The sequence below is a fragment of the Kaistia defluvii genome, from assembly GCF_026343955.1.
Lineage (GTDB): Bacteria > Pseudomonadota > Alphaproteobacteria > Rhizobiales > Kaistiaceae > Kaistia > Kaistia defluvii.
Window position 1 is genome coordinate 1 of the sequence record NZ_JAPKNI010000011.1, and the last position, 56460, is coordinate 56460.

Below are 56460 nucleotides of genomic sequence, written 5' to 3' on the forward strand. Positions count from 1 at the left end.
GCGGCGGCGCCGTGGAGGACCGGACGACGAGTTCGACCTCGAGCCGTTCGCGATGCGGCTTGTCGATGCCCTGCAGGATCATTTCCGCCGCCTGGCGGCCCATGGTGGCGATCGGCTGGGCCACCGTGGTCAGCGGCGGCTCGGAGTCCTCGCCCTCCGGCACGCCATCGAAGCCGATGACCGAGACATCGCCTGGAACCGAGAGGCCGCGCAGCCGCAGCCAGTCGAGCGCGATCAGCGCGACCCGGTCCGACATGCACAGCAGGGCCGTCGGCGTCTGCGGGGCGCCGAACAGGACCTGCAGCGCATCATGGATGCTGGCCGTGGTGTGGTCGGTCTCGTAGATCGGGACGGAGGCCGGATCGATGCCGAATTCGGCCAGGGCGGCTCGGTAACCGCCGATGCGCCGGATCGAGGCGGAATAGACGCCGGCCTCGACCCGCGCCTCGGTGACCAGGCCGACATGGCCCTCGTCGAGCTCCAGAGCCAGAATGGCCAAGCTCCGATGCCCGAGCGCCAGCACATGCCGGCCTGCCGTGCGCGCGCCCTCGAATTCGTCGATGCCGATCGCCGAGATCGTCTCGTCGACCCCCTCCAGCTGCAGGGCAATGAAAGGCAGGCCGCGCTCGCGGGTCAGTTCCACCAGCCGCTCGCCGCCATCGACGCAGAACAGGATGAAGCCGTCGACGATCGCGCTCTGGATGTTCCAGGCAAGCTTTTCGTCGCTGGCGGCGGAGACCAGCGAGATGCCTGCGCCGTGCACGTCGCAGGCATCCGAGATGCTCGTCATAACGGTGCGGGCATAGGGATCCTCGAAGAAATAGCCGAGCGGCGAGGTGGTGGCGACGCCGATGGCGTTGACCTTGCCGGCGCGCAGCAGCCGCCCCTTGGGATCCGGCCCGGCATAGCCGAGCTCGCGCGCCGCCGCCTCGACCTTTTCGCGAACTTCCGCCCGCACGATCTCCGGCCGATTGAAGGCATTCGACGCCGTGCCCTGCGACACACCGGCGGCCTTGGCAACGTCCGAAAGCTTGATTGCCCGTTTCATGCCCGAGTCTTACGTGCCGTCCGCCGGTTCGTCCACTCTCCTCGCCGGGGCCTTGGCGACGGGCGTCCAGGGAGGGTGCGGGCCGCGGCGTTTGTACCGGTTCAATTTCTGCTTGACCCCGATGTGGACCCTCCCTATTATTGAACCGGTTCAAGAACAAGCCAGCCTTGAATTGAATCGATTCATATTACAACACTGGAGGTCGGGCCATGATCCCTGCCAGCTATCTGTTCAAGACCGTGTATCAGGACCGCTTCGAGCGCATGCGCGGCCCGGCCGATCGACACGACGGCGAAGCCTCCCTGCCGCAGGATGGCCTGCGCGGCGCGCATCACCCCGCCATTCCCTTCCTGGCGCTGCTCGGTCTGTTCGGGCTCGCCCGCTAGCGCCTCATGCCTTGCGCCTGTAGCGGATCGTCTCGAAGCGCATCGACAGCGCGTCGACCAGCAGCAGGCGGCCGATCAGCGGCTCGCCAATGCCAAGGATGAGCTTCAACACTTCCGTCGCCTGCAGGCTGCCCAATATGCCGGTCAGCGCGCCGAGGATGCCGGCCTCGGCGCAGCTCGGCACCAGGCCGGGTGGCGGCGGCGCCGGAAACAGGTCGCGATATCGAGGATTGGCCACGCCCTGTGTCGTCTCCCAGGGCAGCAGCGTTGTCAGCGAGCCGTCAAAACGGCCGACGGCGGCCGTCACCAGCGGCCGGCGCAGGGCGGCGCAGCGATCGGCGGCGAGAAAGCGGGTCTCGAAATTGTCGGTTCCGTCCGCCACGACGTCATAGGCGGAAAGCAACGCGTCGGCATTGGCGGCGTCGAGCCGGAGCGCATGCGTCTCGATCCCGACATGCGGATTGAGCCGCGCCACGGCCTCCCGGGCGCTCTCGACCTTGAGCCGGCCGACCGTTGGCGTCGCGTGGATCACCTGCCGCTGCAGATTGGAGAGGGCGACGACATCGTCGTCGACGATCCCGATCGTGCCGACCCCCGCCGCCGCCAGATACTGGATCAAGGGCGCGCCGAGGCCACCCGCGCCCAGCACCAGCACCCGCGCCGCTCGCAATTTCTGTTGTCCGGGCCCGCCCACCTCCGCCAGAAGCAGGTGGCGGGAGTAGCGCTCGATCTCATCGGAGGAAAACGTCATGCCCCGATCCTATCCGATGCGCTTTTACAAGGCGAGATCGCCCGCGAAACTGCCTAAAATTCGGCCAAAACGCTACGGAACACTTTCCCGCACTGCGGCATTGTGTGGTCAAATCCTTTTTTCGTGGAGTTAGCTGGCCATGCATATCCGCATCGGATTCGACATTGCTTTCGAATGCGCCCAATCCACTCCGATGCTGATGATGCTTCGGGCCCATCCGAGCCTCGGCAGCCGGCTTGTCCAGCAGGACTATCTGGTGTCGGACCCGGTGGTGGCGATCGACACCTATATTGACGGCTTCGGCAATCTGGCCAGCCGCACGGTGCTGCCGGCCGGACGCACCCGCATCTGGACCGAGGGCGTCGTCTATGACGACGGCGAACCCGACCCGGTCGTACCGGACGCCCGCATCCTGCCCGTGCAGGATCTGCCGGAAGAGTGCCTCGTCTACCTGCTGGGCAGCCGGTATTGCGAAACCGACCATCTCGGCTTCGTGGCCTGGCCGCTGTTCGGCCATCTGCCGGAAAACTGGTCGCGGGTGCAGGCGATCGTCGACTATGTCCACAACCACCTGACCTTCAGCTATCCGCTGGCCCGGCCGACACGCACCGCGCTCGAGGCGCATAACGAGCGCTTCGCCGTCTGCCGCGACTTCGCCCATCTGGCCATCGCGCTGTGCCGCGCGATGAACATTCCCGCGCGCTATTGCACCGGCTATCTCGGCGATATCGGCGTACCCTACGATCCCGCGCCGATGGATTTTTCGGCCTGGTTCGAGGCCTATATCGGCGATCGCTGGTACACGTTCGACGCGCGCCACAACAAGCCGCGCATCGGCCGCATCGTCATGGCGCGCGGCCGCGACGCCACCGACGTGGCGCTGACCAACTCGTTCGGCAACGCCGCGCTGGTGAATTTCACCGTCAACACCGAGGAAATCGTCTGGCCGCCGGCCGGCGAGCAGGCCGGCACCCAGGCCAACCCGCCCCCCGAGCAGCAGAGCCCGGCGTCACTTGGTGCCGTACATCCGGTCGCCGGCGTCGCCTAGGCCCGGCACGATGTAGCCGTGATCGTCGATCTTCTTGTCGATCGAGGCGGTGTAGATCGGAATCGTCGGGTGAACGGCGTGGAAATTGGCGATGCCTTCCGGCGTCGCCAGCAGGCAGAGGAAGCGGATGTCCCGGGCGCCGCGTTCCATCAGCCGGTCCACGGCGGCGACCGCCGAATTGCCGGTCGCCAGCATCGGATCGACGACGATGGTCAGCCGCTCGTCCAGGCTGTCGGGCGCCTTGAAGTAGTATTCCACAGCCTGCAGCGTCTTGGGGTCGCGATAGAGACCGACATGGGCGACGCGCGCCGCCGGCACCAGATCGAGCATGCCCTCGAGCAGCCCGTTGCCGGCGCGCAGGACCGAGGCGAAGACCAGCTTCTTGCCGGCGAGCGTCGGCGCTTCCATCTCGGTGATCGGCGTCTCGATGGTCGTCGTGGTCATTTCCAGATCGCGCGTCACTTCATAGCAAAGCAGCGTCGAGATCTCGCGCAGCAGCCGGCGGAAGCCGGCCGTCGATGTGTGCTTGTCGCGCATGATGGTGAGCTTGTGCTGCACCAGGGGGTGGTTGATCACCGTCACGCCGTTCATTCTTGGCCTCGCTTGTCTTCGGTTGCGCCTACCGTAGCCTGCCAGCCTCGCGCTGGAAACTGCGCCACGACGTCATGGCGCGACGCCGCCGCGGATTGTCCCCACGCAACGCCACCCTTGTGACGACAGGCCCGCCCGGCCTATCCTGCACCCCCTCGCACAGGTTGTTGCCCCATGCCGCGCGCCGTTCTGATTGTTCTTGATTCCGTCGGCATCGGCGGCGCTCCCGATGCCGCAGCCTATGGCGACGCAGGCGCCAGCACGCTCGGGCATATCGCGCGAGCCTGCGCGACCGGCGCGGGCGATCGAGCGGGTTTGCGCGCCGGGCCTTTGCGTCTGCCGCATCTGGGACGGCTCGGCCTTGGCGCGGCCGCGCAGGGCGCCAGCGGCGAATGGCCGGGCACCCTGCCCGCGCCGGGCGCGACCGCGATCCATGGCCATGCGGCGGAGGTTTCGAATGGCAAGGACACGCCGTCCGGCCATTGGGAAATCGCCGGCGTGCCGGTGCCGTTCGACTGGGGCTATTTTCCCGAAACCGAGCCCTGCTTCCCCGAAGAACTCACCAACGCGATCCTCCGCGAGGCCGGGCTGCCGGGGATTCTCGGCAACAAGCATGCCTCCGGCACCGCCATCCTGGCCGAGCTGGGCGAGGAACACATCCGCACCGGCAAGCCGATCCTCTACACCTCGGCCGATTCCGTGCTGCAGATCGCCGCGCATGAAGTCCATTTTGGCCTCGACCGGCTCTACGCGCTGTGCGAGACCGCGCGCCGCCTGCTCACGCCCTACACGATCGGCCGCGTCATCGCCCGGCCCTTCCTGGGCGAGACATCGGCGACCTTCGAGCGCACCGCCAACCGCCGCGACTATGCCCTGCCGCCACCGGAGCCGACGATCCTCGACCGGGTGATCGCCGCCGGGGGCCGCACGCACGCCATCGGCAAGATCGGCGACATCTTCGCGCATCAGGGCATCAGCGACGTCACCAAGGGCTCCGGCAACGCGGCGCTGACCGACGCCACGCTGGCGGCGATCGAGACCGCCGGAGACGGCGACCTGGTCTTCGCCAATCTGGTCGATTTCGACACGCTCTACGGCCATCGCCGCGACGTGCCCGGCTATGCCGCCGCGCTGGAGGCGTTCGACGCCCGCGTGCCGGAGATCGAGGCGGCGCTTCGCCCGGGCGACCTCGTCATCCTCACCGCCGACCATGGCTGCGACCCGACCTGGCGGGGCACCGACCATACCCGCGAGCAGGTGCCGATTCTCGCCTTCGGCCCCGGCCTGCCGGGAAAAGACATTGGCGCGCGAAAGAGTTTTGCCGATATCGGCGAAACGATCGCCGCCCATCTCGGGCTGGCGCCCGGACGACACGGACGGAGTTTCCTCTGATGGTTTCCCATATCCCCAAGGCCGAGCTGCATTGCCATGTCGAGGGCGCGGCCTCGCCCGACCTCGTGCGCAAGGTCGGCGCGCGGCACAAGGTCGACCTTGCCGGCCTGTTCGACGCCAAGGGCGATTTCGCCTGGCACGACTTCACCTCGTTCCTCAACGCCTATGATCGCGCCGCCGCCGTCTTCCGCACGCCGGAGGACTATCGCGATCTGACCTTCAGCTATTTCTCCAGCCTGGCGGCCGAGGGCGCGATCTATGGCGAGGTGTTCATCTCGTCCGACCACGCGCTCGCCTCCGGCCTCAGCTATCGCGACTATGTCGAGGGGCTGGCGCAGGGAATCCGCGATGCCGAAGCCGCGACCGGCATCGTCGGGCGGATGATCGCCACCGGCGTGCGCCATTACGGGCCGGACCGCATCCTCGCCGCCGCCGAGACGGTCGCCAACGAGCCGCATCCGCTGGTGACCGGCTTCGGCGTGGCCGGCGACGAACGCATGCACCACCCCCGCGATTTCGCCGACGCATTCCGCATCGCCGGCGAGGCCGGGCTGGGGCTGACGGTACATGCCGGCGAATTTGGCGGGCCGCAAAGCGTGCGCGACGCGCTCGACCATCTTGGCGTCAGCCGCATCGGCCATGGCGTGCGCGCCATCGAGGATGCCGGCCTCGTCCAGCGCATCGTCGAGGAAGGCATCGTGCTGGAGCTTTGCCCCGGCTCGAACGTCGCGCTCGGGCTCTATCCGGACGTGGCGAGCCATCCGTTCCGAAAGCTCGGCGATGCCGGGGTCCGCGTCACGGTCAGTTCCGACGACCCGCCCTATTTCGGCTCCTCGATCGGCGCGGAATATGACTGGCTGTCCAGGGATCTCGGCCTGTCCGACGGGGCGCTGGTCGCGACCACCCGCACCTCGCTCGAGGCGGCTTTCGTCGATGAACCGACCCGTGCCCGCCTGCTCGCCAGGCTGCCCGCATAGGAGAAGACGATGCGCCGGATCGCGGCCTGCCTGGCCATCCTGATCGCCCTCGCCTCGCCCGCCTGGGCCAGTTGGCGCGACGATATCGGCACGCTGCGCGTCGGCTTCATCGCCGGCGACAATCCGGCCTATGAGGTGGCACGGCTCGAGAAATTCCGCTGGCGGCTGCAATACGCGCTCGCGGTGCCTGTCGAACTGTTCCCGGCCCGCACCTATGACGCGCTGATCGAGGCACAGGCGACCGGCCGCGTCCAGTACACCGTGCTGTCATCGCTCGCCTATCTGGCGCTCGACCAGCGCTGCGATTGCGCGGAGCCGCTGGTGCAGCCGACCACCGCCGACCACGCGCGCGGGTTCCGCGCGCTGCTGGTGGCGAAGAATGACGGCCCGGTCGCGACGCTCGCCGATGCCCGCAACATGCGGCTTGCCGTCGGCGCGAAAGATTCGCTCTCCGGCCGTCGCGCCGCCTTTGCCGGGCTGGCGCAGGAGGGCATCGACCCGCCGGGCTATTTCCTGCGCATCGTCGAAACGCCGGACAGCGAGGCGGCGTTGGGCGAGCTGGCAGCCGGCGAGGTCGATCTCGCCACGGCCTGGTCCTCGGCGCCCGATCCGCTCTCCACCGCGATCGGTACCGGTCCCTTCGCCCGGCTTGCCGGCGACGGCGTGCTGTCGCCCTCGACGCTCCGGGTGGTGTGGCAATCCGAACTGATCCCATTCGGACCGCATGTCGTGCGCAAGGACCTGCCGGAAATGGCGAAGTCGAATCTACTGCAGGCGCTGATCGAGATGCAGAACGCCGCCCCGGAGGCCTATGACGCGATCGAGCGGGGCTATCCGGGCGGCTTCGTCGCCGCCGATCCCGCCCTCTACCAGCGGCTGGCCGAGTTCCTGAACGTGGCGAAGCGGAAGGATTAGGGCCGTCGGCGTGGGTCGGAGGACCGCCGTTTCGCGCCCAACCGCGACCTCGGCTCTCGGCAGATCGCAAGCAAGCCCCTCACCCCACCCTTTCCGCAAGCGGGCGAGGGCTTTTCGGCCGCGGCCTTGATCGAGCGAGAGCCCACTGCGGAGACGGATGGGGAGGCTTTTCGCATTCCTGGAGCCGCTTTGAAGAAGGGCTCCCACCCATCGCCACCAGCGCCGACGGGCCCCCTCGCCCGCCTGCGGGAGAGGGCTGGGGTGAGGGTCTTTCCGCCACCTGGTGAGCGAGCCTCCATCTCGCGTGCCAGCCTGTCCGATACCGGCCTGCGAGCCCCGGTCGATCCCGAAGGTCCGCCGATCCCGCAGCCGCCCAACAGAAAAGCCCATGCCGGCGACGGCATGGGCTTTTGAAGCGGCATGGGCTTTTGAAGCTCGGAACCCGAAAGGCGGCTCAGGCGACCACGTCTTCGCTGGCCAGGATGTTGTCCTGCATCTTCAGCAGCGTCAGGCGCATCGTCTCGGTCAGGGCCGGGTCGATGCCGCGCTCGGCCTCCTCGCGGACCGATTTGCCGATCGCGCGGATGCGCCGCACGATGCTGGCGGCATTCGGCGTCAGCCGGATCAGCTTGGCGCGACGGTCGGCTGGATCCTGCATGCGCTCGACCAAAGTGGCCGCTTCCAGCCGGTCGAGAAATCCGACCAGGGTCATGGGCTCGACACAGAGTTCCTCCGCCAGCGTCGATTGCCGGAGACCGGGATGACGGCTGACAAAGGCGAGCGTTCGCGCCTCCGCAACCGTCAAGCCAAGGCCCGCGTTTTCCAGCGCCTTCTCAAAGCGCCGTCGCAACAGCCTCGCCACGTCGACGAGTACAAAGCCCAGCGGATCTTCGGTCGTGGCTGCCAAAAGTTGACTCTCCCATGAATAATAAGAATTCCATATTATAAACCAATCTCATCTGGAAAGTCAATGATCCCCTAGGTTATCGCCGCATTGCGCGCAGATGTGCCGTTACGGCATATATCCTACATTCCGTTACGTCATTTCGGGTGCCGGATCGGAGGTTGCGTTTTGCGGTCTTTTCGATCATTTTGCGCCGCAAAACATGCTGGCCGTCTCGAGGCACCTGTCCGACGCCGCCGGCCATTCCGGATTCGCAAATGACACTTCGCAATATCGCCATCATCGCGCACGTCGATCATGGCAAGACAACTCTCGTGGACAAGCTGCTTCAGCAGTCCGGTTCGTTCCGTGACAACCAGCGCGTGGCCGAACGTGTCATGGATTCGAACGACATCGAGAAAGAGCGCGGCATCACCATTCTGGCCAAGGCGACCTCGATCACCTGGCACGACGCCCGCATCAACATCGTCGATACGCCGGGCCACGCCGATTTCGGCGGCGAGGTCGAGCGCATCCTGAACATGGTCGATGGCGTGATCGTGCTGGTCGACGCCGCCGAAGGCCCGATGCCGCAGACCAAGTTCGTCGTCGGCAAGGCGCTGAAGCTCGGCCTCAAGCCGATCGTCGCGATCAACAAGGTCGACAAGGCCGACGCCCGCATCCAGGAAGTCGTGAACGAGGTGTTCGACCTCTTCGCCGCCCTCGACGCCACCGACGAGCAGCTCGATTTTCCGATCCTGTACGGATCCGGCAAGAATGGCTGGATGGGCAATTCGCCCGACGCCTCGCATGAAGAAGGCATGGCGCCGCTGTTCGACCTGGTGCTGAAGCATGTGCCGGCGCCGCATGTCGAGGACGGCCCGTTCCGCATGATCGGCACCCTGCTCGAGTCCAATCCCTATCTCGGCCGCCTGATCACCGGTCGCATCACCTCCGGCTCGGTCAAGCCGAACCAGACGCTGAAGGTGCTGGCCCAGGACGGCTCGACCGTCGAATCGTTCCGCGTCTCCAAGATCATGGCGTTCCGCGGCATCGAGCGTCAGCCGATCGAGGAAGGCGTGGCGGGCGACATCGTCGCGATCGCCGGCATGACCAAGGGCACCGTTGCCGACACCTTCTGCGACCCGGCCGTCGTCGAGCCGATCAAGGCGCAGCCGATCGATCCGCCGACCGTGTCGATGACCTTCATGGTCAATGACAGCCCGCTCGCCGGCACCGAGGGCGACAAGGTCACCAGCCGCATGATCCGCGATCGCCTGATGAAGGAAGCGGAAGGCAATGTCGCGCTGAAGATCGAGGAATCGGCTGGCAAGGACGCGTTCATCGTTTCGGGACGCGGCGAGCTTCTGCTGGCCATCCTGATCGAGAACATGCGCCGCGAAGGCTACGAGCTCGGCGTTTCGCGTCCCCGCGTCGTCTTCCAGAAGGACGTCTCCGGCCAGACGCTGGAGCCGATCGAGGAAGTCATCATCGACGTCGATGAGGAGCATTCCGGCATCGTCGTGCAGAAGATGTCCGAGCGCAAGGCCGACATGATCGAGCTGCGCCCCTCCGGCGGCGACCGCCTGCGCCTGGTCTTCCACGCGCCGACCCGCGGCCTGATCGGCTACCAGGGCGAGCTTCTGACCGATACGCGCGGCACGGCGATCATGAACCGCCTGTTCCACTCCTACGCCCCGCACAAGGGCGAGATCGTCGGCCGCCGCAACGGCGTGCTGATCGCCAATGAGTCCGGCGAGGCCGTCGCCTTCGCGCTCTGGAACCTGGAAGATCGCGGCCCGATGATGATCGAGCCCGGCTGGAAGGTCTATGAGGGCATGATCGTCGGCGAACACACGCGCGACAACGACCTCGAAGTGAACGTCCTGAAGGGCAAGAAGCTCTCGAACGTCCGTTCGGCCGGCAAGGACGAAGCCGTCCGCCTGACGCCGCCGATCCGCATGACCCTGGAGCGTTCGCTCTCCTGGATCTCGGACGACGAGCTGGTCGAAGTCACGCCGAAGTCGATCCGCCTGCGCAAGGCGATCCTCGACCCCACGGCCCGCAAGCGCGCCGACCGTTCCAGCAAGACCGCCTGACCGGCGTTTCGCCCGACTTCACGGACAGAATTGAACGGCGGCGCCCCGGGGCGCCGCCGTTTGCTTTTGCGGGGCCGACGCCGCCTCGCGCCGGTCGCCGCATCGACTTTGCCGGCAAGCCAGCCCCGGCCGGCCGTGACCGCTTCGTCACGCCGTGCCGAACTCGCGCGTCGATGCGAAAAACCCCCTTCCCCGATGCGAGTGGCGGACATATCTTGGTCGACATGAGCACTCTGTCGATCGGTGTCCGTCGCGCAGAAGCCAGTGACGCGGAAGCAATCACCGCGGTTCACGACAGCGCTTGGCGTCAGGCGTATGATGGGTTGATCCCGGCCCGGGAACTGGGCCGGATGATCACGCGGCGCGGTGCCGCGTGGTGGAGCCGCGCGATCCGCCGCGGCACCGGCATCGTCGTGATCGATGTCGGCGGCACCGTGGTCGGCTATGCCACCTTCGGACCCAACCGGGCCCGCAACCTGGTGCAGCGCGGCGAAATCTACGAAATCTACATGCGGCCGGAATATCAGGGCGTCGGCCTCGGCACCCGGCTTTTCCTCGCCGCCCGGCGCGAGCTCCTGCGGCACGGCTTCGATTCCGCCGTGGTCTGGGCGCTGGCCGAAAACGAAGGCGCCTGCCGCTTCTACAAGAACGCCGGCGGCCGCAAGGTGGCGCGCGGCAGCGAGCGCTTCGGCGACACGGTGCTGGCCAAGGTCGCTTTCGCCTTCGCCCGCGGCTGAGCCGCGCTTCCCACGCGATCCCGGGGGGTCCTCCCGGCGCGGCTTGCTGCGCTGCGGTGGATTCGGACTTGCGGGCCGGGATGGCGCCCCGTAAAGGGAAGCGCCCCTTTCACTCGAGGTACCCGCATGAACATCGATGCTGTTCCGATCGGCAAGAATCCCCCGCACGACGTCAATGTCATCATCGAAGTTCCGGTCGGCGGCGAGCCGATCAAGTACGAGATGGACAAGGAAGCCGGCGCGCTCTACGTCGACCGCTTCCTCTATACGCCGATGCGCTATCCCGGCAATTACGGCTTCGTCCCGCACACGCTGTGCGGCGATGGCGACCCGATCGACGTGCTGGTCGCCAACCAGCGCGCCATCGTCCCCGGCGCGATCATGAACTGCCGCCCGGTCGGCGTTCTCAAGATGCGCGACGAGGGCGGCGAGGACGAGAAGATCCTGGCCGTGCCGTCGACCAAGCTGACGCGCCGATACGAGAACGTGAAGTCCTACAAGGACCTGCCCGAGATCACGCTGCAGCAGATCGAGCACTTCTTCCGCCACTACAAGGACCTCGAAAACGGCAAGTGGGTCGAGATCACCGGCTGGGGCGACCTCGACGAGGCGCAGCAGCTGATCGTCGACGCCGTCGAACGCGCCAAGAAGGGCTGAGCCTTATGTCGCCCACGCGGCGCGGGGTCGCGCATCTTCTGCTGGCGGCCATGCTCGGCGTGGGCCTTGTCCCGACAAGCGGGGGATCGTCGGTTGCCGCCGACGATCCCCGGGCCTTCGTGGCCGCGATCTATGCGCGCTACGAGAATGGCGGCGACGGCGTGCCGCTCGGCAATGCCGAAACCGTACGCGCGCTATTCGAACCGCGCCTGGCCGAGCGGATGGTGGCCGATAGCGACGAGGCCGCCGCCGCGGGCGATGTCGGCAAGCTGGACGGCGACCCGTTCGTCGACGCGCAGGACTGGGACCTTTCCGACGTCCGCGTGGATGTCGAGGCCGGCACGCCGGACACGGCCGATGGCCATGTCTCCTTCCGGAACTTCGGCGAGCCGAAACGGATCGAGCTGCGGCTGGTCCGGCTCGAGCAGGGCTGGCGCATCCGCGACGTGTTCTGGAACGAAGGATCCTTGCGCGGGCTCTATACCCACTGAGCGGGAGCGGCGGGGCCGCGCCATCGCGCGCCCGCCTCGTTCAACCCGTGAGCCGGCCCAGACGCGCGACGAGATCGGCGACCTCGCCATCGATGCGCACGCTTTTCAGCCGCGCGGTATGACCCGAGATCAGCGACACGGCCGAGCGGGGGACGCCGACGGCCTTGGCCAGCAGCGCCTCCAGCGCCGCATTGGCGGCCCCCTTGTCCGGCGCCGCCCGCACCCGCGCCAGCATCACCTTGCGGCCATCGGCCAGCTCGCCGAGGCCATCGATGCGATCGCTGCCGCCCTTGGGCGTCAGGCGCAGCTGCACCACGACATGGCCATCGCCGGCGCGGATGAAGCCGCCATCGCTCAAAACACGTTCGGGTAGACGTAGCGGATGATGACCTGCTGGATCAGGATGATGCCGAGCAGCAGGATGATCGGCGAGATGTCGATGGCGCCCAGGTTCGGCATGAAGGCGCGGATGCGGCGCAGCGCCGGCTCGGTCGCCTGGTACAGGAACTTGCCGATCGCGGAAACCACCTGGTTGCGCGGATTGACCACGCCGAAAGCGTAGAGCCAGCTGAACAGGGCGCTGGCGATCACGATCCACCAATAGAGGTTGAGGGCGATCATAACGACGTCGAGGATAGCGCGCATGGGTTTCCCGGGATGGTCGCGGAAGAAATCAGGACGTCCTGATGTAGCGATCGCCCGCCGCGACCGCAACCCGCGCCCGTGGCGCCCGGCATCCGGCCCGTCGCGATCGGCGCGGCCGGCCTGCCTGTGGAGGAAGCGGGCGGGCGGGACGGCGTTCGTATCGGGCTTGTCGGCGCGACGTTCCGCAGACGCTTGACAGCCTTCGGCGCCCCCCTCTAAATGGCCGCGTCGCGAAGCGACGGGGCCGTAGCTCAGATGGGAGAGCGCTGCAATCGCACTGCAGAGGTCAGGGGTTCGATTCCCCTCGGCTCCACCAGCTTTCGGGTTGAGTAGACTTGGATGGACGGCCGTTTGCAGCGCGCGTCCGCTTAAGCGCGTACCCCAGCGGCTACCTCATCCACATTTCCGGTTCACGGTGACAAGGCAGGTCGCTCCGGCTTCCATCGGTCCGATCGACGGGATCCGCCAGGGCTGAGGCGAGTCGCCCGGCGCTGGAGCAGCTCGTTCGAGAAGCCCAGGTTCGACTGGGGAGGCTCGTCTTGCTTGACGCGTCGGAGCGGGTTGCCTACCACTGCCTCCGTCATGGTTCTCCGGTCCGTCGAAGCGGCGCCGGAGCTAAGAGGGAATTCGGTGCGCCTGCCCCCGGCAGGCAAGTCCGGAGCTGCCCCCGCAACTGTAAGCGGCGAGTCCAGGTCCAACGAGCGCCACTGAAGCCGAAGCTTCGGGAAGGCCGAACCTGGGTGGCGACCCGCGAGCCAGGAGACCTGCCCTGACCGGTTTCAATTCCTTGGGCGGGGTGTCCCATAGGGAACGGCTGGCAGGTCTCGACGGGCGCGCACCGCCCCTCTCTCCCTTCCATTCGCCCTGGTCTCCCCGCCCGTTCCGCCGGGGAGTCGGATATGCAGGATCTCAATACCGTCCATTCGGGCCCGACATCGCCGGGTCGCGCCGTCGTGCTGTTGGCAAAGTCCGCCTTCGCGGCAGCACCCATGCGGGAAATGCAGCGGCTCACCGAGCGCATCCAGCGACAGCGCGGTCCAGGCGAGCATGTCGTCTTTGCTTTCTCCGAACAGGGTACGCCGGCCCTGCGCGACGTGATGCTGGAACTTCGCGATGCCGGCTTTGGCGAGATCGTCATTGTGCCGCTGCTGATCCCCTTGGAGCCTAGCTTCCATCTCTGGCTCGGCCGGACGCTGCAGCGCTGGCTGCAGGAGGCTCCCGGCGCCTGGCCGTCGATCCACGTTTCACCTCCCCCCGAAGAGGCGCCGGGGCTGGACGGCCTGATCGGCAGGCTGATCGAGCACGGCGCCGCGCGACCCGCCGTGGCCATGCCCGCCACGTCTCTGCCCGATGCATCGCTGGTGCCGGCGCAGAAGCGCCGCGTCCTGGTCTGCCAGGGCGGTCCCTGCAATGCGGCGGGCGCCGACGGGATCTGGGGCCATCTCCGCAACGAGCAGGAACGCCGCAGGCTGCGCATCGTCGGCGATGGCGTGATGACCGCCAGGTCGACCTGCCTCGGTCCCTGCAATCTCGCGCCGGTTCTGCAGGTGTTTCCCGAAGGCACCTATTACGGCGGCGTCACCGAGGCCGGCGTCGACCGCATCATCGACGACCACCTGCTGGGCGGGCGCATCGTCGCCGCGCTGGCCTATGCGCCGACCGGCCGCAAGCAGTCGCTGCGGTCCTAGTTCCACCTCTCCCAATCTCAGAAGGACCTTCTCATGGGAACCATGATTCGCGCCTTGCGGGCGTCTGCGGTCGTGCTCGCGTCGGTGGCCGGCTTCGCAACCGGCGCGCATGCGGCCGATCCGCTGCGGGTCGGCGCCGCGTTCATCACCAGCGGGCTCGATCCCGCCAAGGGGTCGAACGGCTGGGCGCTCGCCAGCCACGGCATCGGCGAGAACCTGTTCTCGGTCGACAGGGACGGCGTGCTCGTTCCCGAGCTTGCCGCCAGCGCCGAGCGCGTCGATGAACTGACCTGGCGGGTCAGGCTCAAGCCGGGCCGCCAGTTCTCCGATGGAACGCCGGTCTCGGCCGAAGCCGTCAGCGCCGGGCTGGCGCACACGATGGCGAACAATAAGGCGGCGCTCGCCACCGGCGGCACGCTTCGCTTCAAAGCCTGGGATCCGCTGACGATCGAGGTGACGACAGAGCGGCCCGTGCCGCTGATCCAGGCGCTGTTCGCCGAGTGGCCGATGATCGTCTACGGCCTCAAGGCGGATGGCGGCGCCGTGTTCAGCGGTCCCTATGCCGTGCAGTCGTTCAAGCCGGACGCGGAGATCGAGCTGATCGCCAACCCCCATTTCGAGGGCGCGCAGAAGCGCAGCCCCGTGACCTATCGCAAGTTCGCCGATGCGCAGGCTCTGACGCTGGCGCTCGAGGCCGGCGAACTCGACCTCGCCTTCGGCCTGCCGGCCGAGAGCATCGCGCGACTGAAGAACGATCCGGAGCTGACGATCCAGTCGTTCCCGGTCGGCTACCAGTATCTCGCCTATCTGAACACCCGGACGCCGGCGCTCGCCGATGCCCGGGTCCGCCGCGCCATCGACCTTGCCTTCGACCGCCCGCAGCTCGCCACCGCCATCCATGGCGGTCTGCCGGCGACCGGGGCCTATGCGCCGTATTTCCCTTTCGCGGGCAAGGAAGCGCGGCCGACGGACGCCGCGAAGGCTGCGGCGCTTCTGGACGAGGCGGGGTGGACGGCCGGCGCCGATGGCAAGCGCTCGAGGGAAGGCGAGGCGTTGACGCTGACTGTGCTCGCCTATCCGCAGCGCCCCGACCTCGTCGCCATGCTGCCCGTGATCAAGGCCCAGCTCGCGTCGCTTGGCATCGCGGTGGAAACGAAGATCGTCGAAAATGCCAACGACGTCGCCGCTTCCGGCGACTATGACGTCTTTCTCTGGGCCCAGCATACGGCACCGAGCGGGGATCCCGCCTTCTTCCTGAACAGCACGTTCCGCACCGGCGCCGGCCTCAACTTCACCGGCTATGCCAGCCCGGATTTCGACGCCATCCTCGATGGCTTCGCGACCGAGAGCGACCCGGCGAAGCGGGCCGAGATCGCCGCCCGCGCCCAGCAGAAACTGTTCGAGGACGCGCCGGTCGCCTTCCTGCTGTCGCCGGTCTGGCATGTCGGACTGTCGAAGGCGCTTTCCGGCTACGAGCCCTGGGGATCCGACTACCACGTGCTGCGCGCCGATATCGGCGAGTCCACCGCGGCGCCACTCGATTGACGCTTCCCGCCCGGATCACGCTGAGGACGGTCACCAGCCTGCTGGTCATCTCCCTGCTGGCGTTCGCGGTCATATCGGCGATGCCGTCCGACCCCGTCGCCATCGCGATCCGGGCCTGGAACCTGCCGCCGGACGGCGCCACCGTCGCGGGCCTGCGAGCCCAGTGGGGGCTCGACCGGCCGTTCCTCGAGCGCTATGGCGCCTGGCTGGCGCGCTTCGTTCGCGGCGATTGGGGCCTTTCGTTCCGGACCGGCGAGCCTGTGCTCGCCGAATTCCTGCAGCGCCTGCCGCTTACCATGACGATGGCGCTCTCCGGGCTGGCGCTGGCGCCGCTTCTTGCCGTGCCGCTCGGCTTCCTGGCCGCGCTGCGTCCCAGCGGGTGGATCGACCGCGCGACGCGCGGGCTCGCGGTTTTCGTTCAGGCCGTGCCGTCGATCTGGCTCGGCCTGATCCTGCTCTACGTTCTGGGCGTGCAGCTGCGCTGGATCCGTCCGTTCACGCGCGACTGGAGCGGACTGATCCTGCCCGTGGCATTGATCGCCCTGCATTCCCTCGCCGTGCTGACGCGCGTCTATCGCCGCGACCTGCTGGAGGTGACCCGGCAGCCCTTCTTCCGGACGGCGCTCGCCAAGGGCCTGACGCGCGCGGGGGCGCTCTGGCGCCACGGCCACGCCCACGCGCTCTATGCCATGATCTCTGCCTTTCGGGCCGAGGCGAGCTGGGCCGTTGGCAGCACGGCCGCGCTGGAGGTGCTGTTTGGTCTTCCCGGTATCGGCCAGTTCCTGGTCGAGAGCATCGCGGCGCGGGATTACCCGGTGCTGCAGGCCTATGTGATGGTCGTGGCGGCCTGGCTTCTCGTCCTCAATGCCGGAGTCGCGCTCTGCCTCGCCTGGCTCGGACCGTCTCGGCCGTGAGACGCACGCTCTCGACGCTCGCCTTGCTGCTGCTCGGCCTGATGCTGATCGGCGCCATATGGCAGCCGCATGATCCCGACGCGGTGAACCTTTCGATGCGCTTCGCGCTCCCCTCGCCGGATCACTGGCTCGGCACGGATCAGCTCGGCCGAGATGTTCTTTCCCGGCTGATGATCGGGGGATGGCGAACAGCGGTCGTGCTCGGCTGCGTCGCGGCCATCGGCATGATCGGCGGCACGGTGTTCGGCGTGACGGCGGCCATGCTGGAAGGCTGGCGGGGCGCACTGATCCTCCGAGCGGGCGAGATGTTCATCGTGGTGCCCACGCTGGTCGTCGCGCTGACGGCGGCGGCCTTGTTCGGCCTCAATCCCGTCACGGCCGGCATGGCGATGGGGCTGGCCGGGATCGGACCCTACACGCTTCTCGCCCATGCCCTGGCGCGCCGGCTGCTGGCGGAGCCCTTCGTGCAGGCCGCGCGAGCCCTGGGAGTCGGGGGATCCGGACTTCTGCTACGCCATGTCGTGCCGAACATGACGCCCGTGCTGTTCGCCCATATCGGCGCCAATGCGGGCCTGGCGGTCACCGCCTATGCGGCGCTCGCCTTCCTGGGCCTCGGCGCCGATCCGTCCAAGCCGGATTGGGGAGCGATGCTGTTCGAATACCGCATGTTCATCTTCGACCACCCGCTGCTGATGGTCTGGCCCGGCCTCGCCATCGCCATGGTCGCGGCGACGCTGAACGCGGTTTTCGATGCGACCTGAGCCGGATGAAGGCGGCGGACAGGAGCGCCCGCCGCTCTCCGTGGTTATGCCAGGGCTCGCCTCACACCCGGCATCAGCCGCAGCAGCGTGGCATCGATCACGAGTACCGCGAGAATGGCCGCGCCGCCGAGCGGGAACACGATGCCGAGAACGACGACCAGCACGGCCGCTCCCTTCCAGAACGGCACATCACCCGGTCGAGGTGGCGCGGCCAGCCGTCCTGCCCCGCTGGGCCTGCGCTTCCACCACATGACCAAGCCCGAGATGGATAGGCCCAGCACCGAGAGGCAAAAGACGGTGTTGAGGACGAAGTTCCAGACGCCCAGGTCTCCCTCGTGGAACGCTATGCCCCAGGCCATCGCCTTGGCGTAGGGTGAGTAGTCCGCATAGCGGATATCGGCCAGCACATTGCCCGTGAACCGGTCGATGTGCATCGTCCGGTCGGCTGCCGGGTTCGGCCCGTCATTCGACATGCTGTCGTGGCTGATCGTCCAGACGCCGGCATCCCCCTTCGGCAGATTGATCTGGAAGCGCCCGACAAAGCCGAGGCTGCGCGCGAACGCCGCCACCGAGTCGAGATCCACCGCGCCGTCGATGGCGGTCTTGCCCTCAAGCGATCCGGAGGCGGGCATCGGCGTTTGTTCGAGCCCCCATGGCACCTCTTTGGCGTCGCCATGGTTCATGCCCGCATGCACGTCGTCGGATAAGGGCAGGTTGTCCCACTTCTCAGCGGGGAAGGTCGACCATGCCTGAACGACGCGCTCACCCCACACCCCGGCCCAACTCAAGCCGGAGATCAGGAAGACGACCAGCATCAGCGAGACCCAGAAGCCGACGACACCGTGCAGCGACTTCCAGAATGTCCTGCCGCGCGCGGTCAGGCGGGGGACCAACGTGTTTCGCCAAGACGCGCCCCGCCTCGGCCAGTGCAGGTAGAGGCCGCTTGCCACCATGATGAGGCCGAGGCTGGCGGCAATTTCGATCAGCCGGTCTCCAAAGGCACCCAACAGCAGCGTGCCGTGGATCTTGTTGGCCAGGTCGTAGGCCCCGGCCCGCCACGGGAACGTGTGGAGCACTTCGCCCGTATGAGGGTCCAGCGCCACCCCGGTGTTGCCGGCCTCCGTGGCGACCGAGAATACGGCCACTCGGTCCGGGGCGAGCGGCTCGACATATTGAACAGCGCGGCCGCCTAGGACCGCCGTCTCGGCAGCCGTCTGGAGCGTGCTGAGAGCCAGCGTCTGCCCGGCCGGTTGCACGGCCATGCGCTCGGCACCGAGGCCGGCCATCCAGGAGATCCAGAGCATGACCATGCCGGTAGTCGCCAGCATGATCAGGAACGGGATGACATAGAGCCCGGCATAGAAGTGCCAGCGCCAGGCGATGAAGTAGAACTTGTTGGCAGAAAGTGGCTGTGCAGCCGCCTCCGCCGACCCGCCGGCGCGAACCGGGGAAAGTGTCGTATCGGTCATGATTTCCCTCGGTCTCAGGCGCCGGCGATCAGCCGCTTCAGCTTTTCGAGCATGGTGTCGCGGCCCTCGCCATAGGCGAGCGTGCCAACGAACTTGCCGTCCTTGTCCATGAGATAGACGGAAGCGGTGTGGTCGATGGTGTAATCCCCCCCCTCGACCGGAACGCGCTTGTAGTAGACGCGGTAAGCCTTGGTGACGGCGTCGATCTCGGCCTCCGTCCCCGACAAGCCCTGGATATGGCTATCGAAAGCGGAGGTGTAGCCCGCCAGTTCCTTCGGCCCGTCACGCTCCCAGTCAACGGAGACGAACGCGAAGTTCATCTTCTCGGCCTCCGGGCCCAGTTCCTTGATCAGGCCCGACAACTCGTAGAGCGTGGTGGGGCACACCTCCGGACAGAAGGTGAAGCCGAAGAACATGGCCGTGGGCTTGCCGCGGAAGTCGGCTTCGGTGACCGGCTTGCCATCGCCCCGGGTGAGCTTGAAAGGGCCGCCAATACTGGCGACCCCCGTGGTGCTCTGTGCGGTGCCGCTCAGCCCCGGCGCCGCCTGGCGGGAATTCACGAGCGCCGTGAATCCGACCAGCGTGACGGCTACCGCGAAGAGCCCGCCGGCGATCAGGCCAATGTGGCGAGGGCGCATCAATGCTTCCCCCCATGCCCGGAGCCATGATTGCCTGGCTCGTCATCGCCCGCGCCCGCCGGCGCTTGAGCCGCATGACCATGCTGGGCGCCATGGGCACCATGGTCCATCGCCGGAGCGCCGAGTGCACCGGCCGCCAGTTCCACATCGACCGTGCCGGCATGCTCGAAACGGAGCGTGACGGGAATCTTCGCCCCTTCGCGGATCGGTTCCTTGAGGTCGATCAGCATCAGATGGAAGCTGCCCGGCTCCAGCTTGACGGTTTCACCCGGCGGCAGCGCAAGGCCATCGGCAAGCTCGCGCATCTTCATCACACCATCGGTCACTTCCATGGTGTGGACCTCGACGCGGCCGGAAGCCGAGGAAGAGCCCCCCATCAAGCGGTCCGCGGTTTGGCCGCGGTTGGTGAGGGTCAGGTATCCTCCGCCTGCACGCGCGGCAGGCGGCGTGGCGCGGGTCCAGGGATGGCCGATTTCGATGTCGCCGACCTTGTAGTCGTGGGCGAAGGCGGAAGGAGCGGCCAGCAGGACGACAGCCGCGAGAAGGCGCGAAAAGGTTCGCATGATTGATCTCCAAATACGCAAGAGCAGCCGGCGCGCGCATGCGGGCCAGCCATGGGGTCAGGCGTCAGATGGAGAGCGGGGGCGGTCCCCGGGCTTCGGGAACCAGTCTGGTTTCGGAGGGCGGCCCCCGGACCGTGCCGGCGGGGCGCCATTTTGCGGGCCGAACCTCGACCTTGAAGCCGAAAACCACGGGGGAAGACGGCAGCAGGGGGCCGAGGGTGCTGGCCGCCTGGCACAGGGTCGAGCAGCAGTCGCGCGCCAGGGCCTTGATCGGGTCCTCATCGCTCGCCCCGCCAAGCGGAGAACAGAGGATGAAGCGAGGGCCTGCTTCGGAAACGGCCATCGCCGTCTGGGCGTAGGCCGAGATCAAGCCTTGCGAAAGCAGCAGATAGACGACGCCGACCGCCAGAAGGGCAGTCTTCAGCTCTTGCCAGATGAGCTTGCGCATCGCGTCCATGGATCGCTGATCGCATACCGCCCGGGTTTTGTCACCGCGACAATTGCCCTCCGGAAAGGCGAACTCCGGGGCCGTCTCTTCCCGTCAGAAGAATTCGGGTGCCGCCCGAAATTCCCTCATACGACATCCCCGACCCTCTCGCGGGATCTGACCGGCCGGCGGGGAGCCCCCTCCTCGAGACGGAGGGGACTCGTCGCAGCCGATGCGTTCGCCGTCTCGCCCCCGGGCCATAGGGTCGAGACCAGGCGAGGCAAAACACGGGGGACGCCGAGCGCCATGGCTGGCAGGTCGCCGCCACGTTCGAGAATCCACCGGATACCGCCGATCCGTGGGCCTTGCCTGAACGGCCCGGATTCGCTATCCGTCATTTCAACATCTCTTGAGAGGTCGAAATGGACGAGACACAGGCCCTGAATGCCTTTGCGGCACTGTCGCAGGAGACGAGGCTCCAGATCGTGCGGCTGCTGGTCAAGGCCGGGCCGGACGGGCTCGCCGCCGGGGTCATCGGCGAGGCTGTCGGCGCGTCGTCGTCCAAGGCCTCGTTCCACCTGAGCCATCTGGAACAGGCGGGGCTGATCACCTCCCGGCGCGAATCCCGCTCGATCCTCTACAGCGCCGCCTATCCCGCCCTGGCCGGCCTGGTCGGCTTTCTGATGCGCGACTGCTGCCAGGGACATCCGGAAGTGTGCGAACCGGCCATGGCGGCGCTTGCCGCCTGCGCCTGCTGAAGCGCCATGTCCATGACCTTCGTCATCTATCACAACCCCGAATGCGGCACCTCGCGCAACACCCTCGCCCTGTTGCGCAGCGTGGGGGTCGAAGCCCGCGTCGTCGAATATCTCAAGACGCCGCCGAGCCGCGCGGAACTCGCCGCTCTGGTCTCCCGCATGGGGCTGGCCGTACGCGACGTGATCCGCCAGAAGGGCACGCCCTATGCCGCGCTTGGCCTGGACGATCCAGCCTTGGGCGACGACGCTCTGCTCGACGCGATGATCGCGCATCCCATCCTGATCAACCGGCCCATCGTGGTGGGTCCCGCGGGCGTGAGACTGTGCCGGCCGTCCGACATCGTGTTCGACCTTCTGCCATCCGGCGTCACGACCGCGCTCCTGAAGGAGGAAGGCGTGCCCTTCCTGGTCGACGAACGGGTGCCCGGGGACGCCCCAGGCTTCGTCGGCGCCCTGCAAGCCGCCGCCCTTCCCATCGACGACCTCGCGGAGCCCGGCCGGACCTTCTTCGCCTACCGGACGGCGGCCGGCGATCTCGTCGGCTTTGGCGGCTATGAGGCGCTCGGCCGGAACGCGCTGCTGCGGTCCATCGTCGTCCTGCCCGCGTGGCGCGCCCAGGCGCTTGGCCGCAACCTCGTGGCGCTGCTGCAGCGACGCGCCTTTGACGAGGGCGCCCGAGAGGCATGGGTGCTGACAGGCGCGGCCGCGCCCTTCTTCGAGACGATCGGCTTCAAGCCAACGGCACGGGGCGAGGCGCCGGCCTCCATCCTCGCGACCCGCCAGGCCACCCGCCTGTGCCCGGCCGACGCCCGCCTTCTCACCCGCACCATCCAATTCTAGAGGCTGCGCCCGTGACCATCTTCGAACGCTATCTCACCCTGTGGGTAGCCCTCTGCATCGTCGCCGGCATCGCCCTCGGCCATGTCATGCCGGGTGTCTTCCAGGCCATCGGCGCGGCCGAAATCGCCAAGGTCAACCTGCCGGTCGCGGTGCTGATCTGGCTCATGATCATCCCCATGCTGCTGCGGATCGACTTCGCGGCGCTCGGACAGGTCGGACGATACTGGCGCGGCATCGGCGTCACGCTCTTCATCAACTGGGCCATCAAGCCCTTTTCCATGGCGCTGCTCGGCTGGCTGTTCATCGGCTGGCTGTTTCGCCCGCTCCTGCCGGCCGACCAGATCGACAGCTATATCGCGGGGCTGATCATCCTCGCCGCCGCGCCCTGCACCGCCATGGTGTTCGTCTGGTCGAACCTGACCAGGGGCGAACCGGTCTTCACGCTGTCGCAGGTGGCGCTCAACGATGCCATCATGGTCGTCGCCTTCGCGCCCATTGTCGGCCTGCTGCTCGGACTGTCGGCCATCACGGTGCCCTGGGGCACGCTGCTGCTGTCGGTGGCGCTCTACATCGTCGTGCCGGTGCTCATCGCCCAGATCGCCCGTCGCCGGCTGATCGCCAAGGGTGGGGAAACGGCCCTGGCGCAGGCCCTGCGGCGCCTGGGTCCGGTCTCTCTGATGGCCCTGCTCGCGACGCTGGTGCTGCTGTTCGGGTTCCAGGGCGAACAGATCCTCGCACAACCGCTGATCATCGCCCTGCTCGCGGTCCCGATCCTGATCCAGGTCTATTTCAACGCCGGACTCGCCTACTGGCTCAACCGCGCCACGGGCGAGGCGCATTGCGTGGCCGGCCCCTCGGCGCTGATCGGCGCGTCCAACTTCTTCGAACTGGCGGTTGCCGCAGCCATCAGCCTGTTCGGCTTTCACTCGGGTGCGGCGCTCGCAACCGTCGTCGGCGTCCTGATCGAGGTGCCGGTGATGCTCTCGGTGGTCTGGATCGTCAACCGTTCGAAAGGCTGGTACGAGCGTGGCCCGCTCGTCCGCCCCGCGCTTGCGGAGAAGCGGACATGATCGCCACCCTGCCCAACGTCGCCGCCGACCTGCTCCAAGCTCCCGGCTCGGACAAGCCGCGGACGACGGTCTCCACGCATCGCCCCCGCATCCTCCTGCTCTACGGCTCGCTGCGCGAACGCTCCTACAGCCGGTTCCTGACGCTGGAGGCGGCGCGGCTGCTGCAGCATCTCGGCGCGGAAACACGGGTGTTCGATCCGCACGGCCTGCCGCTTCCGGACGCGACGGCCGCCGACCACCCCAAGGTCCGGGAACTGCGTGAACTGGCGCTCTGGTCGGAGGGGCAGGTCTGGACCAGCCCGGAGCGGCACGGCGCGATGAGCGCGGTCATGAAGGCGCAGATCGACTGGATCCCGCTTTCGGTCGGTGCCGTCAGGCCAACGCAGGGACGGACCCTCGCGGTGATGCAGGTGTCGGGCGGCTCGCAATCGTTCAACGCCGTCAACCAGCTTCGCGTGCTCGGCCGCTGGATGCGCATGATCACCATCCCGAACCAGTCCTCGGTCGCCAAGGCGTTCCAGGAATTCGACGAGGCCGGCCGCATGCGCCCGTCGAGCTATTATGACCGGGTCGTCGACGTGATGGAGGAACTGGTCAAGTTCACGCTGCTGACGCGGGATGTCTCGCCCTATCTGACCGACCGCTACAGCGAGCGAAAGGAGGCGGCCGAGGCCCTGGAGGCGCGCCTCTCGCTTGGCACGGCCGTGCGATGACATCTGACGACCTCGCGGCGCTGCCGGGATCCGAGATGCCGCCGGGCGCGGGCCGGCCCGGCGTTTGAAAAGCCCGACGCGCGGACAGAAGTGGCCGCAACCTCCCGCCCTCTCCCGTTGCCGCCCAGGATGTCCCGATCAGAGACGCTCGATAAGAAGGCTCGCCAGCGCCCCAACGCCGAAGGCGATGAGGACCGCGCCGGACGCCCAGCGAACCCAGCGCGCGAACCCTTCCGGCAGCCGGCGGTGCGCGATCGCCACCGAGCCGCTCAGCAAGACCCACCAGGCCAGGGAGCCGAGAAACACGCCGGCCACCACGGTGAGCGCGTCCGATCCCTCCTCTGCCAGGCCGAGCCCCGCGAACATCGCCGCGAAGGACAGGATCGTCATCGGATTGGCGAGGGTCAACGCGAAGGTTGCCACCGAGGTGCCGAGGAGATCCCTCGCGCCGACGCTGACAGCGCCGGGGGCCGATCGGGATTGCAGGCTCTTCCAACCGAGCCAGATCAGAAAGAGGCCGCCGACCAGGCGCAACGGGCCGCTGATCCCGCTCAAGGCCGCGGAAAAGGCCGCGAAGCCCAGCGCCGCCAAACTGGCATACAATCCATCGGCAAGCGCCGTGCCGAGTCCGCCGGCCAGGCCGGCCCAGAAGCCTCGTTCCAGCGTGCGGCTGATGCACAGCGCGCCGATCGGCCCGAGCGGGGCGGCGACCGCGAGTCCGAGCAGCAGGCTCTTGCCGAACAGCGCGGGATCAAACATGCCGGGGTTCCGTCGGGTCGAAGGGTCCATCGACGACGGAGGACAGCGCGATCACCGTTTCGCTGCGCGCGATGAACCTGGCGGCTTTGAGCTCCGAGAGGAACGCCTCGAGTTCGGGGAGCGAGCCGACATGAACCTTCACGATATAGGACCAGGGTCCCGTCACATGATGGCATTCGGCGATGGTGGCCTGCGACCGGGCAAAAGCCCGGAACCCCGCCTCGTCAGCCTCGGCGGCAAGCGCGATCCAGACAAAGGCCAGGATGGGTTTGCCGAAGGCGGCGGGATCGGCGTCGACCGTGAATTTGCGGATCGCGCCGCTGGCCGCGAGGCGCCGGATCCGCTCATTCACCGCGGACGCCGACAATCCCACGGCGGCGCCGATATCAGAGAGCGAGCGACGCGCATCCTCGGCAAGAAGATTCGATATTTTGCGGTCAAGCTCATCCATGGCCGCAAAATCATCTGATTCTTTCCATGAAGTCAATAAATTGTGCGCACTACATGAGAGTGACCCCGGCTCCTCGTCTTTGGGTCGGAGACTGCGCATCGCGCCCCCGTCGCCCGGGGCCGGCGGAGGGCCCCGTCCGGGTTCACCTCCCCTTGAAGCGCCCTCGGCATCGTCGCGCAGAAGAGGTGGACGACCTGGTTTTGAGATTGGCTTTTGGGCGCCGCGCGGATCTACTTGGCCCAAGGCTCAACCGACGCTGCTGGGGTTCCCAGGGACAAGACTTTCTACGATATGGGAAACCCGTTCACGACAATCGCCGTGGTCCTGGCGCTCGCCTGTGTCCTCTACCGCCTTCGACGACGCTATCTGCGCGCGCATCGCTGCCGGATAAGACTGCGCGCCGAAAAGATCGGCTGGCCGCTGATCGTCGCGAGTCTGTTCGGCATGTGGCTGGGGATCACGGCGCAGATCCCGTCGATGCTGGCCCAGGGGATGCTGGTCGCGCTGGGCTCCGCCTCGCTCGCCATCGCCGCCGCCATCGATCTCTGCTGCCGGCAATATCTGGGCGCGGCGCCGCTGACGATCTGGCGGACCGTCCCGATGTCGAGCGCCGGTTTCTCGGTTCCCGTGCTGGCCTCGACCTATCTTCGCGCTTTCTTGCCCGCGGGCCTCGTGCTGGCGATGACCGCGCTTTTCGTGGTGACAGGGACGCTGGCGCATGGGCTGGCCGGGCCCGGCGCGCTCTCCCTGGCAACCGCTTCCGTTCTCCTGGTCACGGCGATGGTGGTCTGGGTCCTGCTGGAAAGGATGCAGGCCAGACCGAGCCTGTCGGAGGAGGCGCTAAAGTTCCTGCTCGCCGATCGCGAGATGGCCAGCAAAGACCGCAGCCCGCGAGAGCTCTATGCCGCCGACCGTTCGAACGCCTTCCGGCTCAAGCGGTCCGCTCCGGCCCTGCCTGAGACGATCCTTCTGATCATCAACGAATCCGCCGGAAATTTCCTGCCCTCGAGCGAGGGGGAAACGTCGCTCGCCCAGCGGATTCGCATCCTCAGCGGCAGGCCGGAGGAATGGTTCGCCCCCCGCAACGTCGTCACCAACTCCTGCTGCACCGAGATCAGCTTTCCCTCGATCCTGACGGGCACGGGCTCGCATGAGGGGATCGAGACGCTGCACCGCCTGCCCTTCGTGTTCGACCTGGCCAAGGCACGCGGCTACCGCACGGCGCTGCTGATGTCCTCGATCCTGCAATGGCTGCATCTCGACCGCTTCCTCTCGGCGGCCCATCTCGACGAATTGAGCAGCGCCGAGACGAGCGGCCGGCCGCTCGTCAACGACCTCGGCATCGACGATGCGTTCACGGTCGAACGGTTCGAACGGATGATCGAGACCGCCGAAGGGCCGCTCTTCGCGATCGTCTTCCTCAATGCGCTGCATGTGCCGTTCCAGACCGAAAGCCGGCTTCCCGTCGCCGCCGGCCTGAGAGACAGGCGCTCCCGGGCGATCGCGATCACCGAGAGCGCGCATCAGCGCCTGTTCGATGCGCTGAAGCGGGCGGGACGGTATGAGGCCGCGCTGATCGCGTCGATCGGGGATCATGGCGAACTGCCAGGCCATGACGACACCCCGCGCGCGACCATTCCCCGGCTGGAAAATGTCACCGACTGGGTGCTGCGGCCGCTTTTCCTGCTGAAGCCGCCGCACAGCCTGCCCGGGGCGATGGCCGAGGCCCTGCATGGCAATGCCGACAGCCTGATTGCCAATGTCGACATCGCACCGACGCTGGCGCATCTGCTCGGCGCCACCCTGTCGGACGGTCTCGCCTATACCGGGCGCAGCCTGTTCGAGCCCATCCCGGCCGAGCGCGTCGCCATCGCCACCAGCGCCAATGAATGGCGTCCTTGGCACGGCGCGGCGGTTGCGCTGGCGCGCGGCCGGGAGCGGCTGACCTGCGACCGGTATGATTTCCTGCAATATGACAGCGGCGACGGGACCGATCCGGAAACCGCATCGCTGCGCCGCCAACAACTGGTCGAGATGGCGATGGAGGTCGAAACCGTGCGCCAGAACATCGCCCATATCTATCGCGTGGGCTTGGGCCGCTAGGATTTCAACAGCGGCTCGCCGACGCGGCCACGCGTTCGTGCTGGCGAGGACGGCCAGAAGCTGGGACGTTTCCAGCGGCTCCGGCACGGGCCTCGCCTGTGAGTATGATCTTTTGTACTAGACATCATACGATACTTCCCCTTAGCCTCGCGCAACACAGGGTTGTCGAGAGGGGCGAGGGATGCGTGGCGTTTGGGTCGGAGTGCTGCTGGGAATCGCGGCGGCGTGCATGCCTCTCGCGGGCGCTCTCTCGCAGACCCTGAACTTCTCCTGGCCTTCGAATGTCGGCCCGCTCGACCCGCACGGCTATGCGCCCAACCAGATGTTCGCGCAGGGCATGGTCTACGAATCCCTGGTGAAGTATCAGCCGGACGGAACCGTCGCGCCCTGGCTCGCGACCGCGTGGACCACATCCGAGGACGGCCGCACCTACACGTTCACGCTCCGCGACGGAGTCACGTTCTCGAATGGCGAGGCGTTCGACGCCGCCGCCGTGGTCGCCAATCTGGAGTCGGTAATCGCCGACCGCCGGACCCATGACTGGCTCGAACTGATCAACCAGTTGCAATCGGCCAAGGCGCTCGACGGGAGGACCGTCGAGCTGCGGCTGAAGGACCCCTACTACCCGCTCCTGCAGGAATTGGCGCTGGTTCGCCCCGTGCGCTTCATTGCGCCGTCGCAACTCCAGGCCCCCGGCGCCTCCCGGGCGCCGATCGGCACGGGTCCCTGGAAGCTCGTAGAAACGCGGCTCGGCGAATATGACGTCTTCGAGCGCAATGACGGCTACTGGGGCGACAATCCGGCCTATCAGAAGGTCGTCGTCAAGGTCATCGCGGACAGCAATACGCGGGCCGTCGCGCTGGAGACGGGCGGCATCGACCTGATCTATGGCGACGAGGGACCGATCACGCCTGACACCTTCGCCCGCCTCAAGGCGCAGGGCTATGCAGCCGAGATCTCGCCGCCGCTCGGGACCCAGGTGCTCGCCCTCAACACCAACAAGGGGCCGACCCGCGACCTCGCCGTGCGACAGGCCATCAACCACGCCGTCGACAAGGACACGCTGATTTCAGCGATCTATCACGGCACGCAGACCAAGGCCGACACCCTGTTCGCGCCGTCCGCGCCCTATTCGGATGTCGGGCTGAAGCCCTATGGCTACGATCCGGCGCTGGCGGCGAGCCTGCTCGACAAGGCCGGCTGGCGTCTCGCGCCCGGCGCCCGCTTCCGCGCCAGGGACGGCGAACCGCTGCAGGTGGAGCTCGCCTATATCGGCACCGACGCGGTGATGAAGTCGATGGCGGAGGTGCTGCAGGCGGATCTCGCCAGGGTCGGCATCGAGGTCCGGCTGCTCGGCGAGGAGGCCAATTCCTTCTATGCCCGCCAGACGGACGGCAATTTCGGCATGATCTTCGGCAACACATGGGGCGCGCCCTACGATCCGCACGCCTTTGTCAGCTCGATGCGGGTACCGGCGCATGCCGATTACCAGGCGCAGCTCGGCCTCGCCGACAAGGCCGGGATCGACGCGAAGATCGGCCAGGCGCTGACAAGCACCGACGCGACGAAGCGCCAGGCGCTCTATGCCGACATCCTGACCCGCCTGCATGACGAGGCGGTCTACCTGCCCCTCACCTTCTCGACGGCCATGCTGGTGGCGCGCGACACGGTCGGCAATCTCGGCTTCGGCGCGACGCAGTTCGACTATCCCTTCGCCGCCCTGACGCCGAAGGAGTGAGCGCGCCATGGCCGGCTTCATCCTGCGCAGGCTGCTGCTCCTGATCCCCATCCTGCTGGGGGTATCCATCCTGATGTTCGTGATCCTGCGGATGGCGCCCGGTGACCCGGCGGTCGCCTATCTCAAGCTATCGAGCATCCCGCCAACGCCCAGCGCCGTGGCCGAGGCGCGGCAGACGCTCGGGCTGGACCGGCCGATCCTCGCCCAATATGTCAGCTGGCTCAGCAATGCCGTCCAGGGCGACTTCGGCGTCTCGCACGTCACGCGGCGACCGGTGATCGACGACATCCTGCACTACCTTCCGGCGACGCTGCAGCTCGCCGGCGCGGCGCTGCTCTTCACGCTCATCGTCTCCGTACCGCTCGGCATCTGGTCGGCGCGCTACAAGGATCGATGGCCGGATCAGTTGGTGCGCGCCTTCGCCTTTGTCGGCGTCTCCACGCCGAATTTCTGGCTCGGCTTCCTGCTGGTGCTGCTGTTCTCGCTGACGCTGAAATGGCTGCCGCCCATGGGCAAGGGCGGCTGGCAGCACATGATCATGCCGGTGCTCGCCGTCTCGTTCATGTCGCTGGCGATCAACGCCCGACTGCTGCGCGCCAGCATGCTGGAGACGGCGAGCGCCCGGCATGTGCTCTATGCCCGGCTGCGCGGCCTCGGCGACCGGCAGGTGGAGCGGTCGCATATCCTGCGCAACGCGCTGCTGCCGATCGTGACGGCGACCGGCATGCATGTCGGCGAACTGCTGGGCGGCACGCTGGTGATCGAAAGCGTGTTCGGCTGGCCGGGCATCGGCCGCTATGCCGTCTCGGCGATCTACAGCCGGGATTTTCCCGTCATCCAGTGCTTCACGCTGTTCCTGGTCACCATCTTCGTCGTCTGCAATCTGCTCGTCGACATCCTCTATGCGTGGCTCGATCCGCGCATCCGCCTAAATGCGGAGGCCGCGATATGAGCGTCGCCAGTCTCGACGCGCGCGCTTCGCGACGCCGGATGTGGCGCCTGCCGATCCGCGACAGCTGGGCGGTGCGCATCGCTCTCTTCATCGTGGCCCTCCTGGCGATCGCCGCCATCGCGGCGCCGTGGATCGCGCCCTACGATCCCGATGCCGTGGACCTGGCCCGGCGGCTTCAGAGCCCGAGCCTCTCCCACTGGCTGGGCACCGACCATCTCGGACGGGACGAGCTTTCGCGGCTGATCTACGGCACCCGCGTATCGCTCGGCTCCGTGGCGCTCAGCATCGTGCTGATCCTGGCGCTCGCGATCGCCGTCGGCGGTCTCTCCGGCTATATGGGCGGCCGCATCGATCAGGCGATCATGCGGTTCTGCGATTGCTTCCTCGCCTTTCCGACGATCGTGCTGGCGCTGTTCCTGATCGGCATCCTCGGCACCGGCATGGTCAACGTCATCATCGCCATCGCGCTGTCCCACTTCGCCTGGTATGCGCGCATGGTTCGCGGCCTCGTGCTTTCCTTCCGGCAGCGCGATTTCGTACTGGCCTCGCGCGCCGCCGGCGCCAGCCGCGTGCGGGTGTTCTTCGAGCACCTGTTCCCGGCGATCATGGCGCAGATGATCGTGCTGGCGACGCTCGACATCGGCCACATGATGCTGCACGTGGCCGGGCTTTCCTTCCTCGGCCTCGGCGTCCAGCCGCCCACGGCGGAATGGGGCGTGATGATCGGCGACGCGCGCCCGTTCGTCTGGTCGATGCCGATGCTGATCCTATGGCCGGGCCTCGCGCTTCTGCTCAGCGTCATGGCCTTCAACATTCTGGGCGACGCGGTCCGCGACCGGCTCGACCCGAGCCTGCACGGGGACCACCAGCATTGAGCGAGACCCTGACGATCGAGAACCTGCATGTCGCGGCGCAGCACGGCCATCACGACCATGTGCTGGTCGACGGCGTCAGCCTGACGCTTCGCCGGGGCCGCATCCTCGCACTGGTAGGCGCCAGCGGCTGCGGCAAGTCGATAACCTGCAGCGGCGCGCAGGGCGTACTGCCGCCGGGCGTACGGGTCACGCAGGGACGCGTGCTGCACAACGACACGACCGTCGCGCCGGAACGACTGCGCGGCCGGGTCGTCGCGACGATCCTGCAGAACCCACGCAGCGCCTTCAACCCGATCCGCACCATGGCGGATCACGCCCGGGAGACGCTGCGCGCCGTCGAAAGGCTCGACGGCGACTGGCGGAGCCGGACGCTCGAGGCCTTCGCGACCGTGGGGCTCGAGGACGCCGAGAGCGTGCTACCGCTGCACGCCTTCGAGATGAGCGGCGGCATGCTGCAACGGGCGATGATCGCGCTCGCCCTGCTTTCGGATGCGCCGTTCCTGTTCGCCGACGAGCCGACGACGGATCTCGACCTGATCGTGCAGGCCCGCATCCTCGACCTGCTCGACGAACTGGCGCGGCGGCGCAATCTGGGCGTGCTCCTGATCACGCATGACATGGGCGTGGTGGCGCGGCTCGCCGACGAGGTGGCAGTGATGGAGAACGGCCGCATCATCGAGCGGGCGACCACCCGGGAGATCTTCGACAACCCGCAGCGCATCGCGACGCGCGAACTGGTCGAGGCGCATATGTCGCTCTATCCGGAGGTCGCATGAGCGTGATCCTCGCCGCCCGCTCGGTCTCGAAATCCTATTCCAGCTATTCCCTCACCGGCCGGTCCGCCCCGAAGACGGTGCTTCGCGATGTTTCGCTCGATATCGCGGCCGGTGAGAGCATCGCCCTGCTCGGCCGCAGCGGATCCGGCAAGAGCACGCTCGGCCGGCTGCTGCTGGGCTTCGAGCGCCCGGATGGCGGCAGCGTCGCGTTCGAGAACGAGAGCGTGAGTGGCCTTTCGGGCGAGCGGTACCGACATTATCGGCGTTCGGTGCAGGTGGTGTTCCAGGATTCGCTCGGCGCCGTGAACCCGCGCCACAGCATCGGCCGGATCATCGCCGAGCCGCTGCGCCATCTCACGGATCTGAACGAGGACACGCGAAGCGAAAGGGTTCGCTCGCTGCTGGCGCAGGTGGGCCTCGTTCCCGACGACGCCCGCAAGCTGCCCTCGCAGATGAGCGGCGGCCAGCTGCAGCGCGTCTGCATCGCCCGCGCCATCGCGCCGGCGCCGCGGCTGCTCGTGCTGGACGAGGCGGTATCCAATCTCGACCTCGTGCTGCAGATCCAGATGATCGCGCTGCTGAGAGATCTTCAGGCCCGGCTGAAAATGGCCGTGCTGTTCATCACGCACGACCTTCGGCTGGTGCAGCTGTTCTGCAGCCGCGTCATCGTGCTGGCAGAAGGCCGGATCCAGGAAGACGCTCCGGTGACGCGGGGGCTGGCCCTGCGCTCGGCCGAGGGTCGGTTGCTGCAGGACGCAATCCTGCCGGCCCGGCCGGTCCATCGGGCGCCGGCCTTCTGCGACTGAAATGACGGCGCGGGGCAGACGATAGAGTGGGGCCGGCCCCGCCCGATGGCGGGATGGCCGGCCCTCTTGCTTCCGGCGTCCCCTCAGCGCGGCGCGAGATCCGGCGCGAGGAGGCCTTCTGCGACAAGATCGGCCCAAAGCGCGTCGGGGATCGCCCCGTCCAACGCCGCCATGTTTCGATCGAGATTGCGCTTGCTGCTGACGCCGATCAGCACCGAGGCCACGGCCGGATGGCTGAGCGGGAAGCGCTGCGCCGCGACGGCCAGCGGCACGCCATGGCTACGGCAGATCCGTTCGAGCCGGTTGACGCGCTCCACGATCTCCGCCGGCGGTTCGGCATAGTTGTAATGCGCGCCCGGCACGGCGCCGGTGGCCAGGATGCCGGAGTTGAACACGCCGCCGATCACCAGGCTGGTGCCGCGCGCGAGGCACGCTTCCAGCAGCGGCCGCGCGCCCTCCTGTTCCAGCAGCGTGAACCGGCCGGCGAGCAGGAAGGCGTCGATCTCGGCATGATCGAGCGCCTGGAGGCAGACCTCGACCTCGTTGACGCCGAGTCCGATCGCCTTGACGTCGCCGCTGGCGCGCAATTCCTGCATCGCCTTCAGGCCGCCCGACATGGCGACGGGGAAATATTCCGCGTTCTGCTCGACGCCATGCGTGTCGACGCCGATATCGTGCATGTAGAGCACGTCGATGCGGTCGAGGCCGAGGCGATGCAGGCTCGCCTCATGCGAGCGGAGAATGCCGTCATAGGAATAGTCATATTCCTGCTCGAACGGCAGCACGTCGACAAAGCCGTAAAAGCCCATCTCGCGGCCACGCAGCGGCGTCAGGATACGGCCGACCTTGGTCGAGAGGACATAGCTGTCGCGCGGCTTGGAGCGCAGGAAGTCGCCGAGGCGGCGCTCGCTCAGGCCATGGCCATAGCGGGGCGCCGTATCGAAGAAGCGGATTCCGGCATCCCAGGCCGCCTGCAGCACCTCATGAGCGGCCTCGTCGGAAACCGCCTGGTAGAGATTGCCGATTCCGGCGCCGCCGAAGCTGATCGTCGTGACGTCCAGTCCGCTCCGCCCGAGCGGGCGCGTGGCAATGGTCATGTCAGCCTCCGAACTCGTTGGCGACGATCGATTCCGCCTTCATCTCGATCGAGAAGCCGGGGCGCTTGGGCGGCATGTAGGCGGCGTTACGGATCTCGCAGGGCTCGACGAAATGCTCGTGCAGATGGTCGACGAACTCGATGACGCGGCCTTCCTTGGTGCCGGAGACGACGAGATAATCGATCATCGAGAGGTGCTGGACATATTCGCAGAGGCCGACGCCGCCGGCATGCGGCCAGACCGGCAGCTTGTACTTCGCCGCCATCAGCAGCACCGCGAACACCTCGTTGAGGCCGCCGATGCGGCAGGCGTCGATCTGGACGATGTCGATCGCGCCTTCCATGATGAACTGCTTGAACAGGATGCGGTTCTGGCACATCTCGCCGGTGGCGACCTTCACCGGCGCCACGCCGGCGCGGATCTTGCGGTGGCCGGCCACGTCATCGGGGCTGGTCGGCTCCTCGATGAAGAAGGGGTTGGCGAACTTCAGCTTGCCGACCCAGTCGATCGCCTGATCGACTTCCCAGACCTGGTTGGCGTCGATCATCAGGTAGCGGTCCGGCCCCATGACCTCGCGCACCGCCTTCAGGCGACGGATATCGTCTTCGAGGTCGCGGCCGACCTTCATCTTGATATGGGTGAAGCCGGCATCGACCGCCTCCTGTGCCAGGCGGCGCAGCTTCTCGTCGGAATAGCCGAGCCAGCCGGCGGAGGTGGTGTAGCAGGGATAGCCCTCGGCCAGCAGGGTGGCGCGGCGCTCTTCCTTGCCCTTGGCGGCTTCGGTCAGCAGCGCCAGCGCTTCTTCCTTCGTGACGCAATCGGTCAGGTAGCGGAAGTCGATGATGTCGACGAGCTGTTCCGGCGTCATGTCGGCGACGAACTGCCAGACCGGCTTGCCGGCTTCCTTGGCCATCAGGTCCCAGAGCGCGTTGACGACGGCTCCGGTGGCAAGATGCATCGCGCCCTTGTCGGGTCCGATCCAGCGCAGCTGGCTGTCGGCCGTCAGGTGGCGCCAGGCGCGGCCGGGATTCTCCCGCACCCAATCCATGTCGAGGCCGACGATCAGGTGGCGCATCGCGCGGATGGCGGCGCAGCAGATGTCGTTGCCGCGGCCGATCGTGAAGGTCAGGCCATGCCCGTCGAGCCCGTCGCGATCGGTCTTCAGGATGACATAGGCGGCCGAGTAATCGGGATCGGGGTTCATCGCGTCCGACCCGTCGAGCGACTGCGAGGTCGGGAAACGAAGGTCGTGCACGGCGATGTCGACGATGCGGGTCATGGGCTTTCGGTCATCCATATGCAGGGGAAGTTCGGGTCGATGCGGTCGGCGTCCAGGCAGCGGGGGCAGCCTATCCTACGACCGGGGCACAGACCGTGTCAGCAAGGCTTCCATCGGTCCATTGCGTCAGATTTGAATGTGCTATTCATATGTAAGCAATCTGGGCAGGACGGTCAATCGCGCTCCGCCCGAAGGCGGCCAAGCGAAGGGTGGTCGCGCGACACGCCCCGTCAGCCCGCACGCCGCTTGCGCGTGCGGCCCGCTTCGAAGGTCCGCGTGAAATCCAGCCAGCGGCGGCGCAGCGCCACCTCGCCTTCCGTCAGCGTGACATGCTGCCGGGCCAGGACGATGTCCGTGGCACGCCGCGCCGCGAGGGACAGGCCTTCCTCGGCGAGCTGGTTCAGCAACTCCGAGGCCCGGATCGCGTCGTTGAGCCGCCCGAGCTGATCCTGAAGACGTTTCAGGGTGGCGACGTGGCGGCGCGCCGCCTTGCGCTTCTGGACGATCGGCAGAAACAGATCGGCCGCATAGGCGAGCGACTTCACCCGGATCCGCAGATGATGCCGCCCCTCGGCATCCAGCCGATCGAACTTGCGGCCGCGTCGCAGAACCTGCCGATGCAGGTCCGCGAGCGTCCTTCTCGCGAATCCCTTGATCGGTTTTGCGAAGCGGGCTTCCCCGTCGGGTTCGGTGTCGCGCCAGCCATGCCGGCTGGTCCAGAGGCCGAGGCTGAGCAGCAGGCGCCCGGCCCGGCCGCTGGTCACCGCCTCGGCCGCCTGCTCATGCGCAAGCGCACGGTGCTGCTCGATACGCTGCACCAGCGCGCGGAAGCCGGCCCGCTCCAAACCCGCCGAGGTCGCGGCCGGCACGATCTCCCGTGCCAGAACATCCCAGTCGCGGGCGTCGCCAAGCTCTCCGGCCAGCCAGCGAACCTCGTCCGCCAGCACCCCCGCCAACAGGCCGCCCTCGCTTCGCTTCACCAGCCACAGCGCCATGCGGATGTGCCGCAGCGCGATGCGCATGCCATGCACCCCTTCCGCGTCGGCGGGATCGGCCACGCGCGGCACGTGATCGACGGCCTGCATCAGGGCCGGGCCCAAGAGGGCGCCGAGCGCCTGATCGCGCGACATCTTGCGGGTGAGGCGAACCTCGTTCGCCGCCTCCCGACCGGGCCCGCCCAGAGCGAGCGCGAAGCCGCGATCGGACTTCGTCCTCCCGCTCGGCACGAGCGGCGCATGGTTCGACAACTCCAGCGCCAGTTCGTAGAGCGCGGTCACCGAGCCGCGCTTCAGTTCCAGCTCGACCTCGGCGACCGGCTCCGCGCGCTCGCCGGCAAGGATCTGGCCCCGGTCCAAGGCGACCTCTATGGTCGAGCCGGCAAAATCCAGCGTCACCTGCCGCCGCTCGATCCGCGCCGTGAACAGGGGCCGGAGCGGCGCGGCGCCCAGCGCATCGGCAATATCGACAGGCAGAAGCCGGCTCAGCATCGCGCCATCGATCGAAGCGGAGGCCACCGCTTCCTCGCGCTCGAACCGGGTCAGCCCAACGCCCCGCTGCGCCTTGACGGTCATGACGAAGCGACCCCTGTCCTCGCGCACCCGCAGCGTATATCCGGACTGGCGCAGCAGCATCGCGTCGGTGTCGTAATAGGTCGAGAGAAGCTGGCGCGTGCGCCATTCGCCGATACCGGCGAGGATCGGCGCCGTGGCGACCGCGGCGATCTGCGAGGGATCGCGGCAGGTCAGCTTGAGTTCGATTTCGCAATCGGTGGCAATGTCCGCCACAGGCGTCGGCAAGATTGCCGCCGCCGCTGTCTTCCCGCCCTGTGGGCCGCGCAAATCCGCCTCCTGTTCAAGCGACGTTCGCGAAGCCATGCCGCCCATGGCAAGCATCACCCCCTCCAGATGTACGCCAAACGGTCGCGCTTGACCAACAACCCCTGCAAAGACGGCTCACCACACCTTGCTGCGCCCTCCACGGGGCCGGATCGCACGGGAAAACCGGCCCGTCAGCCCGTGAATACGGAGGCATCATATGATGATTTTACGGACAATATTATGCGTTGATATTTGATAGCGCCTGCCATAGCGTGACGTTTCGGGGGGCGCGGCGAGGCGCGGAAACGGGGGCGGAGGGCCCCCTCGGCGCCCAGGCTGACAACCCGAGACAGGCTGCCGACAACCATCGGCGAGCGGATTTCGGCCAAGGGGCGGGACGTGGCAACGCACCCTCGCCCGGCCGGGACGACAAGGCGAAGACCGGCTCCGACGGACGGCAACAGTCCGCGGAACGGGACGACGGGAAGGACGGCCGCGCCGCCCTTCCGCGCGACGACGCGGAAGACCATCCAAGGGAAGGGGTTCACCATGAAGACCAGAGATACAGCGAAGACCGTTTCAGGCGGCCTCGATCGGCGCGCCTTTCTGAAGGCCGGCGGCGCCAGCGCGATGGCCGCCCTCCTGGCGCCGGGTCTGGCCGGCCGCGCCGAGGCCGCCGGCTTCACCGGCTCGCTCGACATGCTCGCCTGGGATTTTCAGCCCGACACGATCAAGACGCTGGTCGGCGAGTGGACCGCCAAGGGCAACCCGACGGTCAATGTCGCCGTGATCCCCAATCTCGGCTATTCGCCCGCCCTGCAGACGCGCCTGCGCGGCGGCGACGCGATCGATCTCTATTACAACTTCGCCTACAATTCGCAGAAGTTCATCGACCAGGGCTGGGCCTCGAAGCTGAATGGCCTGCCGGGCGTCGACGACATGGTCGGCGACATGTTCGAAAGCGCGCGCGCGGCTTATGTGAACGCGGCCGGCGACATCATCAGCGCCCCCTATTTCTCCGCCGTCCACATGATGCACTACAACCAGCGCATGCTTGGGGATGCCGGCATCGCCGCCGCGCCGCAGACGCTGAAGGAGGTCTATGACGCGTCGAAGACGCTGAAGGACAAGAACGTCGTCGCCTCGCCCTATGTCGCCTATTGGGTCAAGGAATTCTGCGAGGAATACCTGCACACCTATCTGCTGAACGAGGGCGTCACCGCCTTCGACGCCGCCGGCAAGCCGGTCTTCGCCGACGACCCGAAGACCGAGGGCGTCTTCGAATGGTGGCAGGCCATGTATCAGGACGGGCTGGCGCCCAAATCGGTGCTGAACGACGACCCAGGCAAGCTTTCCAACCAGATGGCCCAGGGCGAAGCGGCCTTCTTCGTGCTGCATCACTACTTCCTGTCCTCGATCCGCAGCCTTGGCGGCCCGGAATCGGCCCATGTCATGCAGGGGCCGATCGGCGGGACGAACCACACGTTCCAGATCGGCGAAGTGCTGCAGCTCGGCGCCGGCGAGGACCCCGCCCGGCGCGAGGCGGCCTGGGATTTGATGAAGTTCTATGGCTGGAAGGATTCGGCCGGGAAGTTCAGCGTGTTCAACCAGTGGGCCAAGGCCGCCGGCCTCGCCGCGCCCTATCCCGGCTTCTTCACCGACCCAGACGTGATCGCCGCCTTCCCCGACTATTATGACCTGCCGCTGATCTCGAAGACCTTCGAGACCGGCTCCAAGGTCGTGCCGGCGCGCACGCTTCCCTGGTATCCGGACTTCCAGGCCAAGGTCGGCGACGTCGTGCACGCGCTGCTGCTCGGCCAGGCGACGCCGAAGCAGACGGTCGAGGCCCTGACGGCGGCGGCGAACGCGGCCCAGAAGGGCCGCAGCCTCTAAGGCGGCCGCTCCCTCACCTCTCCCCGGCGAGAGGCGGGCCAGTCCACCAAGCGTGGATCTGTCCCGAGCAGCAAAGCGAAAAGCGGGACGGAGGCGGGACCGGGCGACAGCACCGCCCCCGCGCCCGGCACCGGCAATCCCTGACCTTGCCCGAAGGATGCGACCTTGACGGCCTCCTCCCTTTCCAGCAACGCCCTGACGCGCGACGACCGGCGCTTCGGATTCAGGCTGACGGCGCCGGCCGGCATCCTGCTGGCCGTCCTGCTGCTGGTGCCCACGATCCTCACCATCCTCTATAGCCTGCACGACGTCCCGGCCAACGGCCGCAGCCTCGGCCCGTTCGTGGGGCTGGAGAACTACACCATCGTGCTCGGCAGCTCGGTGTTCTGGCGCTCGGCCTGGGTGACCTTCCTGTTCTCGGTCGGCTTCGTGGTTCTCTCGACGCTGATCGGCCTCGCCATGGCGCTGCTGCTCAACCAGCCTTTCATCGGACGGGGCCTCGCCCGCGCGCTACTGATCATCCCCTGGGCGACGCCCTGGCTGATGATCGGCATCCTGTGGAAGTGGTTCGCCGATGGCAGCGTCGGCGGGCTCAACGCCGTGCTGCTGATGATAGGCGCGACGAGCGACTATCACGACTTCCTTTCCGACCCGAATTCGGCGCTCGCGATCACCATCATCGCCGCCGTCTGGCGCCAGGCAAGCTTCGCCGGCATCCTGCTGCTGGCCGGCCTGCAGACCCTGCCGGGCGACCTGAACGAGGCGGCTTCGCTCGACGGCGCCAATCTCTGGCAGCGCTTCCGCAACATCACCCTGCCCTGGCTGCGGCCGGCGCTCGTCACCGTCACCGTGCTCAACGTCATCTACGCCTTCCTGCAGTTCGACGTGATCTTCGCCATGACGCAAGGCGGGCCGGGCGACGCCACCCAGGTGCTGTCGATCCTGATCTATCGCCAGCTCTTCGGCGTGACCCAGATCGGCCTCGGCTCGGCGCTCGCCGTCATTCTCGGCTTCGTCGCGCTCGCCGGCGGGCTGATCACCGTCAAGCTGCTTTACGCCCGGGGGAGCCAACCCGCATGACCGCCCTCGCCTCCATCGCGCCACGGCGTCTGTCCAAGGCCGCGACCGCCAGCGGCCGGCAGCGCAGCTTCGCCGCCAGCTGCGGGATCTATCTCTGCGTCGCCGTCTTCGCGATCTGGATCCTGCTGCCGGTCTGGTATCTCGTCGTCTCCAGCCTGATCACCCCGGCCCAACTCGGCGTGAAGCCGTTTCCGATGGTGCCGGGCAGCATCACCTTCGACAACTATCTCTCCGTGCTCACCGGCTCGACGGGGTCGAAGGGCTTCGGAAGCACCGATATCGGCGCCCGACTGCTGCCGGCGATCGGCCAGAGCTTCTTCGTCAGTTCCGTCCTTGTGGTGCTCAACCTCACCATCGCCGGGCTCGCCGCCTATGGCCTGTCGCGCTACCCGTTCCGCGGCTCGCGGCTGTTCGAGCTTTCGATCATCATCTCCCGCGTCGTGCCGGCGATCGCCATCATCGGGCCGTTCTTCGTCGCCTTCCGCATTACCGGCATCCTGAACACGCCCTGGGCACTCATCGTCAGCTACAACGTGTTCACGCTGCCGCTGGCGATCATGATCCTGAAGAACTACTTTGATCAGTTGCCGCGCGAGATCGAGGAAGCGGCCAAGATCGACGGCGCTTCCCGGCTTCAGACGCTCTGGATCATCGTCGTGCCGCTCGCCCGCCCTGGCCTCGTCGCCGCCGGCGTGCTGATCTTTCTCGAGGCGTGGAGCGAGTTCTTCTATTCGCTGGTGCTCACCAACCAGTTGACCGTCCCGCCGCTGCTGGCCGGCTTCCAGTCCGTGCAGCAGTTCAACTGGAATGCGCTGGCCGCGGCTACCGTCATGTCGATGATCCCGCCGGTCGTGCTGGTCATCATCTTCCAGCGCCATGTCGTCGGCGCGCTGACCGCCGGAGCCGTGAAATGACGCAGCCTCTCCGCGCCGCCGTGATCAGCGCCGGCTCATGGTCGCAATCGAGCCACCTGCCGGCGCTCGCCGCCCATCCGGACGTCGAGCTGGTGGCGCTGTCGAGCCTGAACGAGACAACGGCCAGAACCCTCGCCGCCGCTTTCGACGTGCCCCTGGCGTTCAGCGACTGGCGCGACGTGCTGGCCCAGAAGCCCGATGTCGTCGTCGTCTCCAGCCCGCCGGTGGCGCATGAAGAGCAGGTGATCGCGGCGCTCGAAGCGGGCGCGCATGTGTTGGTTGAAAAGCCCTTCGCGCTGGAGGCCGGCGCCGCGAGCCGGATGCGCGACACCGCCGAACGGGTCGGCCGAATCCTGCTGGTCGGCTTCGGCTGGCCGGCGGCGCCCTGCTTCGCGCTGTCGAAGGCGCTGATCGATGCCGGCGAGATCGGCCGGATCGAGCATCTGACCATGCATCTCGCCGTCAATACGCGCGCCCTGCTGCTGGGCGGCACCGATGGCGGCTGGGGCGGCGACGGCAATTCGGCCGCCTCCACCTATACCGACCGAAAGATCTCTGGCGGCGGTTCAGCCGCCGTGTCGATGTCGCATCAGCTCGGCCTGATCGAGTGGCTGGCCGGCGAACCGATCGTCGCGGTCAGCGCCAGCACCTATCCGCCGGGGCGCGAGATCGACCTGCATGCCAGCGTCAGCGCCGAATTCGCCGGCGGCGGCATGGCCGCGATCAGCAGCGCCTCGACCCATCCCTATCTCGCCCGGCCGCAATGGCACCTCGCGCTCTATGGCGACAAGGGCCAGATCTGGCTCGATTCCATCGCCGACCATGTCCGCCTGGTGCGGGCGAACGGCGACGTCGTCGAATATGGCGAGGCCGAAGCTTCCGGCCTCTATGATTCCGGCGCCCCGACCCGGGCGCTGATCGAATGCGCGCTCGGCGCACCCGCCCCCACGGGCCTGACCGCCACCCTCGCGGCGCATGTCGTCGCCGTCACGGACGCCATCTACGAAAGCGCCCGCACCGGACAGACAATACGGATCCCCACAGCATGACCTCGAAGACCACGCTTTTTTCCGGCGGCATCCTCGTCGATGGCCTCGGCTCCGATCCCGTGCGCGGCGACGTGCTGGTGCAAGACGACCGGATCGTCCGCATCACCGACGGCACTGAGACGCTCGAAGCCGACCGCACCATCGCCATTGACGGGCTGATCCTCGCCCCCGGCTTCATCGACATGCACACCCATTCCGATCTTCAGGTTCTGGTCCAGCCCGACCACACCTCCAAGATCACGCAGGGCGTGACGACCGAGGTTCTCGGCCAGGACGGCTTGAGCTATGCGCCGATCGACGAGGCGACGCTGGCCGAACTCCGCGCCCAGCTGAAGGGCTGGAACGACGACCCGCCGGGCTTCGACTGGAACTGGCGCTCGGTCGCCGACTATCTGCAGCGTCTCGACGGCAATACCGCCGTCAACACCGCCTATCTCGTGCCGCATGGCAATCTGCGCATGCTCGTCATGGGCAACGCACCCCGCCTCGCCACACCGGACGAGCTGGAGCAGATGAAGGCGCTGCTGCGCACCGCGCTCGAGGAAGGCGGCGTCGGACTCTCGACGGGCCTCACCTATGTGCCGGCGATGTACTCCGACACCGACGAACTGGTCGCGCTCTGCGAAGTCGTCGCCGAATATGGCGGCTTCTACTGCCCGCACCACCGCAATTACGGCCTCGATGCGCTCGGCGGCTATCGCGAATGCTTCGACATCGCGCGGCGCTCCGGCGTCGCGCTGCATCTCGCCCACACGCATCTCTCCTTCGAATGCAATCGCGGCAAGCTGCCGGAACTCCTGAAGATGCTGGACGATGCCATCGCCGACGGCGTCGACCTGACCTTCGACAGCTATCCCTATCTCGCCGGCATGACGACGCTGCTGTCGCAACTGCCGAGCTGGGCGCTGGCCGGCACCGGCGAGGAACAGATGGCCCGGCTCCGCTCGCCCGAAGATCGCGCGAAGATCATCGAGGCGCTCGACGTCACCGGCTCGGACGGACACCAGGGCCTGACCGTCAACTGGTCGACGGTGCATGTCGTCGGCACGCCCGGCGCGCCGGAACTCGAATGGGTGATGGAGAGCGATCTCGCCGCCGCCGCCGAAAAAGTTGGCAAGAGCCCGGCCGAGTTCGCGCTCGACATCCTGGTCGCCACCGAGCGCAGCGCGCCGTGCGTGTTCTTCATCGGCCACGAGGACCATGTGCGCGCGCTGATGCAGCGCGACGAGCATACGGTCGGCAGCGACGGCATCCTGGTCGGCGACCGGCCGCATCCGCGCTCCTGGGGCACCTTCCCGCGCATGCTGGAAACCTATGTGCGCGAGGAAAAGGTTCTGACCTTGGCCGAATGCATCCGCCACATGACGAGCACGGCGGCAAACCGCCTGCGCCAGCCCGATCGCGGCCGCATCGCGGTCGGCGCCAGGGCGGATATCGTCGTCTTCGACCACATGACGGTGAAGGCGAACGCCACCTATGAGGTGCCGCGCCAGGCCGCCTCGGGCATTTTCCACGTCATGGTCAATGGCGAACTGGCGCTGCAGGATGGCGCCATGACCGGCGTCCGCTCCGGCCGCGTCATCCGCATGCCGTCCTGATCCCGCTTCCTCCGAAGGTACCCGATATGTCCGCTGCCCTTACCGCCTCCGACTGGACCGACATCCCCGTGGCCACGCCCGGCCTGGTGCTGGATCTCGACGTGCTCGACCGCAATCTCGACGAGATGGCGGCGATCGCCCGCTCGGCTGGCGTCGAACTCTATCCGCATGCCAAGACGCACCGCATGGCCGATGCCGGGCGCCGACAGATCGAGCGCGGCGCGCATGGCCTCTGCGTCGCCAAGCTGGGCGAGGCGGAGGCCTTCGCCGATGCCGGAATCGGGCGGCTGTTCGTCGCCAACCCGATCTTTGGCGCCGAGAATGGCGCGCGGGCGCTGGCGCTCTCGCGGCGGTGCGACGCCCTGTTCGCGACCGACAGCGTCGATGCGGCAGCGAGCATCGGCGCCGTGTTCGCGGCAGCGGGCGAGAAGGCGCGCATGATGCTGGCGATCGATTCCGGCCTCGGCCGCGAGGGCGTCTCGCCGGCCAAGGTGGTCGAGGTCGCCAAGGCGATCGCCGCCGCCCCGGGCGTCGATCTGGTCGGGATCTACACGCATGAGGGCGCCACCTATGGCGCCAGGGACAGGGCCGACCTCGAAGCGCGCGCGGTCGCCGCCGGCGAACTGATGGTCGACGTCGCCAAGGCGATCCGCGCCGAAGGCATTGCGCTGCCGATCGTCTCGCTCGGGGCCTCGGCCTCGGCCCGCGCCGTCGCCCATGTGCCGGGCGTCACCCAGATCCGCCCCGGCATCTATGCCTTCAACGATGTCGGCCAGATCGCGCTCGGCAATGCCACGCTCGACACCGTCGCCGTGCGGGTGATCGGCACGGTGATCAGCCATCCCGATCCCGACCGCGCCTGCATCGACGCCGGCTCGAAATCGCTCTCGACCGACCTCGTTCCGGCCGCCGCGCACCGGCACGAATATCCTGGCATGGGCATGATCGTGAACGCGCCGGGCTGGGTCATCGACAAGATGTCGGAAGAGCATGGCTGGCTGCGCTGGCAGGGCGAGGGGGAACCGACGCCGCTGCCGGTCGGCACCCGGCTGGAGATCGTGCCGAACCATGTCTGCATGGCCTTCGCCATGCTGCGCCGCGCCGCCATCCTCCAGGACGGCAAGCTCGCCGGCAGCTGGGAAGGTTTCGGGCCGGGCTCGTCGGAGTAGCAGCCGGCTTAACGGGGACGGACTGCACACTTTCCCCTTCCCCCTCGGGGAGCGGGGAAAGTGTGAGCCCGGTTTCTGGGCCCGGAAATTTGATCTAGGCTTCGGCCAAGGCGGACATTCGATCGGGGAGACCAAACATGTCGGACTTCAGGCTCGCGGCCAGCGAGGCGCTTTTCGTCGCCTCGCGCGGCGTCTTTGAACTGCACGGCCTCACCCGATGGGTCGAGAAGGACGGCGTCTGGACCGGCGAGACGCTGGGGCGTGCCGAGCAGCTTTCCGCGCTGGCTTCCCACCCGACGCTGCCGGTCATCTACGGCACGTCGCGGGCCGGCATGGATGGCGAGATCCATGCGTGGCGGATCACGGGCGACAAGGCTGAAACCATCGGCGAGAAGAAGAGCGGCGGCGCCGAGCCCTGTCACCTGACGGTCGATCCCACGGGGACGCTGCTGGTCTTCACCAACTACACGACCAGTACGCTCGGCCTGCAGCGGCTCGCCGCCGATGGCAGCTTCGACGGCGAGATCGCGCTGGTGAAGCTTTCCGGCAGCGGTCCGGAACTCGACCGGCAGGATGACGCGCATCCGCACCAGGCCTTCTTCGTCGGCGAGACGCTGTTCATCATCGATCTCGGCGACGATTCCATCCGCGAATTCCACGTCGATCCGGCACAGCCGGGATCGGCGGCGCTGACGGAGACGCGGTTGACCAGGCTTCCCGCCGGGTGCGGACCACGCCATGCCGTCGTACTACCGGATGGACGCCTTGCCGTCAGCGGCGAGCTGGGCTCCAACCTTCTGGTCGGCAAGCCCGGCGCGCCGGTGGAGGACTGGGTAAGCGTGCCGAGCACGACGCGGCCGGGCCCCGCCCGCACGCGCCACCGCCGCAACTACCCCGGCGACATCCAGCGCTCGGCCGATGGCCGCTTCGTCTATTTCGCCAATCGCGGCAACGATACGATCGCGACTTTCGACGTGTCGGGGGAAACGCCAAAGCTGGTCTCGGAGATCGATTCGAGCGTGTTCTGGCCGCAGCATCTGCTGGTGCAGGGCGACCACCTGCTTGTCGCCGGCTGGGATTCCTCGCGCATTGCCGCGCTCAAGCTGGAAGCCGGGGTGCCCGTCTCGGCGGCGACCGCGTTCGAATGCGCCTTCCCAGGCTGGATCCTGCTGCAGAAGGCCTGACCGCCGGCTCGCCGGGCCGCCCGGCCACATTCGCCTCGACGGAAGAACGGGATCGCGCTCTCGCGCGATCGCCGCAGGGCGCGCAGCCGGTCTAGGGGGAGAGGCGTCTCTGGGCGGCTTCGTGCAGATCGCCCAGCAGCACCAGCTTCAGGAAGCTCTGGTCGTCATTGTCGAGTCCGATACGCCGGAGTTCCAGGAATTCGAGCGATTCGGCGATGGAGAGACCGCGAAAACACTCGCGTCCGGCGCCGTCGATGACGAGCGCGTTGGCTTGCTCCAGTTCCGCGCGCTCCTCGACCGTCAGATCGAGCAGCCGCACCGGCCGGCTCGCCGCCTCCGCCGCGCCCGAACCGGCCACCCTCCGCATGTCCGAGAACGCAGCCGGCGGGGGGGTCGGCTTGCGCGGCAGTCGGGTCTTTTTTCCAAGCGACATTGAGTTCTGCCCTGTCGGTCCTACTGACGCGATAAGGCAGCCGCAGCCGTTGGCAAACTCACAAACCGATCCGTGCAATTTGAATGATCTGACGATTTCGCCGGCCCGGCGGATGAACACGAAACCGACCAGCGCGGGGCTGGATCGCCTCGTCGCTTGGTCCGCAAAACCCTAGTGGCGGGATTCCGACATCGACTTGGAATGCTTCTCCATCGACATCAACGCGTCCGCATGGCTGAGCAGATCATCCAGCGATTCGCCGCCGCCCGGCTTCGCCTGGACGATGCCGATGCTGATCGACAGGGTGCACTGGGCCGGCGACAGACGGTTGAAATAGTCGAGCCGCGTGCGAAGGCTGTTGCGCAGGGTTTCGGCCGGGGCGAGCGGCGCCTGAACGAGAACGCAGAACTCGTCGCCACCCATCCGGCCCACCACATCGGACTGCCGCACGCTGTCGCGCAGCACGCTGGCGCAATCGGCGATCAGGCTGTCGCCGACCGTGTGGCCGAACTTGTCGTTGACCTTCTTCAGGCCGTCGACATCGATGAACGCGATCTGGCAACCACTGCCGCTGGCCAGGATCGTCTCGGCGGCGCGACGAAAGCCGCGCCGGTTGAGCAGGCCCGTCAGCTCGTCGGTGATCGAGAGTTCCTCGATATCGGCCTTGGCCTGGACCAGTTCGGCGGCGCGCAGGCGCACCCGCTCCTCCAGCTCGCCATGAATGCGGATGTTCTCGATCGCCAGAGAAGCGGCGTCGGCGAGCTTGATCAGCAGGCGCAGATCGTCGTCGGTCGGGGCGTTGGCCTCGGCCCAGTAGACCCCGATGGCGCCGATGGGTTCATGAGTGCGGATCGGCACCACGGCGAGGCTGCGGATGAAGGTCGCCTGATAGGCGGAAGCATTGAGACGCGGGTCGACGGCGACGTCCTGGGCCTGAACCGACTGACGGTTCAGCATGGCCCAGCCTTCGATGCAGCTCTCCTGCGGCACACGAAGCCCCTTCCAGAGCGGGGCGATCGCATCCTCGTCGACGAAGTGGCAGGCCGCGCCGTCGCGCAGGACGAAGCTGGCGCCGTCGCTGCGCGTCAATTGGCGTGCCGCAGTCTTGACGATCCGCTGCACCTGACCCGCTTCACGCGTGAACGACAAGGCCTGCACGGCCGAAAGCAGGACTTCGACGGCGCGAAGATAGCGTTCGGGATCACGCGGCTGCGTGTACGCGATGGTGCCCGGTATGTCCGATCCCTGCCCTTGCATGTCCGTCTTCGATCGCCTCGTACAGATTGCTTTCTCGTAGCAGATGCAATCATTCCGACACAATCATAATGGCGGTCCGCAAGCGAACAAGGCGCGACAATATGAAAGAGGCGCTCCTCCCGCGAGATGATCCGCGGGAGGAGCACAGCCTAGCCGCTGACGGAGGCGAGGAACTTCTTGAACACGAAGCCGCGCTTGCCGTCGACGACGACCTCGCACCATCCCTTGCACTGAACGACCTGGACCCGGTCCCCCGTCTTGAGCAGGCCGACCGTGGGGGCGCCATTGTCCGGATTGCCGCGCAGCTTGACGCCGCTGGTGATCCGGGCAGGGCCCGGCGCGGGCGACCCGGCCGCCACGCTCCGGGCTGGAGCTGGCGCAACCGGCTCGACCGGGGATTGGGCCGCCGCCGGCACGGCCGCGTCGGGCGCGGCAATATCGGGCTCGACAGCCGCGATCGCGGGATCGGCGGTCGGAACGGGTTCATCCACCGGCGCCGTCTCAACCGCCACCGGCTTCGGCGCAGGCTGGGACGGAACGGCCGGCGCTGCATAGGCGGCGCGCACGCTTGGCGTCACCGGCTGGCCGCTGACGGCGGATCCCGGCAACATGGCGGCGCCCAGCATCGGCGCGGAACCGGGAATGGTGTCCAGCATGTCGGCGCCACGCAGTTGCGGCGATTCCGGCAGCGACTGGTCTTCCGCCGCCCGCGCATAGGACTGCTTGACGGCGGGCGCGGGCAAGGCCGGCCCGGCCTTGGCGATCCCGGCCGTGGAAACACTGTCCAGTTCGCTCGCAACCAGCGCATCGCTGGACGAAGAGACGGCATGGATCGTCGCCAGGGCACCGCCACCAACGAGGGCGAGGGCGGCGACAACGCCGAGAAGCCGCCGGTTCAGTACCCCGCGCCGACGCGCGACATCGCCATAGCCGCTCCGGTCCGCGTCGAGCGTGGGCTCCTCGCCATCGGCGATGCGCAGCTCATCGACGGCGATCGAGAGGCGCTGCGCCAGTTCTCCGGCAAGCCGGTCCTCCAGTTCGACGGCCGCCACGCCGGCATCGGGCTTGGGCGACGCGTCGGGACGCCGGCCTCGCGCCAGCAGCAGTTCGACGGCGAGCCGATCCTGCTGCGGCAGTCCGGACGGCGCCGGCGCGTCGGGCGCCGGCTCCGCCGCGAGACGGTCTTCTTCGAATTCGGCCTGGATCAGGGGAAGGGCCGCCTGCGCGGGGGGGGCGGCCTTGGCAACTTCCGGCGTCTCGGGCTCCCATAGCGTCGCGACATGGCGCAGGTCGCCCATCAGGGCCGCCTCGAGTTCGGCCGCGAGATCCTCGAGTTGCGACAGGGACGTGTCCGGCTCCGGCGCGGGACGATGCTGGACCAGCCTGGGGAAAACCCGCGCCTTCAGATCGGAACTTTCTTGCAGACGGAGGTCTTCCAGGGACGAAACGCCTTCGGCGGCGGGAGTCGACGGACCGGAATCAGTCAGCTCAGCGAGACTGCGCACGCGCAAGGCGGCGCTCGATTTGCCCGAATGGATCATGGTACTCATCTCTACTTTGTTTCGACACGTAACCCCCGCTCCCGCCAAAACAGATCGAAAATTATTCTCGGTTAATATTTCCTGCTGTCAAAGATGACCTAAACAGGGAACGAACAAAACCACTCAAGATTGAATCATGACGGAGAACATCGATCCATCGTCATCATGGATGATAAATGCGGCGACTCTTTGCCATTGTTAAGGCCAGAGTCATAAGGGCCGCGATCGGCCACAACTTCTGCGACGTTGCTTAGAGCGCCTGATGATCCGTCCGAGGGCGCAACGTCCGCAGCGTGAAGATGTAGACCGGAATGCCTGAAATCAGCACGAGCAGCGCCGCGAAGGGCGCCGCCGCGGCATAGGCGCTGTCATTGGTATGCGACCAGACCTCGGTCGCGAGCGTCACGACGCCGGTCGGGGCCAGGATCAGCGTCGCCGTCAGCTCGCGCATCAGCTCCAGCGCAACCAGCGCCAGAGCGGCGCCGAGGCCCGGCGCAAGCGAGGGCAGCGTCACCGAGACAAAAGCCTGCAGCGGGCTGCGCCCCAGCGTGCGAGCGACCTCCTCGAGCTCGCGGGGCACCAGCTCGGCCGAAGCGCGGATGGCCGATTGCGCGAGCGGCAGGAACAGGATGGCGTAGGCGGCGAACAGCACGGCGCGGGTCTGGTAGATCGCCGGCAGCAGCCGGATCGACAGATAGACCAGCGCCAGGGCGACCACGAGGCCCGGCAGGCCGTGCACGACATAGGGCAGGCGGTCGGCGAAGCGCGCGAAGAAGCCCCGGCTGCGCAGCACCAGCAAGACCAGCGGCAGGGCGATCAGCGTCGTGACGACGGTTCCCGGCAGCGCCAGCGACAGCGAGCCGAACAGAGCGGGCCCGAGCGCGTCGAGGCCGCGACCGGCCGAGACGCCCTTGACCAGCCAGTAACCGAGCCGGCCGAACGGAACGCCGAGCGACACGATGGCGACAGCGATGAAGCCCAGCATGACGAGCGGCTGCGCGCGGCCGAGCCGGGCGGGCGAACCGCGCCGCGCCGTGTTGCGGCCGACCTTCGAGAAGCGGACGCCGCGCCGCAGCCACATCTCGCCAAAGGCGACCGGCAGGCAGAGCAGCATCAGCAGCGCCGAGAGCACGGCGGCCGAAGCATTGTCGAACTGCAGCTCATATTGCTGGAAGATCGCCGTCGTGAAGGTCTGGACACGCAGCAGCGCCAGCGCGCCGAACTCCGACAGCATGTGGGCGGCGACCAGCAGCGCGCCACCGCCAAGCGCCGGCAGGGTCCGGGGCAGCGTCACCTTCCAGAACGTGGTCCCCGGCCCCTTGCCGAGGGAGCGCGATACCTCCTCCATGCCCGGATCCATGCTGCGCAGCGAGGCGGCCACGGGCAGGAAGATGAGCGGGAAGCTCTCCATGCTGAGGATCAGGATGGCGCCGGGCATGCCCTGAAAGGAGGGGCCGAGCGACTTCCACGCGAAGCTGGCGACGAAGGCCGGCATGGCGAGCGGCAGGCAGCACAGCACCCGCCAGAGCCATTTGCCCCGGAGATCGGTACGCTCGGTGAACCAGGCGGCCGCATAGCCGATCAGGCTGGCAAAGAACGTCACCGACAGGCAGAGCGTGACGGTATTGCCGAGAAGCCTCAGCGTGCGCGGCCGGGCCAGTTCGCTCCAGATGGCCTGCCAGCCAGCGCCCCAGGAGCGCATCAGCACATAGATGACCGGCAGCGCGATCAGCGCGGTCGGGATCAGCGCCAGCGCGACGAGCCAGCGCGAGGCCGGCGCGGAGGCTGCCGCGCCGCGCCGGGACGAACCATCGGAAGCGCTGGCGGCGCTGGTCAAGCGAGATCTGCCTCGCGCAGCAAGGCAAGCGCCTCGGCGGCATCGCCGAGATCGGCCGGCGTGAGCGGGGCCGGATCGAGCTGATCGAAGGGTTTCAGCGGGAACGGGGAGACGACGCCGGGGCGCAGCGGATATTCGGCGATCGCGCCGACGATCGCCGCCTGCCCCTCGGCGCTGACCATGAAGGCGACGAAGCGCTGCGCGGCTTCCGCCTTCTTCGAGGTCTTCAGCACGCCAGCGCCGGACACGGTGATCAGCGTGCCGGGATCCCCCTGGCCGATGAAATAGAGCGCCGAGTTCATGTTCTCGGGGCCGAGCTCCTGCTCGAGCGCGTACCAGTAGTAATTGTTGCTGAGCGCCACGGCGATATCGCCGCCCTCGACGGCCTCGACGGCGGCGGAATCGCTGTTGTAGATGCGGCCATGCTGGCGCAGCCCCTTGAGCCAGGCGAGCGCGACATCGCGGCCCTTGAGCAGCGACACCGCGACGACCTGCTGCTGGAACGCGCCGCTGTTCGGCGCGAAGGCGACCTTGTCGGTCCATGCCTCGCCGGCGAAATCGAGCACGGTCTTCGGCAGGGCCGATTCCTCGATCATCGACTTGTTGTAGACGACGACCCGGCTGCGCGCACCGGCGCCGATCCAGGCCCCATCCCTGGCGGCATACTTGGCCGGGATCTGTTTCAGCGTTTCGGCCTGGAGCGGCGCCAGCAGCCCCTTCTCGGCGATGGCGACGAGCGAGGGGCTCTCTTCCGACCAGAAGACATCAGCGGGCGAATTGGCGCCCTCCTCGATCAACTGGCTGGCGAGCTGGGCGCTGTTGCCGTTGCGGGTGACGACCGCGATGCCGGTGGCGGCGGTGAAGGCGGCGACGAGCGCCTCGACGGGCGGGCGGTGCTGGCCGTTATAGAGCGCCAGCGTCTGGTCCTCGGCCCGTGCCGGAACCGGCAGGCCGGACAGCATCGCGGCGCCGGCAGCGCCGACGCCCAAATGCATCAGCTGGCGCCGGGTGACGTCGTACATTGGAATAACTCTATGTTATTGATGTCGATTGCTTTTCGTACCAATACCCGTGCGGCGGCCCTGTCAACTCCGTAGCCCCTGGCGGCGGCGGACGCCATTGTCACAGCCTGTCCGGAAAGCCCCTAGGCGCGGATGCGTTGACCGGCCGGATCGTAGAGCGGATCGAGATGCGCCTGCGCCGCCACCCGCTCGCCGGCAACTTCGAGTTCGTAGCGTCCCGACAGCACGAAATCGCGGTCGACCCCGGCGGCGCGCCGCACATAGCCGTAGCCGATCGGCCGTCCTACCGTATAGCCATAGCCGCCGCTGGCGAGCCAGCCGACGCGCTCGCCATCCCGGTAGATCGTCTCACGGCCGAGCAGGACGATCGACGGATCCTCGGTGGTGAAGGCAGCCAGCAGGCGCGGCAGCGGCTTTTCCGCCTGCGCCTCCAGCGCCTCGCGGCCGAGAAACGGGATCGGCTTCTTCAGCTTCACGAATGAGCCGAGACCCGCGACGAGCGGCGAATGATCCGGGCCGATCTCGGCGCCCCAGGCGCGATAGCCTTTCTCCAGCCGCAGCGTCTCGATGGCGCGATAGCCGGCGAGCTTCAGGCCCCGCGGCCGGCCCGCCTCGATCAGCGCGTCGTAAAGCGTCAGCGCGAACTCCATCGGCACATGGAGTTCCCAGCCGAGTTCGCCGACATAGGTGACGCGCAGCGCCAGAACCGGGCAGCCGGCGATCGAGAGCTTTTTCGCGCGGCCGAACGGAAAGGCGGCATGGGAAATATCGGCATCGGCAAGGGGCTCCAGGATGTCGCGGGCGCGCGGCCCCATCAGGACGAGCACGGCAGTCTGCGAGGTGACATCCCTCATCCGGGCGTCGAGGCCGGGTTGGATGTTCGACTGGATCCAGTGGAAGTCATGCGTCGCGAAGCCGGTGCCGGTGACGATGTAGTAGCGATCCTCGGCAAGCCGCGCGACGGTCAGGTCGCATTCGATTCCGCCTTTGCCGTTCAGCATCTGCGTGTAGACGAGATGCCCGACCGGCTTGGCGACGTCGTTGGCGGCGATCCAGGACAGCGCCTTTTCGGCGTCGCGCCCGGCCAGCTCGAACTTGGCAAACGAGGTCTGGTCGAACAGCACCGCCGCCTCGCGCGCTGCGCGATGCTCGCGCCCGACCGGCTCGAACCAGTTCGGCCGCTCATAGGTATAGCGATCCTCCGCCGCTTCCCCGGCTGCCACATCGGCAAACCAGTTGGCGCGTTCGAAGCCAAGCTTCTCGCCGAATACCGCGCCTTCCGCCGCCAGCCGGTCATAGAGCGGCGAGCGGCGCAGCGGCCGGCCGGAGAGAAACTCTTCCGAGGGCCAGGCCATGGTGTAGTGGCGGGCATAAGCCTCCTGCGTCCGGCTGCGGATCCAGGAGAGGTCGTGGTGGTTACGGCCGAAGCGGCGGATATCGACCGGCCAGAGATCGAAGGGCGGCGCGCCGTTCACGACCCATTCGGCGAGCGCCATGCCGGCGCCGCCGCCCGAGGCGATGCCGAAAGCGTTGAAGCCGGCGCCGACGAAGACGTTCCGCACCTCCGGCGCCTCGCCGAGGATGAAATTGCCATCGGGGGTGAAGCTCTCGGGGCCATTGATGAACTGCTTGATGCCGACCGTTTCCATCGCCGGCACGCGGCCGAGCGCCTGCTCGAGGATCGGCTCGAAATGGTCGAAATCGGATGGCAGCAGCTGGAACTCGAAGTCGCGCGGCAGCGGATCGACGTCCCAGAGCTTCGGGTTCGGTTCGTAGCCGCCCATCACCAGCCCGCCGACCTCCTCCTTCCAGTAGGTGAGCCGGTCCGGATCGCGCAGGGTCGGCAGATTGGGCGTGACGCCGGGAATGGCGTCGGTGATCAGATATTGATGCTGCACCGAGACGAGCGGGATGTTGACGCCGGCAAGCCTGCCGATCTCGCGCGACCATTGCCCGGCTGCGATCACGACCTTCTCGCAGGCGATGCGGCCCGCACTCGTCTCGACCGCCGCGACCGCACCGTTCTCGACCACGATGCCCGTGACGCCAACGCCCTCGCGGATCGTCACGCCCTTCTGCCGCGCGCCCTTGGCGAGCGAGGCGGAAATGTCGGAGGGCGACACCTGGCCGTCGGTCGGCAGGAAGGCGGCGCCGACGACATCGTCGACCTGCATCAGCGGCCAAAGCTCCTGCGCCTCGCGCGGCGTCAGAAGCTGCATCTCGAGCCCGAAGGAGCGCGCCGTGGTCGCCTGGCGGCGCACCTCGGTCCAGCGCTCGGCATTGCAGGCGAGGCGCAGGCCGCCATTGCGCTTCCAGCCCGTCGCCTGCCCCGTCTCGGCCTCGAGCCGATCATAGAGCGCGACCGAGTAGCCGAGCAGCTGCGTGATGTTGGCCGAGGTGCGGAGTTGGCCAACAAGGCCGGCGGCGTGCCAGGTCGAGCCCGAGGTCAGCTTGCCGCGCTCGAGCAGGATCACGTCGGTCTGGCCCATGGCGCCCAGGTGATAGGCGACCGACGTGCCAACGATGCCGCCGCCGATGATGACGATGCGGGCGGAAGATGGAAGATCGGTCATGCTTGTCCCCGTCACCGGTCGAGCGCCTCGAAAGCGAGCATCGCCGCCTTGAAGCGGCCGAGATACTCCGCTGTGTAGGCCGGATAGTCGAACACCAGCCGGCTATGCAGTTCGGAGACCATGCTCCACATCGTCTCGCGCAGCAGCGAAGCGGCGGTCATCGCCATCGCGCGGCGGCGCATCTCGTCGCTCAGCGGCCGGTCGAAATAGAGCTCCAGCGCCTGCTCGGTCTCGCGCTGCGACAGCAGGTTGTTGGAGGAAAGCCCGCCGAGGTCGAACAGCGGCGAGTTGAAGCCGGCATAGTCCCAGTCAACCAGCCAGAGCCGCTGGCCGTCATCGATCAGATTGGCGGCCAGCATGTCGTTATGGCCAAAGACCAGCTCGATCGGGCCAACCGCCTTCTCCAGCCGGTCGGCCGAATCCAGCAGGCGCACCAGCATCGGCAGATGGTGGCTCTCGCCGGCTTCCAGCGTGTGGGTGTAGTCGCGGATGACCTGGAACACCCAGAACAGCGGCGCCGGGCCGCGGAAGTAGCGCGGAATGTCTCGATGCGCACGCCGCAGCAATTCGACGATGCGGCCGAGATAGCGATCGTCGCGGACGTCCTGCGGCGTCAGGCTGCGGCCTTCGACGAAGTCGATGACCATGGCGCCCGGCTCGGCATGGACGACGATCGGCGAAATGCCGGCCTCCGCCGCCGCGTGGCTCGCCGCCAGCTCGGTGGTGCGGATAATGCCGTGCTCGATCATGTCGCCGCCGATGCGCACGACATATTTGCGGCCCCGGTCCTCGACCAGGCAATTGGTGTTGGTGAGTCCGCCGGCCAGGGGTTGGGGCGAGACGGGTCCGCTCCAGAACGAGAGCCGCGCGGCGCGCGCCAGCGAATCCTGCGTGTCCGTCATGACCGAAGGTTCCCCCCGCGACGAAAGGGATCCGTCGCAGCGCTATAGGAAACCAGGGAAGGGCAAGGATGCAAGCGCCGCGTGCAGGGGCGCGAGCCAGCGGAGCGGAGAAGGGTTACCGGGGGTCATCGGCTCCACCCTTCTCCGTCCGATAGGAGCTGATTACGCACAACCGGAAGATCAGCTTGCCAGGGTCTGTCGCAAGGCTCCTGCCAGGTGCGGGGTCGCTTGCCAGCACAAGATATGGTTACGATTTGAATCAAATTCGCCAGATCTTGGGAAGGTTAATGGCCGATTCACCTTCCGCGCATTGCAAATTGCGACGAGATTCGCAATTTGCAATCGTCGCGCGGCCTCAGGCCAGTCCGAGCGGCTCGCCGCTCGCTTGCGCATCGCCGACGCCAGCGGCCTCGCCGCGCGGCAGGCGCAGCCAGAGATCCAGGAAGCTGTCGAGGAACTGCGAGGTCTGCGCGTCATAGACGGCGCGGCCCTCCATGTGCTGGGCGCGCGGCTGCGCCCCGGGCAGCGCGAACCGGTCGGCCCCGGTGGTGGTCCAGCGATGCATCATCGCCAGCGTCAGTTCGATATGGAACTGGAAGCCGAAGGCGGCCGGGCCGTATTGAAACGCCTGGTTCTCATAGAGCTGCCCCTCGGCAAGCAGCGCGGCGCCGTCCGGCAGGTCAAAGCCCTCGCCATGCCACTGATAGACCGTCTCCGGCCAGGTGCAGAGCCCCTGCCCCGTCTCGGTGGCCCGGAGCGGGTAATAGCCGATCTCGACCAGCCCGTCGGGCCGAGGGCCGACGCGGGCGCCAAGCTGGCGCGCCAGCATCTGCGCGCCGAGGCAGATGCCAAGCAGCGGCGCCTGCTCGGCCAGAGGCACCGCCATCCAGTCGATCTCGCGGCGGATGAAGTCCTCGTCGTCATTGCTCGACATCGGCCCGCCGAAAACGATGGCGCCGGCGTGTCCGGCCAGGGTTTCCGGCAGCGGTTCGCCGAAGCGCGGACGGCGGATATCGAGCGGATGACCGCGCTCGGCCAGCCGGAGGCCGACACGGCCGGGCGTCGAATGCTCCTGATGGAGGACGATCAAGACGGGCTTCAGCGACTGCGGCACGGCGGCACGGGTCCTCAGAGCCGGGAGCCGGTCGATGCCGGCCCCGCGGGGTCATTCCTTGGGAGGCACCAGCGTGTCCACGGCGCTGCCTCCGGACTGCACGATCTTCTTCAGCCGCAGCCGCGAGCGCCCGGATACGCCGAGCAGATCGGCGACGCGCCAGATCGCATTGTCCTCGAATTCGGTCAGGCGACCATCGGCATAGACGAGATCCCACATCATCGCCACGATCTGC

At 67.4% G+C, this 56460-nt stretch carries 54 protein-coding genes, 1 tRNA gene and 1 riboswitch (1 of these 56 only partly in view); of the genes, 31 read left to right on the forward strand and 24 right to left on the reverse strand.

From position 1 onward, the window contains the following. Positions 1–1048, reverse strand: a 1048-nt coding sequence (locus tag OSH10_RS20640) for a LacI family DNA-binding transcriptional regulator (protein ID WP_266334238.1), incomplete at its 3' end; no start/stop codon positions are given. A gap of 209 nt (positions 1049–1257) precedes the next feature. On the opposite strand from OSH10_RS20640, the gene OSH10_RS20645 reads away from it, so the two are divergent. Next, complete coding sequence (locus OSH10_RS20645; RefSeq protein ID WP_266334240.1) at positions 1258–1434, forward strand: hypothetical protein; 177 nt, start codon at positions 1258–1260, stop codon at positions 1432–1434. A gap of 4 nt (positions 1435–1438) precedes the next feature. Here the strand turns inward: OSH10_RS20645 and moeB are convergent, their stop codons facing one another. Beyond that, the gene (moeB, locus tag OSH10_RS20650; protein ID WP_266334242.1) at positions 1439–2185 is read right to left on the reverse strand and encodes a molybdopterin-synthase adenylyltransferase MoeB; all 747 of its coding nucleotides are present in this window, start codon (positions 2183–2185) and stop codon (positions 1439–1441) included. Between the two features lie 139 nt (positions 2186–2324). On the opposite strand from moeB, the gene OSH10_RS20655 reads away from it, so the two are divergent. Further along, complete coding sequence (locus OSH10_RS20655; RefSeq protein ID WP_266334244.1) at positions 2325–3233, forward strand: transglutaminase-like domain-containing protein; 909 nt, start codon at positions 2325–2327, stop codon at positions 3231–3233. Here OSH10_RS20655 and upp read toward each other — a convergent pair. Continuing rightward, a complete protein-coding gene (upp, locus tag OSH10_RS20660; RefSeq protein ID WP_266334246.1) occupies positions 3195–3824 on the reverse strand; it encodes a uracil phosphoribosyltransferase in 630 nt (209 codons plus the stop codon). The two genes, OSH10_RS20655 and upp, sit on opposite strands and share 39 nt — an antisense overlap. A 174-nt stretch (positions 3825–3998) precedes the next feature. Here upp and OSH10_RS20665 point away from each other — a divergent pair, with 174 nt between their 5' ends. The 3 genes from OSH10_RS20665 to phnD are packed head-to-tail and all read left to right on the forward strand — an operon-like array spanning position 3999 to position 7108. Further along, positions 3999–5216, forward strand: coding sequence for a phosphopentomutase (locus OSH10_RS20665; RefSeq protein ID WP_266334248.1), 1218 nt, complete (start codon positions 3999–4001; stop codon positions 5214–5216). Further along, positions 5216–6193, forward strand: coding sequence for an adenosine deaminase (locus OSH10_RS20670; RefSeq protein ID WP_266334250.1), 978 nt, complete (start codon positions 5216–5218; stop codon positions 6191–6193). Before OSH10_RS20665 ends, OSH10_RS20670 begins: the two co-directional genes overlap by 1 nt. 9 nt (positions 6194–6202) lie before the next feature. Continuing rightward, the gene (gene phnD / locus OSH10_RS20675) at positions 6203–7108 is read left to right on the forward strand and encodes a phosphate/phosphite/phosphonate ABC transporter substrate-binding protein (protein ID WP_266334252.1); all 906 of its coding nucleotides are present in this window, start codon (positions 6203–6205) and stop codon (positions 7106–7108) included. A 454-nt stretch (positions 7109–7562) separates the two neighbouring features. On the opposite strand, the gene OSH10_RS20680 is transcribed toward phnD, so the two are convergent. Next, positions 7563–8015: a MarR family winged helix-turn-helix transcriptional regulator gene (locus OSH10_RS20680; RefSeq protein ID WP_266334254.1), complete on the reverse strand. Its 453-nt coding sequence runs from the start codon at positions 8013–8015 to the stop codon at positions 7563–7565. Between the two features lie 254 nt (positions 8016–8269). On the opposite strand from OSH10_RS20680, the gene typA reads away from it, so the two are divergent. The 4 genes from typA to OSH10_RS20700 all read left to right on the forward strand — a co-directional run bounded on the left by typA (position 8270) and on the right by OSH10_RS20700 (position 11975). After that, on the forward strand, positions 8270–10090 hold the full coding sequence (typA, locus tag OSH10_RS20685) for a translational GTPase TypA (protein WP_266334256.1): 1821 nt from the start codon (positions 8270–8272) through the stop codon (positions 10088–10090). Positions 10091–10314: 224 nt separating this feature from the next. Continuing rightward, positions 10315–10827: a GNAT family N-acetyltransferase gene (locus OSH10_RS20690; protein WP_266334258.1), complete on the forward strand. Its 513-nt coding sequence runs from the start codon at positions 10315–10317 to the stop codon at positions 10825–10827. Between the two features lie 126 nt (positions 10828–10953). Then, on the forward strand, positions 10954–11484 hold the full coding sequence (gene ppa / locus OSH10_RS20695; protein ID WP_266334260.1) for an inorganic diphosphatase: 531 nt from the start codon (positions 10954–10956) through the stop codon (positions 11482–11484). 5 nt (positions 11485–11489) lie between these two features. Next, the gene (locus OSH10_RS20700; RefSeq protein WP_266334262.1) at positions 11490–11975 is read left to right on the forward strand and encodes a DUF3828 domain-containing protein; all 486 of its coding nucleotides are present in this window, start codon (positions 11490–11492) and stop codon (positions 11973–11975) included. 40 nt (positions 11976–12015) lie between these two features. On the opposite strand, the gene OSH10_RS20705 is transcribed toward OSH10_RS20700, so the two are convergent. Together OSH10_RS20705 and OSH10_RS20710 are read right to left on the reverse strand one after the other, a co-directional pair. After that, complete coding sequence (locus OSH10_RS20705; RefSeq protein WP_266334264.1) at positions 12016–12333, reverse strand: DUF167 family protein; 318 nt, start codon at positions 12331–12333, stop codon at positions 12016–12018. Beyond that, positions 12330–12620 (reverse strand): YggT family protein, encoded by a 291-nt coding sequence (locus OSH10_RS20710; RefSeq protein WP_266334266.1) that lies wholly within the window; start codon positions 12618–12620, stop codon positions 12330–12332. The genes OSH10_RS20705 and OSH10_RS20710 overlap by 4 nt, the downstream gene beginning before the upstream one ends. Before the next feature lie 240 nt (positions 12621–12860). Between OSH10_RS20710 and OSH10_RS20715 the strand changes: the two genes are divergently transcribed. From OSH10_RS20715 to OSH10_RS20735, 5 genes are all read left to right on the forward strand, one after another. After that, positions 12861–12936 (forward strand) — tRNA-Ala (locus OSH10_RS20715). A gap of 250 nt (positions 12937–13186) precedes the next feature. Next, positions 13187–13406: riboswitch (cobalamin riboswitch) on the forward strand. A gap of 113 nt (positions 13407–13519) precedes the next feature. Beyond that, complete coding sequence (locus tag OSH10_RS20720) at positions 13520–14308, forward strand: (2Fe-2S) ferredoxin domain-containing protein (RefSeq protein WP_266334268.1); 789 nt, start codon at positions 13520–13522, stop codon at positions 14306–14308. A gap of 33 nt (positions 14309–14341) precedes the next feature. After that, positions 14342–15853 carry an ABC transporter substrate-binding protein gene (locus OSH10_RS20725; protein ID WP_266334270.1) on the forward strand — a complete coding sequence of 504 codons (1512 nt, stop codon included), beginning with the start codon at positions 14342–14344 and terminating at the stop codon, positions 15851–15853. Beyond that, positions 15850–16767: an ABC transporter permease gene (locus OSH10_RS20730; RefSeq protein ID WP_266334272.1), complete on the forward strand. Its 918-nt coding sequence runs from the start codon at positions 15850–15852 to the stop codon at positions 16765–16767. The genes OSH10_RS20725 and OSH10_RS20730 overlap by 4 nt, the downstream gene beginning before the upstream one ends. Continuing rightward, complete coding sequence (locus OSH10_RS20735) at positions 16764–17528, forward strand: ABC transporter permease (protein ID WP_266334274.1); 765 nt, start codon at positions 16764–16766, stop codon at positions 17526–17528. The genes OSH10_RS20730 and OSH10_RS20735 overlap by 4 nt, the downstream gene beginning before the upstream one ends. A 44-nt stretch (positions 17529–17572) precedes the next feature. Here OSH10_RS20735 and OSH10_RS20740 read toward each other — a convergent pair whose 3' ends face one another. From OSH10_RS20740 to OSH10_RS20755, 4 genes are all read right to left on the reverse strand, one after another. After that, positions 17573–18997, reverse strand: coding sequence for a PepSY-associated TM helix domain-containing protein (locus OSH10_RS20740; protein WP_266334276.1), 1425 nt, complete (start codon positions 18995–18997; stop codon positions 17573–17575). A gap of 14 nt (positions 18998–19011) precedes the next feature. Beyond that, positions 19012–19635, reverse strand: a complete 624-nt coding sequence (locus OSH10_RS20745) for an SCO family protein (RefSeq protein WP_266334279.1) — start codon at positions 19633–19635, stop codon at positions 19012–19014. Further along, positions 19635–20198: a copper chaperone PCu(A)C gene (locus tag OSH10_RS20750; protein WP_266334281.1), complete on the reverse strand. Its 564-nt coding sequence runs from the start codon at positions 20196–20198 to the stop codon at positions 19635–19637. The genes OSH10_RS20745 and OSH10_RS20750 overlap by 1 nt, the downstream gene beginning before the upstream one ends. Before the next feature lie 64 nt (positions 20199–20262). Beyond that, complete coding sequence (locus tag OSH10_RS20755) at positions 20263–20655, reverse strand: hypothetical protein (RefSeq protein ID WP_266334283.1); 393 nt, start codon at positions 20653–20655, stop codon at positions 20263–20265. Positions 20656–21047: 392 nt separating this feature from the next. Between OSH10_RS20755 and OSH10_RS20760 the strand changes: the two genes are divergently transcribed. Genes OSH10_RS20760 through arsH form a run of 4 tightly spaced genes read left to right on the forward strand, consistent with a single transcriptional unit; the run spans position 21048 to position 24006 of the window. Beyond that, positions 21048–21383 carry an ArsR/SmtB family transcription factor gene (locus tag OSH10_RS20760; protein WP_266334285.1) on the forward strand — a complete coding sequence of 112 codons (336 nt, stop codon included), beginning with the start codon at positions 21048–21050 and terminating at the stop codon, positions 21381–21383. A 12-nt stretch (positions 21384–21395) separates the two neighbouring features. Next, a complete protein-coding gene (gene arsC / locus OSH10_RS20765; protein ID WP_266334287.1) occupies positions 21396–22223 on the forward strand; it encodes an arsenate reductase (glutaredoxin) in 828 nt (275 codons plus the stop codon). A gap of 11 nt (positions 22224–22234) precedes the next feature. Continuing rightward, on the forward strand, positions 22235–23293 hold the full coding sequence (gene arsB / locus OSH10_RS20770; RefSeq protein ID WP_266334289.1) for an ACR3 family arsenite efflux transporter: 1059 nt from the start codon (positions 22235–22237) through the stop codon (positions 23291–23293). Beyond that, positions 23290–24006 (forward strand): arsenical resistance protein ArsH, encoded by a 717-nt coding sequence (gene arsH / locus OSH10_RS20775; protein ID WP_266334291.1) that lies wholly within the window; start codon positions 23290–23292, stop codon positions 24004–24006. The genes arsB and arsH overlap by 4 nt, the downstream gene beginning before the upstream one ends. A gap of 138 nt (positions 24007–24144) precedes the next feature. Here arsH and OSH10_RS20780 read toward each other — a convergent pair whose 3' ends face one another. After that, the gene (locus OSH10_RS20780) at positions 24145–24765 is read right to left on the reverse strand and encodes a LysE family translocator (RefSeq protein WP_266334293.1); all 621 of its coding nucleotides are present in this window, start codon (positions 24763–24765) and stop codon (positions 24145–24147) included. Then, on the reverse strand, positions 24758–25216 hold the full coding sequence (locus tag OSH10_RS20785; RefSeq protein WP_266334504.1) for an Lrp/AsnC family transcriptional regulator: 459 nt from the start codon (positions 25214–25216) through the stop codon (positions 24758–24760). The genes OSH10_RS20780 and OSH10_RS20785 overlap by 8 nt, the downstream gene beginning before the upstream one ends. A 291-nt stretch (positions 25217–25507) precedes the next feature. On the opposite strand from OSH10_RS20785, the gene OSH10_RS20790 reads away from it, so the two are divergent. From OSH10_RS20790 to nikE, 6 genes are all read left to right on the forward strand, one after another. Further along, positions 25508–27319: a sulfatase-like hydrolase/transferase gene (locus OSH10_RS20790; RefSeq protein WP_266334295.1), complete on the forward strand. Its 1812-nt coding sequence runs from the start codon at positions 25508–25510 to the stop codon at positions 27317–27319. Between the two features lie 229 nt (positions 27320–27548). After that, entirely contained in the window at positions 27549–29057 is a 1509-nt protein-coding gene (gene nikA, locus OSH10_RS20795; RefSeq protein WP_266334298.1) for a nickel ABC transporter substrate-binding protein, read from the forward strand. A gap of 7 nt (positions 29058–29064) precedes the next feature. Continuing rightward, positions 29065–30009, forward strand: a complete 945-nt coding sequence (nikB, locus tag OSH10_RS20800) for a nickel ABC transporter permease subunit NikB (protein WP_266334300.1) — start codon at positions 29065–29067, stop codon at positions 30007–30009. Positions 30010–30047: 38 nt separating this feature from the next. Continuing rightward, positions 30048–30884: a nickel ABC transporter permease subunit NikC gene (nikC, locus tag OSH10_RS20805; protein ID WP_266334505.1), complete on the forward strand. Its 837-nt coding sequence runs from the start codon at positions 30048–30050 to the stop codon at positions 30882–30884. Then, positions 30881–31660 (forward strand): ATP-binding cassette domain-containing protein, encoded by a 780-nt coding sequence (locus tag OSH10_RS20810; RefSeq protein WP_407660744.1) that lies wholly within the window; start codon positions 30881–30883, stop codon positions 31658–31660. The genes nikC and OSH10_RS20810 overlap by 4 nt, the downstream gene beginning before the upstream one ends. Beyond that, the gene (gene nikE / locus OSH10_RS20815) at positions 31657–32466 is read left to right on the forward strand and encodes a nickel import ATP-binding protein NikE (protein WP_266334302.1); all 810 of its coding nucleotides are present in this window, start codon (positions 31657–31659) and stop codon (positions 32464–32466) included. Before OSH10_RS20810 ends, nikE begins: the two co-directional genes overlap by 4 nt. 83 nt (positions 32467–32549) lie before the next feature. On the opposite strand, the gene OSH10_RS20820 is transcribed toward nikE, so the two are convergent. The 3 genes from OSH10_RS20820 to OSH10_RS20830 form a co-directional block, all read right to left on the reverse strand. Beyond that, entirely contained in the window at positions 32550–33557 is a 1008-nt protein-coding gene (locus OSH10_RS20820; RefSeq protein ID WP_266334507.1) for an aldo/keto reductase, read from the reverse strand. Positions 33558–33564: 7 nt separating this feature from the next. Beyond that, the gene (locus OSH10_RS20825; RefSeq protein WP_266334304.1) at positions 33565–34842 is read right to left on the reverse strand and encodes an L-fuconate dehydratase; all 1278 of its coding nucleotides are present in this window, start codon (positions 34840–34842) and stop codon (positions 33565–33567) included. A 230-nt stretch (positions 34843–35072) separates the two neighbouring features. Then, a complete protein-coding gene (locus OSH10_RS20830; RefSeq protein WP_266334306.1) occupies positions 35073–36725 on the reverse strand; it encodes a CYTH and CHAD domain-containing protein in 1653 nt (550 codons plus the stop codon). Between the two features lie 483 nt (positions 36726–37208). On the opposite strand from OSH10_RS20830, the gene OSH10_RS20835 reads away from it, so the two are divergent. The 7 genes from OSH10_RS20835 to OSH10_RS20865 all read left to right on the forward strand — a co-directional run bounded on the left by OSH10_RS20835 (position 37209) and on the right by OSH10_RS20865 (position 45546). Continuing rightward, entirely contained in the window at positions 37209–38552 is a 1344-nt protein-coding gene (locus OSH10_RS20835) for an ABC transporter substrate-binding protein (protein ID WP_266334308.1), read from the forward strand. A 165-nt stretch (positions 38553–38717) separates the two neighbouring features. Beyond that, positions 38718–39632 carry a carbohydrate ABC transporter permease gene (locus OSH10_RS20840; protein ID WP_266334310.1) on the forward strand — a complete coding sequence of 305 codons (915 nt, stop codon included), beginning with the start codon at positions 38718–38720 and terminating at the stop codon, positions 39630–39632. Next, on the forward strand, positions 39629–40546 hold the full coding sequence (locus tag OSH10_RS20845) for a carbohydrate ABC transporter permease (protein ID WP_266334312.1): 918 nt from the start codon (positions 39629–39631) through the stop codon (positions 40544–40546). Before OSH10_RS20840 ends, OSH10_RS20845 begins: the two co-directional genes overlap by 4 nt. Then, entirely contained in the window at positions 40543–41595 is a 1053-nt protein-coding gene (locus tag OSH10_RS20850; RefSeq protein ID WP_266334314.1) for a Gfo/Idh/MocA family protein, read from the forward strand. The genes OSH10_RS20845 and OSH10_RS20850 overlap by 4 nt, the downstream gene beginning before the upstream one ends. Further along, on the forward strand, positions 41592–43193 hold the full coding sequence (locus tag OSH10_RS20855; RefSeq protein ID WP_266334316.1) for an N-acyl-D-amino-acid deacylase family protein: 1602 nt from the start codon (positions 41592–41594) through the stop codon (positions 43191–43193). Before OSH10_RS20850 ends, OSH10_RS20855 begins: the two co-directional genes overlap by 4 nt. 26 nt (positions 43194–43219) lie before the next feature. After that, positions 43220–44362 carry an alanine racemase gene (locus OSH10_RS20860; protein WP_266334318.1) on the forward strand — a complete coding sequence of 381 codons (1143 nt, stop codon included), beginning with the start codon at positions 43220–43222 and terminating at the stop codon, positions 44360–44362. 137 nt (positions 44363–44499) lie between these two features. Then, a complete protein-coding gene (locus tag OSH10_RS20865; RefSeq protein WP_266334320.1) occupies positions 44500–45546 on the forward strand; it encodes a lactonase family protein in 1047 nt (348 codons plus the stop codon). A gap of 91 nt (positions 45547–45637) precedes the next feature. Here the strand turns inward: OSH10_RS20865 and OSH10_RS20870 are convergent, their stop codons facing one another. The 9 genes from OSH10_RS20870 to OSH10_RS20910 form a co-directional block, all read right to left on the reverse strand. Continuing rightward, positions 45638–45979 carry a hypothetical protein gene (locus OSH10_RS20870; protein WP_266334322.1) on the reverse strand — a complete coding sequence of 114 codons (342 nt, stop codon included), beginning with the start codon at positions 45977–45979 and terminating at the stop codon, positions 45638–45640. 171 nt (positions 45980–46150) lie between these two features. Next, on the reverse strand, positions 46151–47236 hold the full coding sequence (locus OSH10_RS20875; RefSeq protein WP_266334324.1) for a GGDEF domain-containing protein: 1086 nt from the start codon (positions 47234–47236) through the stop codon (positions 46151–46153). A gap of 149 nt (positions 47237–47385) precedes the next feature. Then, positions 47386–48786, reverse strand: coding sequence for an SH3 domain-containing protein (locus tag OSH10_RS20880; protein WP_266334326.1), 1401 nt, complete (start codon positions 48784–48786; stop codon positions 47386–47388). Between the two features lie 241 nt (positions 48787–49027). Continuing rightward, positions 49028–50614, reverse strand: coding sequence for an ABC transporter permease (locus tag OSH10_RS20885; protein WP_266334328.1), 1587 nt, complete (start codon positions 50612–50614; stop codon positions 49028–49030). Next, complete coding sequence (locus OSH10_RS20890; RefSeq protein ID WP_266334330.1) at positions 50611–51636, reverse strand: extracellular solute-binding protein; 1026 nt, start codon at positions 51634–51636, stop codon at positions 50611–50613. The genes OSH10_RS20885 and OSH10_RS20890 overlap by 4 nt, the downstream gene beginning before the upstream one ends. 122 nt (positions 51637–51758) lie before the next feature. Further along, positions 51759–54209: a GcvT family protein gene (locus tag OSH10_RS20895; protein ID WP_266334332.1), complete on the reverse strand. Its 2451-nt coding sequence runs from the start codon at positions 54207–54209 to the stop codon at positions 51759–51761. Positions 54210–54220: 11 nt separating this feature from the next. After that, positions 54221–55111 carry a choline/ethanolamine kinase family protein gene (locus tag OSH10_RS20900; protein ID WP_266334334.1) on the reverse strand — a complete coding sequence of 297 codons (891 nt, stop codon included), beginning with the start codon at positions 55109–55111 and terminating at the stop codon, positions 54221–54223. A 355-nt stretch (positions 55112–55466) separates the two neighbouring features. Beyond that, a complete protein-coding gene (locus tag OSH10_RS20905; RefSeq protein WP_323181651.1) occupies positions 55467–56261 on the reverse strand; it encodes a glutamine amidotransferase in 795 nt (264 codons plus the stop codon). Between the two features lie 15 nt (positions 56262–56276). Continuing rightward, positions 56277–56460, reverse strand: the end of a protein-coding gene (locus OSH10_RS20910) for a tellurite resistance TerB family protein (protein WP_266334336.1). The gene runs 302 nt beyond the window's last position; the window shows 184 of its 486 coding nt (coding positions 303–486); the start codon falls outside the window, past its right edge; the stop codon is at positions 56277–56279.

Coding starts and splice junctions, on each gene's coding strand:
- OSH10_RS20740 (WP_266334276.1), bottom strand. CDS start 18,997: ATGACCGATACGACACTTTCCCCGGTTCGCGCCGGCGGGTCGGCGGAG.
- typA (WP_266334256.1), top strand. CDS start 8,270: ATGACACTTCGCAATATCGCCATCATCGCGCACGTCGATCATGGCAAG.
- OSH10_RS20835 (WP_266334308.1), top strand. CDS start 37,209: ATGAAGACCAGAGATACAGCGAAGACCGTTTCAGGCGGCCTCGATCGG.
- OSH10_RS20895 (WP_266334332.1), bottom strand. CDS start 54,209: ATGACCGATCTTCCATCTTCCGCCCGCATCGTCATCATCGGCGGCGGC.
- OSH10_RS20790 (WP_266334295.1), top strand. CDS start 25,508: ATGGGAAACCCGTTCACGACAATCGCCGTGGTCCTGGCGCTCGCCTGT.
- OSH10_RS20665 (WP_266334248.1), top strand. CDS start 3,999: ATGCCGCGCGCCGTTCTGATTGTTCTTGATTCCGTCGGCATCGGCGGC.
- OSH10_RS20870 (WP_266334322.1), bottom strand. CDS start 45,979: ATGTCGCTTGGAAAAAAGACCCGACTGCCGCGCAAGCCGACCCCCCCG.
- OSH10_RS20690 (WP_266334258.1), top strand. CDS start 10,315: ATGAGCACTCTGTCGATCGGTGTCCGTCGCGCAGAAGCCAGTGACGCG.
- OSH10_RS20720 (WP_266334268.1), top strand. CDS start 13,520: ATGCAGGATCTCAATACCGTCCATTCGGGCCCGACATCGCCGGGTCGC.
- OSH10_RS20755 (WP_266334283.1), bottom strand. CDS start 20,655: ATGGACGCGATGCGCAAGCTCATCTGGCAAGAGCTGAAGACTGCCCTT.
- OSH10_RS20830 (WP_266334306.1), bottom strand. CDS start 36,725: ATGGGCGGCATGGCTTCGCGAACGTCGCTTGAACAGGAGGCGGATTTG.
- OSH10_RS20655 (WP_266334244.1), top strand. CDS start 2,325: ATGCATATCCGCATCGGATTCGACATTGCTTTCGAATGCGCCCAATCC.
- OSH10_RS20645 (WP_266334240.1), top strand. CDS start 1,258: ATGATCCCTGCCAGCTATCTGTTCAAGACCGTGTATCAGGACCGCTTC.
- OSH10_RS20890 (WP_266334330.1), bottom strand. CDS start 51,636: ATGTACGACGTCACCCGGCGCCAGCTGATGCATTTGGGCGTCGGCGCT.
- OSH10_RS20875 (WP_266334324.1), bottom strand. CDS start 47,236: ATGCAAGGGCAGGGATCGGACATACCGGGCACCATCGCGTACACGCAG.
- OSH10_RS20710 (WP_266334266.1), bottom strand. CDS start 12,620: ATGCGCGCTATCCTCGACGTCGTTATGATCGCCCTCAACCTCTATTGG.
- OSH10_RS20670 (WP_266334250.1), top strand. CDS start 5,216: ATGGTTTCCCATATCCCCAAGGCCGAGCTGCATTGCCATGTCGAGGGC.
- OSH10_RS20860 (WP_266334318.1), top strand. CDS start 43,220: ATGTCCGCTGCCCTTACCGCCTCCGACTGGACCGACATCCCCGTGGCC.
- moeB (WP_266334242.1), bottom strand. CDS start 2,185: ATGACGTTTTCCTCCGATGAGATCGAGCGCTACTCCCGCCACCTGCTT.
- arsH (WP_266334291.1), top strand. CDS start 23,290: ATGATCGCCACCCTGCCCAACGTCGCCGCCGACCTGCTCCAAGCTCCC.
- OSH10_RS20760 (WP_266334285.1), top strand. CDS start 21,048: ATGGACGAGACACAGGCCCTGAATGCCTTTGCGGCACTGTCGCAGGAG.
- OSH10_RS20725 (WP_266334270.1), top strand. CDS start 14,342: ATGGGAACCATGATTCGCGCCTTGCGGGCGTCTGCGGTCGTGCTCGCG.
- phnD (WP_266334252.1), top strand. CDS start 6,203: ATGCGCCGGATCGCGGCCTGCCTGGCCATCCTGATCGCCCTCGCCTCG.
- OSH10_RS20780 (WP_266334293.1), bottom strand. CDS start 24,765: ATGTTTGATCCCGCGCTGTTCGGCAAGAGCCTGCTGCTCGGACTCGCG.
- nikE (WP_266334302.1), top strand. CDS start 31,657: ATGAGCGTGATCCTCGCCGCCCGCTCGGTCTCGAAATCCTATTCCAGC.
- OSH10_RS20880 (WP_266334326.1), bottom strand. CDS start 48,786: ATGAGTACCATGATCCATTCGGGCAAATCGAGCGCCGCCTTGCGCGTG.
- OSH10_RS20900 (WP_266334334.1), bottom strand. CDS start 55,111: ATGACGGACACGCAGGATTCGCTGGCGCGCGCCGCGCGGCTCTCGTTC.
- nikB (WP_266334300.1), top strand. CDS start 29,065: ATGGCCGGCTTCATCCTGCGCAGGCTGCTGCTCCTGATCCCCATCCTG.
- OSH10_RS20865 (WP_266334320.1), top strand. CDS start 44,500: ATGTCGGACTTCAGGCTCGCGGCCAGCGAGGCGCTTTTCGTCGCCTCG.
- OSH10_RS20845 (WP_266334312.1), top strand. CDS start 39,629: ATGACCGCCCTCGCCTCCATCGCGCCACGGCGTCTGTCCAAGGCCGCG.
- upp (WP_266334246.1), bottom strand. CDS start 3,824: ATGAACGGCGTGACGGTGATCAACCACCCCCTGGTGCAGCACAAGCTC.
- OSH10_RS20700 (WP_266334262.1), top strand. CDS start 11,490: ATGTCGCCCACGCGGCGCGGGGTCGCGCATCTTCTGCTGGCGGCCATG.
- nikA (WP_266334298.1), top strand. CDS start 27,549: ATGCCTCTCGCGGGCGCTCTCTCGCAGACCCTGAACTTCTCCTGGCCT.
- arsC (WP_266334287.1), top strand. CDS start 21,396: ATGACCTTCGTCATCTATCACAACCCCGAATGCGGCACCTCGCGCAAC.
- OSH10_RS20855 (WP_266334316.1), top strand. CDS start 41,592: ATGACCTCGAAGACCACGCTTTTTTCCGGCGGCATCCTCGTCGATGGC.
- OSH10_RS20750 (WP_266334281.1), bottom strand. CDS start 20,198: ATGCGAACCTTTTCGCGCCTTCTCGCGGCTGTCGTCCTGCTGGCCGCT.
- OSH10_RS20825 (WP_266334304.1), bottom strand. CDS start 34,842: ATGACCCGCATCGTCGACATCGCCGTGCACGACCTTCGTTTCCCGACC.
- nikC (WP_266334505.1), top strand. CDS start 30,048: ATGTGGCGCCTGCCGATCCGCGACAGCTGGGCGGTGCGCATCGCTCTC.
- OSH10_RS20745 (WP_266334279.1), bottom strand. CDS start 19,635: ATGCGCCCTCGCCACATTGGCCTGATCGCCGGCGGGCTCTTCGCGGTA.
- ppa (WP_266334260.1), top strand. CDS start 10,954: ATGAACATCGATGCTGTTCCGATCGGCAAGAATCCCCCGCACGACGTC.
- OSH10_RS20785 (WP_266334504.1), bottom strand. CDS start 25,216: ATGGATGAGCTTGACCGCAAAATATCGAATCTTCTTGCCGAGGATGCG.
- OSH10_RS20850 (WP_266334314.1), top strand. CDS start 40,543: ATGACGCAGCCTCTCCGCGCCGCCGTGATCAGCGCCGGCTCATGGTCG.